This window comes from Halomonas sp. SL18_1, assembly GCF_055755715.1.
Window position 1 is genome coordinate 3,687,937 of sequence record NZ_JBVTRK010000001.1, and the last position, 57,671, is coordinate 3,745,607.

At 65.3% G+C, this 57,671-nt stretch carries 42 protein-coding genes and 18 pseudogenes (2 of these 60 only partly in view); 7 read left to right on the plus strand and 53 right to left on the minus strand.

The window, feature by feature from the left end; genetic code table 11:
* From ACSJDS_RS18770 to soxZ, 5 genes and pseudogenes are all read left to right on the plus strand, one after another.
* Window positions 1–126, plus strand: a pseudogene (locus tag ACSJDS_RS18770) (hypothetical protein); it begins 605 nt to the left of the window's first position.
* Between the two features lie 71 nt (window positions 127–197).
* Window positions 198–505, plus strand: a pseudogene (locus tag ACSJDS_RS18775) (FCSD flavin-binding domain-containing protein).
* Between the two features lie 105 nt (window positions 506–610).
* Window positions 611–1,636, plus strand: a complete 1,026-nt coding sequence (locus tag ACSJDS_RS18780) for a YeeE/YedE family protein (protein ID WP_473034564.1) — start codon at window positions 611–613, stop codon at window positions 1,634–1,636.
* A complete protein-coding gene (locus ACSJDS_RS18785; protein WP_473034565.1) occupies window positions 1,633–2,178 on the plus strand; it encodes a thiosulfate oxidation carrier protein SoxY in 546 nt (181 codons plus the stop codon). The genes ACSJDS_RS18780 and ACSJDS_RS18785 overlap by 4 nt, the downstream gene beginning before the upstream one ends.
* Window positions 2,175–2,480, plus strand: a complete 306-nt coding sequence (gene soxZ, locus ACSJDS_RS18790) for a thiosulfate oxidation carrier complex protein SoxZ (protein ID WP_473034566.1) — start codon at window positions 2,175–2,177, stop codon at window positions 2,478–2,480. Before ACSJDS_RS18785 ends, soxZ begins: the two co-directional genes overlap by 4 nt.
* 83 nt (window positions 2,481–2,563) lie before the next feature.
* Here the strand turns inward: soxZ and ACSJDS_RS18795 are convergent, their stop codons facing one another.
* The 5 genes and pseudogenes from ACSJDS_RS18795 to ACSJDS_RS18815 all read right to left on the minus strand — a co-directional run bounded on the left by ACSJDS_RS18795 (window position 2,564) and on the right by ACSJDS_RS18815 (window position 8,962).
* Window positions 2,564–2,992, minus strand: coding sequence for a universal stress protein (locus ACSJDS_RS18795; protein ID WP_473034567.1), 429 nt, complete (start codon window positions 2,990–2,992; stop codon window positions 2,564–2,566).
* Between the two features lie 14 nt (window positions 2,993–3,006).
* Window positions 3,007–5,601: pseudogene (locus ACSJDS_RS18800) on the minus strand (TRAP transporter permease).
* Window positions 5,602–5,759: 158 nt separating this feature from the next.
* Window positions 5,760–6,740 carry a TAXI family TRAP transporter solute-binding subunit gene (locus tag ACSJDS_RS18805; RefSeq protein WP_473034568.1) on the minus strand — a complete coding sequence of 327 codons (981 nt, stop codon included), beginning with the start codon at window positions 6,738–6,740 and terminating at the stop codon, window positions 5,760–5,762.
* A gap of 390 nt (window positions 6,741–7,130) precedes the next feature.
* Window positions 7,131–8,519 carry a KamA family radical SAM protein gene (locus ACSJDS_RS18810; protein WP_473034569.1) on the minus strand — a complete coding sequence of 463 codons (1,389 nt, stop codon included), beginning with the start codon at window positions 8,517–8,519 and terminating at the stop codon, window positions 7,131–7,133.
* Window positions 8,520–8,731: 212 nt separating this feature from the next.
* The gene (locus ACSJDS_RS18815; RefSeq protein WP_473034570.1) at window positions 8,732–8,962 is read right to left on the minus strand and encodes a DUF2798 domain-containing protein; all 231 of its coding nucleotides are present in this window, start codon (window positions 8,960–8,962) and stop codon (window positions 8,732–8,734) included.
* Window positions 8,963–9,118: 156 nt separating this feature from the next.
* Between ACSJDS_RS18815 and ACSJDS_RS18820 the strand changes: the two genes are divergently transcribed.
* Window positions 9,119–9,646, plus strand: a complete 528-nt coding sequence (locus tag ACSJDS_RS18820; protein ID WP_473034571.1) for a macro domain-containing protein — start codon at window positions 9,119–9,121, stop codon at window positions 9,644–9,646.
* Window positions 9,647–9,664: 18 nt separating this feature from the next.
* On the opposite strand, the gene ACSJDS_RS18825 is transcribed toward ACSJDS_RS18820, so the two are convergent.
* From ACSJDS_RS18825 to ACSJDS_RS18870, 10 genes and pseudogenes are all read right to left on the minus strand, one after another.
* Complete coding sequence (locus tag ACSJDS_RS18825) at window positions 9,665–10,804, minus strand: glycerate kinase (RefSeq protein ID WP_473035076.1); 1,140 nt, start codon at window positions 10,802–10,804, stop codon at window positions 9,665–9,667.
* 84 nt (window positions 10,805–10,888) lie between these two features.
* Window positions 10,889–11,869: pseudogene (locus ACSJDS_RS18830) on the minus strand (LacI family DNA-binding transcriptional regulator); the annotation flags it as partial.
* Between the two features lie 82 nt (window positions 11,870–11,951).
* The gene (locus tag ACSJDS_RS18835; RefSeq protein WP_473034572.1) at window positions 11,952–12,470 is read right to left on the minus strand and encodes a gamma carbonic anhydrase family protein; all 519 of its coding nucleotides are present in this window, start codon (window positions 12,468–12,470) and stop codon (window positions 11,952–11,954) included.
* Between the two features lie 43 nt (window positions 12,471–12,513).
* A pseudogene (gene kce / locus ACSJDS_RS18840) lies at window positions 12,514–13,445 on the minus strand (3,5-dioxohexanoate:acetyl-CoA acetone transferase).
* Window positions 13,446–13,473: 28 nt separating this feature from the next.
* Complete coding sequence (locus tag ACSJDS_RS18845) at window positions 13,474–14,436, minus strand: 3-hydroxyacyl-CoA dehydrogenase (protein ID WP_473034573.1); 963 nt, start codon at window positions 14,434–14,436, stop codon at window positions 13,474–13,476.
* Entirely contained in the window at window positions 14,436–15,044 is a 609-nt protein-coding gene (locus ACSJDS_RS18850) for an SDR family oxidoreductase (protein ID WP_473034574.1), read from the minus strand. Before ACSJDS_RS18850 ends, ACSJDS_RS18845 begins: the two co-directional genes overlap by 1 nt.
* A 62-nt stretch (window positions 15,045–15,106) precedes the next feature.
* A pseudogene (locus ACSJDS_RS18855) lies at window positions 15,107–15,208 on the minus strand (3-oxoacyl-[acyl-carrier-protein] reductase); the annotation flags it as partial.
* A gap of 37 nt (window positions 15,209–15,245) precedes the next feature.
* Window positions 15,246–16,516 (minus strand): annotated as a pseudogene (locus tag ACSJDS_RS18860) (TRAP transporter large permease).
* A gap of 40 nt (window positions 16,517–16,556) precedes the next feature.
* On the minus strand, window positions 16,557–18,083 hold the full coding sequence (locus tag ACSJDS_RS18865) for a DctP family TRAP transporter solute-binding subunit (protein ID WP_473034575.1): 1,527 nt from the start codon (window positions 18,081–18,083) through the stop codon (window positions 16,557–16,559).
* 499 nt (window positions 18,084–18,582) lie between these two features.
* A pseudogene (locus ACSJDS_RS18870) lies at window positions 18,583–18,736 on the minus strand (TRAP transporter large permease); the annotation flags it as partial.
* Window positions 18,737–19,041: 305 nt separating this feature from the next.
* Between ACSJDS_RS18870 and ACSJDS_RS18875 the strand changes: the two are divergent.
* Window positions 19,042–20,721: pseudogene (locus tag ACSJDS_RS18875) on the plus strand (IS1634 family transposase).
* 328 nt (window positions 20,722–21,049) lie between these two features.
* Here ACSJDS_RS18875 and ACSJDS_RS18880 read toward each other — a convergent pair.
* From ACSJDS_RS18880 to ACSJDS_RS19065, 38 genes and pseudogenes are all read right to left on the minus strand, one after another.
* A complete protein-coding gene (locus ACSJDS_RS18880) occupies window positions 21,050–21,472 on the minus strand; it encodes an outer membrane protein assembly factor BamB family protein (protein ID WP_473034576.1) in 423 nt (140 codons plus the stop codon).
* A complete protein-coding gene (locus ACSJDS_RS18885; RefSeq protein ID WP_473034577.1) occupies window positions 21,462–22,220 on the minus strand; it encodes an outer membrane protein assembly factor BamB family protein in 759 nt (252 codons plus the stop codon). Before ACSJDS_RS18885 ends, ACSJDS_RS18880 begins: the two co-directional genes overlap by 11 nt.
* Before the next feature lie 15 nt (window positions 22,221–22,235).
* On the minus strand, window positions 22,236–25,574 hold the full coding sequence (locus ACSJDS_RS18890; protein ID WP_473034578.1) for an RHS repeat-associated core domain-containing protein: 3,339 nt from the start codon (window positions 25,572–25,574) through the stop codon (window positions 22,236–22,238).
* 340 nt (window positions 25,575–25,914) lie between these two features.
* Window positions 25,915–26,211 carry a hypothetical protein gene (locus tag ACSJDS_RS18895; RefSeq protein ID WP_473034580.1) on the minus strand — a complete coding sequence of 99 codons (297 nt, stop codon included), beginning with the start codon at window positions 26,209–26,211 and terminating at the stop codon, window positions 25,915–25,917.
* A 40-nt stretch (window positions 26,212–26,251) separates the two neighbouring features.
* On the minus strand, window positions 26,252–27,076 hold the full coding sequence (locus tag ACSJDS_RS18900; RefSeq protein ID WP_473034582.1) for an RHS repeat-associated core domain-containing protein: 825 nt from the start codon (window positions 27,074–27,076) through the stop codon (window positions 26,252–26,254).
* 233 nt (window positions 27,077–27,309) lie between these two features.
* Window positions 27,310–28,625, minus strand: a pseudogene (locus ACSJDS_RS18905) (IS1380 family transposase).
* A gap of 87 nt (window positions 28,626–28,712) precedes the next feature.
* Window positions 28,713–30,314, minus strand: a complete 1,602-nt coding sequence (gene tnpC, locus ACSJDS_RS18910; RefSeq protein ID WP_473034173.1) for an IS66 family transposase — start codon at window positions 30,312–30,314, stop codon at window positions 28,713–28,715.
* Between the two features lie 43 nt (window positions 30,315–30,357).
* The gene (tnpB, locus tag ACSJDS_RS18915; protein WP_027961197.1) at window positions 30,358–30,714 is read right to left on the minus strand and encodes an IS66 family insertion sequence element accessory protein TnpB; all 357 of its coding nucleotides are present in this window, start codon (window positions 30,712–30,714) and stop codon (window positions 30,358–30,360) included.
* A complete protein-coding gene (locus tag ACSJDS_RS18920) occupies window positions 30,711–30,920 on the minus strand; it encodes a hypothetical protein (protein ID WP_473032531.1) in 210 nt (69 codons plus the stop codon). Before ACSJDS_RS18920 ends, tnpB begins: the two co-directional genes overlap by 4 nt.
* 76 nt (window positions 30,921–30,996) lie before the next feature.
* The gene (locus ACSJDS_RS18925; protein ID WP_473034583.1) at window positions 30,997–31,479 is read right to left on the minus strand and encodes a hypothetical protein; all 483 of its coding nucleotides are present in this window, start codon (window positions 31,477–31,479) and stop codon (window positions 30,997–30,999) included.
* Between the two features lie 425 nt (window positions 31,480–31,904).
* On the minus strand, window positions 31,905–32,258 hold the full coding sequence (locus tag ACSJDS_RS18930; RefSeq protein ID WP_473034584.1) for a hypothetical protein: 354 nt from the start codon (window positions 32,256–32,258) through the stop codon (window positions 31,905–31,907).
* 26 nt (window positions 32,259–32,284) lie between these two features.
* A complete protein-coding gene (locus ACSJDS_RS18935; protein ID WP_473035077.1) occupies window positions 32,285–32,554 on the minus strand; it encodes an RHS repeat-associated core domain-containing protein in 270 nt (89 codons plus the stop codon).
* On the minus strand, window positions 32,449–34,062 hold the full coding sequence (locus ACSJDS_RS18940; protein WP_473034585.1) for a hypothetical protein: 1,614 nt from the start codon (window positions 34,060–34,062) through the stop codon (window positions 32,449–32,451). The genes ACSJDS_RS18935 and ACSJDS_RS18940 overlap by 106 nt, the downstream gene beginning before the upstream one ends.
* Window positions 34,063–35,405: 1,343 nt before the next feature.
* A pseudogene (locus tag ACSJDS_RS18945) lies at window positions 35,406–35,672 on the minus strand (DUF6531 domain-containing protein); the annotation flags it as partial.
* Window positions 35,673–35,717: 45 nt separating this feature from the next.
* Window positions 35,718–37,757 (minus strand): annotated as a pseudogene (locus ACSJDS_RS18950) (type VI secretion system Vgr family protein); the annotation flags it as partial.
* Between the two features lie 265 nt (window positions 37,758–38,022).
* Window positions 38,023–39,327, minus strand: coding sequence for a TRAP transporter large permease (locus ACSJDS_RS18955; RefSeq protein WP_473034586.1), 1,305 nt, complete (start codon window positions 39,325–39,327; stop codon window positions 38,023–38,025).
* Window positions 39,317–39,796, minus strand: a complete 480-nt coding sequence (locus ACSJDS_RS18960; RefSeq protein WP_473034587.1) for a TRAP transporter small permease — start codon at window positions 39,794–39,796, stop codon at window positions 39,317–39,319. The genes ACSJDS_RS18955 and ACSJDS_RS18960 overlap by 11 nt, the downstream gene beginning before the upstream one ends.
* 58 nt (window positions 39,797–39,854) lie before the next feature.
* Window positions 39,855–40,863, minus strand: a pseudogene (locus ACSJDS_RS18965) (DctP family TRAP transporter solute-binding subunit).
* A gap of 139 nt (window positions 40,864–41,002) precedes the next feature.
* On the minus strand, window positions 41,003–41,245 hold the full coding sequence (locus ACSJDS_RS18970; protein WP_473034589.1) for a DUF192 domain-containing protein: 243 nt from the start codon (window positions 41,243–41,245) through the stop codon (window positions 41,003–41,005).
* Between the two features lie 68 nt (window positions 41,246–41,313).
* Window positions 41,314–41,556, minus strand: a pseudogene (locus ACSJDS_RS18975) (hypothetical protein); the annotation flags it as partial.
* Window positions 41,553–42,440, minus strand: a complete 888-nt coding sequence (locus tag ACSJDS_RS18980; protein ID WP_473035078.1) for an ABC transporter ATP-binding protein — start codon at window positions 42,438–42,440, stop codon at window positions 41,553–41,555. The gene ACSJDS_RS18980 and the pseudogene ACSJDS_RS18975, both read right to left, overlap by 4 nt.
* A complete protein-coding gene (locus tag ACSJDS_RS18985) occupies window positions 42,377–42,562 on the minus strand; it encodes an ATP-binding cassette domain-containing protein (RefSeq protein ID WP_473034590.1) in 186 nt (61 codons plus the stop codon). Before ACSJDS_RS18985 ends, ACSJDS_RS18980 begins: the two co-directional genes overlap by 64 nt.
* A 153-nt stretch (window positions 42,563–42,715) precedes the next feature.
* Entirely contained in the window at window positions 42,716–43,387 is a 672-nt protein-coding gene (gene modB, locus ACSJDS_RS18990) for a molybdate ABC transporter permease subunit (RefSeq protein WP_473034591.1), read from the minus strand.
* A complete protein-coding gene (gene modA / locus ACSJDS_RS18995; RefSeq protein WP_473034592.1) occupies window positions 43,384–43,821 on the minus strand; it encodes a molybdate ABC transporter substrate-binding protein in 438 nt (145 codons plus the stop codon). The genes modB and modA overlap by 4 nt, the downstream gene beginning before the upstream one ends.
* 94 nt (window positions 43,822–43,915) lie before the next feature.
* Window positions 43,916–44,191: pseudogene (locus ACSJDS_RS19000) on the minus strand (substrate-binding domain-containing protein); the annotation flags it as partial.
* 127 nt (window positions 44,192–44,318) lie between these two features.
* Window positions 44,319–45,053, minus strand: a complete 735-nt coding sequence (locus ACSJDS_RS19005; protein ID WP_473034593.1) for a GntR family transcriptional regulator — start codon at window positions 45,051–45,053, stop codon at window positions 44,319–44,321.
* 127 nt (window positions 45,054–45,180) lie between these two features.
* Window positions 45,181–46,622: pseudogene (gene pyk, locus ACSJDS_RS19010) on the minus strand (pyruvate kinase).
* 19 nt (window positions 46,623–46,641) lie between these two features.
* Entirely contained in the window at window positions 46,642–47,967 is a 1,326-nt protein-coding gene (locus ACSJDS_RS19015; protein WP_473034594.1) for a glycerate kinase type-2 family protein, read from the minus strand.
* A 183-nt stretch (window positions 47,968–48,150) separates the two neighbouring features.
* Window positions 48,151–49,038, minus strand: coding sequence for a 2-hydroxy-3-oxopropionate reductase (locus ACSJDS_RS19020; RefSeq protein WP_473034595.1), 888 nt, complete (start codon window positions 49,036–49,038; stop codon window positions 48,151–48,153).
* A 206-nt stretch (window positions 49,039–49,244) separates the two neighbouring features.
* Window positions 49,245–50,024, minus strand: a complete 780-nt coding sequence (gene hyi / locus ACSJDS_RS19025; protein WP_473034596.1) for a hydroxypyruvate isomerase — start codon at window positions 50,022–50,024, stop codon at window positions 49,245–49,247.
* Window positions 50,025–50,182: 158 nt separating this feature from the next.
* Window positions 50,183–51,957 (minus strand): annotated as a pseudogene (gene gcl / locus ACSJDS_RS19030) (glyoxylate carboligase).
* A 178-nt stretch (window positions 51,958–52,135) separates the two neighbouring features.
* Window positions 52,136–52,624 carry an ureidoglycolate lyase gene (locus tag ACSJDS_RS19035; protein WP_473034598.1) on the minus strand — a complete coding sequence of 163 codons (489 nt, stop codon included), beginning with the start codon at window positions 52,622–52,624 and terminating at the stop codon, window positions 52,136–52,138.
* Window positions 52,625–52,633: 9 nt separating this feature from the next.
* A pseudogene (locus tag ACSJDS_RS19040) lies at window positions 52,634–53,466 on the minus strand (bifunctional allantoicase/(S)-ureidoglycine aminohydrolase).
* Window positions 53,467–53,678: 212 nt separating this feature from the next.
* Window positions 53,679–54,626 (minus strand): allantoinase PuuE, encoded by a 948-nt coding sequence (gene puuE, locus ACSJDS_RS19045; RefSeq protein WP_473034599.1) that lies wholly within the window; start codon window positions 54,624–54,626, stop codon window positions 53,679–53,681.
* A 220-nt stretch (window positions 54,627–54,846) separates the two neighbouring features.
* Window positions 54,847–55,437, minus strand: a complete 591-nt coding sequence (locus ACSJDS_RS19050) for an aspartate/glutamate racemase family protein (RefSeq protein ID WP_473034600.1) — start codon at window positions 55,435–55,437, stop codon at window positions 54,847–54,849.
* An 88-nt stretch (window positions 55,438–55,525) separates the two neighbouring features.
* The gene (locus ACSJDS_RS19055) at window positions 55,526–56,824 is read right to left on the minus strand and encodes a TRAP transporter large permease (protein ID WP_473034601.1); all 1,299 of its coding nucleotides are present in this window, start codon (window positions 56,822–56,824) and stop codon (window positions 55,526–55,528) included.
* Window positions 56,821–57,396: a TRAP transporter small permease subunit gene (locus tag ACSJDS_RS19060; RefSeq protein ID WP_473034602.1), complete on the minus strand. Its 576-nt coding sequence runs from the start codon at window positions 57,394–57,396 to the stop codon at window positions 56,821–56,823. Before ACSJDS_RS19060 ends, ACSJDS_RS19055 begins: the two co-directional genes overlap by 4 nt.
* 53 nt (window positions 57,397–57,449) lie before the next feature.
* On the minus strand, window positions 57,450–57,671 hold the end of the coding sequence (locus ACSJDS_RS19065; RefSeq protein WP_473034603.1) for a TRAP transporter substrate-binding protein. It continues 819 nt past the right edge of the window; only the last 222 of its 1,041 coding nucleotides appear in the window; its start codon lies beyond the right edge, outside the window; it ends in the stop codon at window positions 57,450–57,452.

Sequence of the window (57,671 nt, forward strand, 5' to 3'; positions counted from 1 at the left end):
CTGGAGGTGGAAACCGAGTTCGGCACGCGCCACCGGGCCGACGTGCTCAACGTCATCCCGCCCAGAAGGCGGGCTGGATCGCCGACCGCGCCGGGGTCACCGACGACTCCGGCTGGGTCCCGGTGAAGCCCGAGACCTTCGAGTCGCAGCGGGTCGAGGATATCTACGTGGTGGGGGATGCCACCGTGGCCGCGCCAATGCCCAAGTCCGGCTTCTGCGCCAACGGCCAGGCCAAGGTAGTAGCCGCCGCCATCGCCGCCTCGCTGGAGTCGCGCCCGGCGCCGGACGCCTACTGGACCAACACCTGCTACAGCCTGATCGGGCCGGAATACGGCATCTCGGTCGCCGGCGTCTATCGGGTGCAGGACGGCCATATCGCCGAGGTGGAAGGCGCCGGGGGCTGAGCCCGACCGACGCCCCGGACAGCATCCGGGCGCTGGAGGCGGAGTACGCCGTGGGCTGGTATAACGCCATCTGCCAGGACACCTGGGGCACCACGGCCTGAAGGTCTGCCCCATCCGGTATACTGCGCGGGCCATCTTCGGATGGCCCCGCTTGCGTTCATCTACCGCGTTGTTGCGCACCACCATCGTGATAGGAGCTCATCGCCATGAGCCATACCGAGCTGGTCGTCTGGTCGGGGCTGGCCATTGGGCTGCTGTTCGGCGCCACCGGCCAGGCCACCGGATTCTGCCTGACCCGCGGGCTGATCAACGCCTGGCGGGCCGCCGACAGTCGCAAGCTGCGCGCCTTCGCTCTGGCCATGGCCGTGGCGCTGCTGGGCAGCCAGGCGCTGGTGGCACTCGGCGTGCTCTCCCTGGGGAATGCCCTCTACCTGACGCCCTCCCCCTCGTGGCTGGCGGTGCCGCTGGGGGGCGCCCTGTTCGGCTACGGCATGGTGCTGGCCAACGGCTGCGGCGCCCGCTCGCTGGTGCTGCTGGCCGGCGGCAACCTGCGCAGCTTCGTGGTGCTGATGTGCCTGGGCCTGGCGGCCTACATGGCGCTCTCCGGGGTGCTGGCACCGCTGCGGCTATGGCTGGAAAGCGCCACCGCCCTGGCGCTGCCCGCCCGGGACCTGCCACGCCTGCTCGGCGTGCCCGGCTGGCTGCCGGCACTGGTGCTTGGCGGCGCCCTGGCCGGCTGGGCGCTGGCCGACCGCACCTTTCGCGCCTCGCCGCGGGACTGGCTGGGCGGCCTGATCATCGGGGCCCTGGTCCCCGCCGGCTGGTACGTCACCGGCGTGGTCGGCTTCGATGACTTCGAGCCGGTGCGCCTGGCCACCCTGACCTTCATCGCCCCCATCGGCGAATCGCTGCAGTACCTGATGCTGGCCACCGGCACCCGGCTCGGCTTCGGGGTCAGCGTGGTGGCCGGAGTGCTGGCCGGCGCCCTGGTCATGGCACTGGCGCGACGCGAGCTGCACCTGCAGGGCTTCGAAGGCCCCCGGCACATGCTGCGCAGCATGGCCGGCGGCACCTTGATGGGCATCGGCGGGGTGATGTCGCTGGGCTGCTCCATCGGCCAGGGGCTGTCGGGGTTCTCGACGCTGTCGCTGACCACCTTCGCCGCCCTGGCGGGCATCCTGGCCGGGGCACGGCTGGGAATTTCGGGCCCATTGGCAGTGTCCAAGCAATGATTCTCATCTGGAGGAAAGCATGCGTTCGATTCCCGTCTCCCCCTGACGCCCGGCGGCGTCGCCTGCTGCGCGGCCTGGCCGCGGCGACGCTGGGTGTCGCCCTGCTCGGCCTGAGCCTGCCGGCGCTGGCCGATGGCCCCTGGCAGCGGCTGGACGCCGCGCGCAGCGTGCTGGGCGATGCCAGCCCGCATACCGAGGGCCTCGTGCTCGACCTGCCCCATGTCTCGGAGGATGGCTCCGCCGTGGCGCTCACGGTGGGCTTCGCGGGGCAGCTCGCGGATGGCGACTATATCGAGCGTATCGACCTCTTCGCCAGCGATAACCCCTCGCCCGAGATCGCCACCTTCCATCTCACGCCCTTGAGCGGGAAGCCGGAGATCTCCACCCGGGTGCGGCTCAACGAAACCCAGCAGGTGATCGCCATCGCCACCAGTCGCCAGGGCGAGCAGTTCGCCGCCGCCCGGGAGGTACGAGTCACCGTCAGCGGCTGCCTGATGCGCGGCGACGATGAGACGCCGCCCCCCTGTCCAACCCGCGGGTGAGTCTGCCGTCGCAGTTCAGCAGCGGTGAAGCCGCCGAGGTGCGCACCCTGATCAGCCACCCCATGGAGACCGGGCTACGCGAGGGGCCCAACGGCGAAACGCTGCCGCGCCATATCGTCGAGCGCTTCAGCGTCAGCCTCAACGGCGAGACCGCTTTCGCCGCCGAGCTGCACCAGTCGATTTCCGCTAACCCCTACCTGCGCTTCCACCTGAGCCCAGAGGCCGAAGGCGAAGCGGTCATCGAGTGGCAGGACGACCGCGGCGAGAGCACCCGCGAAACCCGCGAGTTCAACGTGTCCTAGGCTTTTCCTGTCCCGTAACGCCGTGCGCCCCCGCCTGGAAAGGCAGGGGCGCATGGCGCTTCCTCTCGCGAGAGTGGGTCAAGCTAGCGCACGATCATCACCGATATCTTCGAATGGTGGACGACGTGCTCGGCATTGGGGCCGAGCACATAGTCGGCGAACTTGCGCTTGTTGTGGGAGGCCATCACGATCAGGTCGACCTCGAGCTTCTTGGCCGCCTTGATGATTGCCTCCCAGGGGGAGCCGTCGACGATCACTGTCTGGACCTGAATATCCTCCGGCACGTGTTCCTCGATGAACTTGTGCTGCGCCTCGGTGACCGCCTCATGCGCCTTGCTGGCGAAGTCCTTGGGAAAGTAGGAGCCCACCAGCGGCATGCGGTAGTCCGGCAACACCGTCACCACGTGCAGCGAGGCGCCGAAGGTGCGGCACAGGGTCACCGCGGTGGGCAGGGCTTTCTGCCAGGAGCTCTCCTCGTTGAGGTCCACCGGCAGCAGTATCTTGCTATACATGGCTGATCACCTCTTCAGGCAGCCGCCTCGCTGGGCGACTGAAGGTTGCGTCGACGACGCTGCAGCAGCACCACCAGGCCGAATACCAGGAAGCCCGGTATCCACATCCACTCCTTGGCCCAACGATCCACCGGCGCCATCACCTCGAGGATCTCCTGGTCGAAATCGAAGCCGAGATCCTGGGCCAGGCCGCCGAATTCGACGAAGTCCACCAGAGTCTGGTCGCCGTCGACCCAGAGCTCCATGCCGAGGCGCTCCATGCGCTCTTCGGGCGTATCCCCCGCGGCACCGGCACCAGGATATAGGTGGTCATGGGATCGCCGAAGGCGTCTTCACCGGCGATCTGCACCCGCAGGTTGCTGCCATCCTCCACTTCGCCCAGCGCCTGGGCGAACTCGCTCGGCGGCACCGACTGGTAGGGGTCGTGGATCATGTCCATCCAGTAGCCGGGACGGAACAGGGTGAAGGCCACCAGCAGCAGCAGGATCGATTCGTACCAGCGGTTGCGCACCACCATGAACCCCTGGGTACCGGCGGCGAAGATCAGCATCGCGATAGTGGCGATGATGAATATCACGATCCCCTGCAAGAGTCCCACATCGATCAGCAGCAGGTCGGTGTTGAAGATGAACAGAAACGGCAGCGCCGCGGTGCGCAGGCTGTAATAGAAGGCCTGAAAACCGGTGCGCAGCGGATCGCCCCCGGACACGGCCGCGGCGGCAAACGACGCCAGGCCCACCGGTGGGGTCACATCGGCCATGATGCCGAAGTAGAACACGAACAGGTGCACGGCGATCAGCGGCACGATCAGGCCGTTCTGCTGGCCCAGCATCACGATCACCGGCGCCATAAGGGCCGAAACCACGATGTAGTTGGCGGTGGTCGGCAGGCCCATGCCCAGGATCAGGCTGAGCACCGCGGTGAGCAGCAGGATCAGCATCAGGTTGCCCATGGAGAGAATCTCCACCACGTCGGCCAGCACCAGGCCAACGCCTGTCTGGGAGACCGCCCCCACCACGATGCCGGCGGTAGCGGTGGCAATACCGATGCCGATCATGTTGCGGGCACCGGCCACCAGGCCGTCCCAGAGGTCGATGAAGCCTTCCACGATATCGGGCACCAGCCGGCTGCGACCACGGAACAGAGCGGTGATCGGCCGCTGGGTGATCATGATGAAGATCATGAACACCGTCGCCCAGAAGGCCGAGAGCCCCGGCGAGAGGCGCTCCACCATCAGACACCACACCAGCACGATCACCGGCAGAATATCGTGCAGCCCCACCATCACCGTGGGTCGGGTCTGTGGCAGGGTGACCACCGGGGAGTTGGGATCGTCGAGCTCCAGCTCCGGGTAGTTGGCCCCACCTTGAGCAACCCCACATAGATGACCGTCAGCCCCACGGCCACCACCCAGGGAGTGGCTCCGCCCAGCACCGGCTTGAGCCAGCCGAGGCCATAGTAGACCGCGAAGGAGAGCGCCATCAGCAGCAGCAGACCGGTCAGAAAACCGATCACCTTGTTGAGGAAGGGCCGCGCCGGATTGCTCGACGGCAGGCCCGCCATGTTGGCCTTGAGCGCCTCGAGATGGACGATATAGATCAGCGCGATATAGGAGATCAGCGCCGGCAGGAAGGCGTGCTTGATCACCTCCACGTAGGGAATGCCCACGTACTCCACCATCAGGAAGGCCGCGGCCCCCATCACCGGCGGCATGATCTGGCCATTTACCGAGGATGACACCTCAACCGCACCCGCCTTCTCCGCCGGGAAGCCGACCCGCTTCATCATCGGAATGGTGAAGGTGCCGGTGGTCACGGTATTGGCGATCGAGGAGCCCGAGATCAGGCCGGTCATGCCGGAGGCCACCACCGCCGCCTTGGCCGGACCGCCCTTGTAATGGCCGAGCAGCGAGAACGCCACCTTGATGAAGTAGTTGCCGGCGCCGGCCTTGTCGAGCAGCGCCCCGAATAGCACGAACAGGAAGACGAAGCTGGTCGAGACCCCCAGCGCGATGCCGAACACCCCCTGGGTAGTCAGCCACTGGTGGTTGATCATGCCGTTGAGGCTGACCCCACGGTGGGCCAATAGACCCGGCATGTGGGGCCCGAACAGCGAATAAACGATAAAGATCGAGGCCACGATCATCAGCGGCGGCCCCAGCGCCCGCCGCGTCGCCTCGAGCAGCACCAGGATCCCCACCACGCCGACGATGACGTCCTGGGTGATCGGCGCCCCGGGGCGCTCGGAGAGCTCGGCGTAAAAGATAAAGATATAGGCGGCGCAGAAGGCCCCCACCAGCGCCAGCACCCAGTCCTGGAGGGGGATGCGGTCGCGGGGCGAGCGCTTTAGCGCCGGATAGGCCATGAAGGCCAGGAACATGGCGAAGGCCAGATGGATCGAGCGCGCCTCGGTGGCGTTGAAGACCCCGAAACGCAGCATGTAGGGCAAAGGCGAGGCGATCCAGAGCTGGAACAGCGACCAGGCGGCGGCGATACCCACCAGCAGCTTGCCCGGTGCCCCCAGCGGCTTGCGTGCGCCAGAATCGCTGGAGGCGACCATGTCCTCAAGGTCGACATGGGACCCTCGGGGGGTGTCTTCTCGTCAGTCATACGTCGCCCTGCCCAGTGTGGATTGACGTGCAGTTCCCTGCTGATGAACCCTCATCACGGTGTGTCTTCCTTTCTCCAGCCAGCCTTGAAACAGATGCGCGGACCCCAGTGGTGTCCGCGCATCCTTCACCGGAGGGTTGGGACCCTCGGCCTGTCGATTACTCGATCCAGCCACGCTCGCGGTAGTAGCGTGCCGCACCGTCATGCAGCGGCGCCGTCAGGCCATCGGAGATCATGTCCTCCTCGTTGAGGTTCTCGAAGGCCGGATGCAGGCGCTTGAAGCGGTCGAAATTCTCGAACACCGCCTTCACGGTTTCGTAGATGATGTCTTCATCCACCGCCGTGGAGCTGACGAAAGTGGCCGCCACGCCGAAGGTCTCGGTGTCCTGATCATTACCGCGGTAGAGCCCCCCGGGAATCACCGAACGGGTGTAGTAGGGATACTCTTCGATCAGTCCATCGATCTCGTCACCGGTCACCGGAATGAGCCGGGCATCGATGGTGGTGGTGGCTTCCTGGATGGAACCGTTGGGGTGGCCGACCACGTAGACCATGGCGTCGATGTTGTTATCGGAGAGGGCCGCGGCCTGCTCGGCGGCATCCAACTGGGAGGCCAGCGAGAAGGTGTCCATGTCCCAACCCATGGCATCCATCACCACGTTCATGGTGTTGCGCTGGCCGGAGCCGGGGTTGCCGATGTTGACGCGCTTGCCGGGAAAGTCGCTGAAGTGCTCGATCCCGGAGTCGGCACGCGCCACCACGGTCAGCGGCTCACCATGCATGGTGAAGACCGCACGCATGTCTTCCCAGGGCCCGTCGGATTCGAAGTTGGCCTCGCCGTGGTAGGCGCGGAACTGGACGTCGGACTGCACCACGCCCATGTCGAGCTCGCCGGACTTCATGCCGTTGACGTTGGCCACGGAGCCACCGGTGGACGGCGCGTTACAGCGGATGTTGTGCTCGTCGCTGCCACGGTTGACCATGCGGCAAACGGACTGGCCGACGACGAAGTAGACACCGGTCTGACCACCGGTACCAATGGTGATGAAGCGATCCTGTGCCACGGCCGGGGCCGAGAACAGCGCGGCGCCGAGCAGGGCGCCGGAGAAAGCAGCAGCCGAGAATGCATGGCGTTTCATGAACACACCTCTTGATATTGTGAGCAAGCTGACGTTTCCGACAGCTGGGTCTGGTTGGCAGCCGGATCAGCCGGTCTGCCGGCGGTCCTTACCGCTCCCCCTACTTTAGCGAAAAATACGCCTGCTTGATGAGCTCTTTTTCAACAGCCTAATTTTAGTCACGAAGAACGTTTAGTGTGCGTTAATTTTGCCGCCTCCTTGACCCCGGCAGTCCGAAATCCCGGTGATACGCGGCCCCACAACGGCAAGGCTCCCTGCCCGGAAAACCGGACAGGGAGCCTGTCGGACTTAACGCTGATCTGCCACGAAACCCATGTTCCTCGCGACGATCGGTCAAACCCGACAGGCTCCTAGCGGAAACGGCATACCCCATGCGGGGTCAGCCTATGACTAGGACGCCTTCATGATCAGCGCCTGCTTCTCGTCCTTCATGGCGGCGAATTCGGGTTCGAAGAAGAACTCGCTCTCCCCCAGCGCCGGCTCCAGATGGTTGAGCCAGGTCGCCTCCTCGTCGTACTTGGCGAAGAAGGGCCGCTGCACCCAGTCGTTGTCGCGACCCTGGATGAAACGCAGCACGAAGACCTTCTCGCCCTTGATCTCCGTCACCCCCTGGATCTCCACCTTGCCGGGGTCGGCGGACATCGACGGCCCGCGGGCGGTACGTGCCAGGCCCGGTACCGCCTTGATCGCCTCGCGATAGATCTCCCACGCGCGGACCAGCGGCACCTCGAAGTAGTGGCGAGCGCCGGTGTCGCGCTCCACGAACATGTAGTAGGGGATCATCCCCAGGCGTACCTGGGTGGTCCACATCTTCGCCCACTGGTCGGCGTCGTCGTTGATGTGCTTCAGGAGCGGCGCCTGGGTGCGGATCTCGGCCCCGGTGGCGCGGATGCGACGGATCGCCTCCCGGCAGATGGGGGTGTCCATCTCCTTCCAGTGGTTGAAGTGCGCCATGAAGGCGACGTGCTTGCCGGCTGCCGTCAGCTCGCGGAACAGCTCGAGGATATCCTCGGCGTCCGGGTCGGTGACGAAGCGATAGGGCCAGAAGGTCAGGCTCTTGGTGCCGATGCGGATATCCTGGACATGGTCCAGCTCCGGCGCCATCAGCCCCTCCAGATACTGGCGCAGGTGCTTGGCCTTCATCACCATGGGGTCGCCGCCGGTCATCAGCAGGTCGGTGACCTCGGTATGCTCGGCCAGATAGCGGTGCAGGGAATCCGCTTCGCTGGAGGCGAACTTGAGGTCCTTGTCGCCGACGAACTGCGCCCAGCGGAAGCAGAAGGTGCAGTAGCTGTGGCACACCTGGCCCTGGCTCGGGAAGAACAGCACCGTCTCGCGATACTTGTGCTGCATGCCGGGCAGCGGCTCCCCGTCGAGCAGCGGCAGGTTGAGGTCCATCTGCCCCGCCGGATGCGGGTTGAGCTCGGAGCGGATGCGCTCAATGACCGGCTTCATCTCGGCCGCGGAGGCCTCTTGGCGCATCAGCTCGGCCACCTCGTCGAAGTGCTCGGGACGCAGCATGCCACGCTGAGGGAAGGTGAGCTGGAAGACGGGGTCGGCGGGAATATTGTCCCAGTCGATCAGCTCGTCGATGACGTACTCGTTGACGCGAAACGGCAGCACCTGGCTCACCACCCGCATGTCGAAGCGCAGGTCGTCAGGCAGAGTCTGGATCGCCTCGATCTTGTCGAGCTGGCGATGGGTGTAGACCTTGAACTGACGGGCCTCGAAGGCCTCGGCCAGCGGATCGCCGAGATCGATGTTCACGCGCTGGTTCATGCCACCTCCTCTGGTCTGGCACGGCATGTCCGAGTCACCGGGATCGGGCCGGTGACCGCGACCGAGCCGCCAGGATGGCGACCGCTATGCCGTGGTCTCTTCGGGGGTGGCCATTGGTACCGACTCAAGGGCAAAGTTGCAAGCTTTTGCGGCGATTTGCAACGAATGTCACGCAAAGTTCCATCAGGCGCAACATATTGATCGTCCCCGATTCACGCCTTGCGCACCAGCCGCCCCACCAGGCGCTGCAGGCGCGGCGCCCCGACCAGGATCAGCGCGAAGGCCACCGGCCAGGCGATATAGAAGGCACGCCACCAGCGGCCGAGAAAGCCGTCTCCCAGGCCGGTGTTGACCCAGGTGATGACGAAGGTCATCAGGAAGACCATGTAGATAGACATGAGAATGGAAAACAGCAGCGGGGCGAAACGGGCCGGCAGCCGCATGGGAGGCTCCTCGTTCAGCAAGCGGATAAATACGATAAAAGCATTATCTTATAACTACCAAGCCAATACCATGGGGGCTCACCCGAAGGGAACTCATGACCACATACCGGTCAGAAGGGCAAGCCTCTCTCGCAGCGACTCGCCAAGGAGACAACGATGGACGCCTTCTCGCGTATCGAATGCCAACAGGGCGATATTACCCGCCAGAGCGACATGGAGGTGGTGGTCAACGCCGCCAACGCCGAACTGCGACCGGGCGGCGGCGTAGCCGGGGCGCTGCACCGCGCCGCCGGCCCCGAGCTCGACCGGGCCTGCCGTCCGCTGGCGCCCATCAAGCCCGGCCAGGCGGTGATCACCGAGGCCTTCGCACTGCCCAACCGCTATGTGATTCACTGCCTGGGTCCGATCTACGGCAGCGATGAGCCCTCCGACGAGCTCTTGGCCGACTGCTATCGTCGCGCCCTGCAGCTGGCCGAGGAGCACGGCATCGCCTCGGTGGCGTTTCCGGCCATCTCCTCCGGTGCCTTCGGCTATCCGGCGGCGGAAGCCGCACGCGTGGCGCTCTCCACGGTAGTCAGAACGCTACCCGAGTGCCCCAGCGTCGAGCGGGTACGCTTCGTACTCTTCGATGCCGAAAGCACCAAACTGCATGAGCGCACCTTGGCAACGCTGAATGGCCGCTGAGGCCATACCGCCCTCGCCTCATGCGCGGCGGCCAGCCACGAAGAGCCGTGAGACACTCTCGGCCCGCGCCAGCAGTTGGTCGGCGCAGCCGTCGAGGGCCTGCTCCAGCGTCATTGGACCGTCGGCCAGGGCAAAAGCCGCCGTGACGCCTTCGCGGTAAGCCGCCTGCCACCCCTCCCCCAGGCGGCCTGCCAACACCACCACCGGCACGCCGTGTGCGCAGGCCCGTCGGGCGATCCCGATCGGCGTCTTGCCGGCCAGGCTCTGGCCATCGAGCTGCCCTTCCCCGGTGATCACCAGATCGGCATCCGCCAGGCGGGTATCGAAGCCCACTTGATCCATCACCAGCTCGATACCGGGACGCAGCTCGGCGCCGAGAAAGGCGCGCGCCGCAAACCCCATACCGCCGGCAGCCCCCGCACCGGGCCGTTCACGATGGTCTTCGCCAAGCGCCGTCGCCGTGCAGTCGGCGAACCGGGCCAGTGCCGCATCCAGCGTGGCCACCTCATCGGACGTGGCGCCCTTCTGGGGGCCGAATACCGAACTGGCGCCGTGAGGGCCCAGCAGCGGGTTGTCGACGTCCACCGCGGTCTCGACGGCCAGCGCGGCCAGCCGGGGATCGAGGCCATCGAGTTCAAGGCGCGCCAGCCGCGACAACGCTGCGCCGCCCGGGGGCAGCGGCTGTCCCTCGGCGTCCAGCAGGCGTGCGCCCAGGGCCGCCAGCATGCCGGCACCGGCATCGTTCGTGGCGCTGCCCCCGAGCATCAGCAGCAGGCGCTGCGCGCCGTGGTCCAGCGCCGCGCGGATCAGCTCGCCGACCCCCTGGGTCGTGCTGTGTAGCGCGGTGCGTTCGGCCGATGCCAGCCCCTGCAGGCCGCTGGCCTCGGCCAGCTCGATGTAGGCGGTACGCCTCGCCGGCTGCCAGCCCCACGCGGCCCGGCAGGGCCGCCCCAGGGCGTCGTGCACGTCCTGCTCCCGACGCTCCGCCCCGGTGGCGGCCAGCAGGGCATCCAGGGTGCCCTCGCCGCCGTCCCCCATGGGGCACTCGTCGAGGCGGCTATGCGGATCCCCCCGACGGACCCCCTCGGCCATCGCGCGGGCCGCCTCACGCGCCGGGAGCGCGTCCTTGTAGCTGTCGGGGGCCAGAATGACCTTCATGGCAACCTCCCATCCGTCTTCCAGTCTGCTAGTTTGAGGCTTGACCTTTTTCCCTCCCCGTCCGGGACGCCGGGTGCTGTTGCGCAGCATCGGCGTCACCGGCAGGGTCAGCTGCTGTGGCGCGCTCTCGGTCTCGTTGATCTGATCGAGCAGCAGCTCCGTTGCCTTCATGATCATCAGATCCACGGGCTGCTTCAGGGTGGTCAGCGAGTGGCTCGGCCAGGCGGCCATAGGCATATCGTCGAAACCGATCACGGCCACATCCTCCGGCACCGACAGCCCCAGCTCATGGCGCAGGGTCTCCATCGCCGCGATGGCCATCAGGTCGTTGGCCGCAAAGAGGGCATCCGGCGGCGACGGAGCGGCAAACAGGCGTCGCGTGGCATGACAGGCGTCCTCGTAGCGATAGTTGCCGACTTCGACCGCCTGACACCCCAGGCCCTGGGCTGCCAGCCCGTCCACGAAGCCGTCATGGCGCTGACGATTGGTGGAGGAGTCCGGCAGCCCCGCCAGGTAAGCCATGCGCCGATGGCCAAGGGAGGCCAGGTAGCTGCCGGCCCAGTAGCCGCCGGCAAAGTTGTCACTGCCCACCTGGCTGATGCCGGCGTAGTTGACGGTGCGGTTGATGATCACCACGGGGATGCCGAAGTCGGCCACCACGCTGGCCTGCTCGGCGTCGAGGGTGATGGCCAGCATCAGCACCCCTTCCACCTGGCTCTGAATGATCTCATCGAGTACCGCATTGACGTCGCCATTCGCCGGCGCGAAGAACAGCAGCAGGTGGTAGCCCTGCTGCTGGAAGAAACGGGACGCCCTCTCCAAGACGAAGGAGTAGAACGGATTCTCGAGGCTATAGGTCACCACGGCGATGGTCCGGCTGGATCGGGTGATCAGCGAACGCGCGATCGTATTGGGCCGATAGCCCAGCTCACGCGCGGCCGCCATCACCTTCTCGCGGGTGCGCTCCGAGACCTTGGCATGGGGCGAGAAGCAGCGACTCACCGCCGACTGCGACACGCCGGCAAGCTTGGCGACATCACGGGATGTGATCGATTTCCTTTTCATCTAGCACGGGACGGCAGGCAGCTCAGTGTCCCCTTGGGGGATGCCAAGAGCCTGCCGAAAGCTCCACTCTGCGGCCTGAGGTTCACACAGGCTCCAAGGATTGGTAGGTGGCGATCTTCGCCACGTAGGTACGACTGTTGTCCAGTACGCCCTGCACTTCCTCGTCGGTCAACTCCCTGACCACCTTGGCCGGAGAGCCCACGATCAGCGAGCGCGGGGGAAAGCGTTTGTTGGCGGTAATCAGCGCGCCGGCACCGATGATGCAATGATCACCGATGTCGGCACCGTTGAGCACGGTTGCCTGCATGCCCACCAGCACTCCGTCACCGATTCGGCAACCGTGCAGCATGGCCAGGTGACCGACGGTCGTCTGGCGGCCCACGCTGACCGGATAGCCAGGATCCGTGTGAATCACGCAGCCATCCTGCAGGTTGCTGCCCTCGCCGACCGTGATCGGCTCATTGTCGCCCCGCAGGACGGCGCCCGGCCACACGCTGACCTCCCGCCCCAGCTGGACACGGCCGATCAGCACGGCCTCGTTGAGCACCAGGGCGCTCGCATCGATATCGGGGGCGTGGCCCTCCAGTCGATAGCACGGCATATGGCGTCCTCCACTATTTGCACAGATGATGGCCGACAGGCTGTTAGAAGCCGACCTTGTCGGCCCCCTTGAGCTGCAGCATATCCCGCGCCTCGTCGGGCGTGGCCACGCCGAACGACAGCCCGTCGAGGATCTCACGCACCTTGCTCACCTGGCTGGCATTGCTCTCGGCGAGCCGTCCCGGCCCCAGCCACAGGGAGTCCTCAAGCCCGACCCGCACATGTCCCCCCATCGCGGCCGACTGGGCGGCGAGGCGCATCTGGCTGCTGCCGGCCCCCAGCACGGACCAGGCATAGTCGTCGCCGAACAGTCGGTCGGCGGTGCGCCGCATATGCAGTACATCTTCGGGATGGGGGCCGATACCGCCGAGAATGCCGAACACGCTCTGCACGAAGACACGCCCCCGATGATGCCCCGATCCATCAGGTTGCGCAGGCTGTAGAGGTGACCGATGTCGTAGCACTCGCACTCGAAGCGGGTGCCGTTCTGCGCCCCCAGCGTCATGGTCTTCTCGATATCGGCGAAGGTGTTCTTGAACACCAGGTCGCGGCTGTTTTTCAGATGCGCCCGCTCCCAGTCGTGCTGGAACGTCGTGAAGCGATCGAGCATGGGAAAGAGCCCGAAGTTCATCGACCCCATGTTCATGGAGGCGAGCTCCGGCTTGAACTCGATGGCCGGGCGCATGCGCTCTTCCACCGTCATGTGGGGGCTGCCGCCGGTGGTCAGGTTGACCACCGCATTGGTCGCCTCCTTGATGCGCGGCAGAAACTTCTCGAAGACCGCGGGATCCTGGGTCGGCCTGCCGGTCTTGGGGTCGCGGGCATGCAGGTGCAGGATGGAGGCACCGGCCTCGGCGGCGGCGATGGCCGCCTCGGCGATCTCTTCGGGCGTCACCGGCAGGTGCGGCGACATCGAGGGCGTGTGAATGGCACCGGTCACGGCGCAGGTGATGATGACGTTGCGTTGCGTTGCCATGGGAATACCTCGTGAAATAGGGAGTCGTTCAGGCGTTACGGGTGGCCCGCCGATGGGCGATCAGCGCCATCAGGCGCCGGTCGCGCCAGGCCTGGCGTTCGGCGAGCTTCTCGCCGGGAAGTGCCCGGCGCCGCTCGGCATCGAGCGCGCCGAGCGTTTCGGGGTCCCAGGGATCGTCGTCGCCGCGCTGGTCATCGACGTCCCGATAGAGGGGGCCGTAGCGTTCCCCGTAGTCCACCACCCCCTGGGGGGCGTTGAGATCGATGGTTTCGAAGGGGCCCATGAAGGACCAGCGCAGCCCCAGCCCGTGCTTGACGGTCTTGTCGAGATCGGCGGCCGAGACATAGCCATCGCGAAACAGCCGTAGCGCCTCGTTGAGCAGCGCCCCCTGAAGCCGATTGAGAACGAAGCCCTGCACCTCCCGGCGTACCAGGATCGGCGCCTGATCCACCACCTCCATGAGCCTCAGGGTGCGTTCCACCACGGCCTCGGCGGTGGCCGGGGTGGGCACGACTTCGACCAGGGGAATCAGGTAGGGAGGATTGACGGGGTGGGCGACCAGGCAGCGCTCCGGGTGCTGCAGATGATCGGTAAAGCGTGAGGCAGCAATGCCGGAGGTGGAGCTCGCCAGGATGGTGGTCGGTGCGACCGCCGCCTCCAGCTGCGCATAGATCTGCCGCTTGGCCGCGAGATTCTCGGGACCGCACTCCTGCACATAGCCGACGTCGGCCATGGCCCGGGCCAGGTCGGGCTCGAAGCGAATTCTTGCCAACACGTCCTGGGGCGCGTCGATCAGCCCATGGGCTGCCAGGTCTTGCAGCGAGTGCTCCAAGGCCTCTCGGGCCGCCTCCAGGGCCTGCTCATCGACATCATGGAGCCGGACGGATACGCCCGCCCTGGCGAAGACGATGGCCCAGGCGCGGCCGATCAAGCCGGCCCCCATCACCCCGACCGGGACTTGCATGGCGGTCATGTCGTCGCTCGGATGCATCACAGGGACTCCACGTTGGCGCACACACTGAGCGCCTGGCCGGAGATGTTGGCGCCACCCGGGGCCGCCAGGAACAGCGCCATGGCCGCGATATCGGTAGGCTCCACCATCTTGCGCATGGAGATCTTGGCCAGGTTCTCCTGCTCCATGGCGGCGTAGCTGATTCCGCGCTTGGCCGCGCGCTCCTCGATGACCTTCTCGATCCGCGGCCCGCGGACGATGCCGGGCAGAATCGCATTGACCCTCACCCCGGAGGGTCCCAGCTCACAGGCCAGACTCTTGGTCAGGCCGACCACGCCCCACTTGCTGGCGGCATAAGGCGTGCGAAAGGCAAACCCCAGCCGACCGGCCACCGAGGCCATGTTGATCAGCAGCCCCTCGCTCTCGCGCAGGGCCGCGGCCGCATGCTTGGCGACGTAGTACTGGCCGTTGAGGTTGATGTCGATGGTCTGGCGCCAGGCCTCGGAGTCGATCTCATCGATACTCGCCGTGGGACCGGCGACGCCGGCGTTGTTGACCACCACATCGAGACCGCCAAGCCCGGCGGCCTCCGAGAAGAGCCTGGCCACCTGAGCCTCGTCGCCGATATCGGCGCGAGTGAAGCCCACGCCCTGGGCAGGCTGTCCGCCGCCTCGGCATCGATGTCGCAGACATGCACCTGCGCTCCCGCCTCATGGAAGGCCGTGGCGATGGCCAGGCCGATGCCGTTGGCACCCGCGGTGACCAGGACCTTGAGGCCGCGGCGCGGCACCAGGCTTTCAATGACTCGCATAGTGAAACTCCTTGCAGTGGATGTCCGATACTCGCGCCTAGCGCAATGACGGCAGCCAGGTGGAGAGGAAGGGAACCACGCTGATGATCAGGATATTGACCAGCACGATGGCCACGAACGGCAGGACCGCGTAGGAGAGCCTGGCCACGCCCACCTTGGAAATCTGGGACGCGACGAACAGATTGAGCCCGACCGGTGGTGTGAACATGCCCATGGCCAGATTGACGACCATGATGATCCCGAAGTGCACCGGATCGAAGCCGAAACTCACGGCAATGGGCAGCAGGATCGGCACGAAGATCAGGATGGCGGCGGCGGCCTCGATGAACATGCCCGCCATCAGCAGCAGAACGTTGGCCAAGATGATGAACAGCAGCGGGCTATCGATGGTGCCGACCACGAAATCGGAGATCGTCGAGGGCACGCGCAGCCGCTGCAGGATTCGGCCGTAAAGCCCTGCGGCCCCGATGATGCTCAGCACCACGGCGGTGGTAACCGCCGCCTCCTGGAGGATGCCGACGATGTCCTTGAGCTTGATCTCCCGGTAGATGACGAAACCGACGAGGAAGGAGTAGGCCACTGCGATTACCGCCGCCTCGGTGGGGGTAAAGATACCGCCATAGATGCCGCCCAGGATGATCACCGGCATGAAGATCGCCAGGATCGCCTTCTTCCCCGCCGCAAAGACCTCGGATAGGGAGCTCTTCTCCCCGCCGCCATGACCGTAGTAGCACGCATAGCAGTAGGCGAAGAGGAGCAGGCTAAGGGTAATCATTATCCCCGGCAGTACGCCCGCCACGAACATGTCGCCCACCGAGACATTGGCGGCGATAGCGTAGAGAATCAGCGGAATGCTCGGCGGAATGATCACGCCCAGCGCCCCGGATGCCGCCTGGTTGACCGACGCATAGCTGGCCGAGTAGCCCTTGGCGATCATCGCCGGAATCAGAATGGAGCCGATGGCCGCCGTGGTAGCCGCCCCGGAGCCTGAGATGGCCGCGAAGAACAGCGAGGTCACGATGGCTACCATGGCCAGGCCGCCGGTCATGCTGCCCACCAGGGTATTGGAGAAATCGACCAGGCGACGCGATATCCCCCACTCTGCATGATATAGCCGGCCAGAATGAAGAACGGTATCGCCATCAGCGGAAACGAATTGACCGAGGCAATGAACTGTTGCGCCACGATCAGCATGGGCATCAGGTCGCCCTGCCAGACGGTGATGGCAGAGGCCAGCCCCAGCGAGAAGGCGATTGGCACCCCGATGATGAAGAGGGCGATCAGCAATAGGAACAGCAGCAGCGCCATGATCAGGACTCCTTCTTCTCGATGCCGAGGATTTCATCGATCAGCAACGCCACGGAGTTGACCAGGATGACGAGCCCCCCATGGGCACGGCCATATAGGGCCACATCATCGAGATCCGGGTGCTCGGAGCCGTCTGGTTGGCGACACGTCCCACCAGTTCGAAGCCATACTTGACCAGGATGAAGGCGAAGAGCGCCGAGGCGAGGATGATCAGAATACGCAACAGACGGGAGATCCTTGGCCCGGCAAACTCGAGCACGATATCCACCGAAATCAGCAGTCCCTTTCGGTAGGCATAGCCTGCCCCGATAAAGGTCAGCCAGATCATGGCGAACCGGGCAATTTCATCCGAGAAATAGAGCGGACTCCCCACCACGAAGCGGGCGAAGACCTGCCAGAAAATCAGTACGGTCATGACCAGCAGCAGAGCGGCGAGTGACCAGCCGATCATCCGGTTGAACAGCCCGATGCCGTCATGGGTTAGCAGCAGCAATTTTTTCATGACTGCCTCTCGTCGCAGATACGAGCAGCCCCCGAAGGCGGCAGACGCCACCTTCGGGGAGACCTGATCAGTAGTCGAAGTTAATGGCAGCCTCGACGAGCTCCTCGCCGACGGTGGGGCCCACTCCTCGATCACCGGGCGTACCGCCTCGCTGAAGGGTTCGAGGTCGGGATGGGTGACCGTCATGCCCAGCTCCTCGAGCTGTACCAGGTAGCGCTGCTCCAGCTCCTGGCTGGCCTCGCGCTGCACCGGCAGGGCAATCTGGGCCGCCTCGAGGATGATCGCCTGATCCGCCTCGCTGAAGGAGTTGAACAGATCCAGGCCCATCATCAGCGGCGCCGGCGAATAGACGTGCTGGGTGATGTTGAGATAGTCCTGCACCTCATAGAAATTGACGTCATAGATCGTCGCCAAGGGATTCTCCTGGCTGTCCATGACCCCCTGCTGCAGCGCCGTGAAGACCTCGGTCCAGGCCATCGGCGTGGCATTGGCCCCCAGCGCCTCCCAGGTATCGACCTGGACCCGGCTCTCCTGGGTGCGATGATTGATGCCGTCCAGGTCTTCGGGATGATGGAGCGGACGCACCGAATTGGTGTTGTGGCGAAAGCCGTTCTCCATCCACGCCAGGATCTTGACGTTCATCTGCTCTTCGGCCAGCTGCGCCAGGTGCTCGCCGTGCTCGCTGTCGAGGAAGGCATAGGCGTGGGCATGATTCTCGAAGATGTAGGGCAGGTCGAAGAGCAGGAACTCGTCAACGAAACCGCCCATGGGCCCGGTCGAGGAGATGCCCGCATCAACGATGCCGAAGCCCATGCCCTCGACCACCTCGCGCTCGGCCCCCAGCGCATTGTCATAGTGCGGCTCGATGCTCAGACGCCCTTCGGAAAGTCGTTCCAGCTCCTCGCCAAACTTGAGGATGCCGATGCCCTGCTGGGAGTCGGGCCCCAGGGGCAGACTGACGTCGATGGTACGTTCGGTGCCCGCCTGGGCGCCGGTCACCATGGCAAGCGAGAGCGCGGATGCCAGGGTGGTCTTGGTGAAGAGGGAACGGTTGGTGCGGCTCATGGTGCACTCCTCTCGATTGTCTTTGTCGTCTAGCAGGCCGGTGGCCTCATCCCCTGCCGACCTCGGCCGGGGTTACGACACAGTTGTAGATCACGAGAGCATACGTATGCAAATCATCGAAATGCACTTAGCCAAGATTCATAGTAACCTCATGTTTTTGCAGTTCATATACTTTAGTATTACAGGCTGAATACGTATTCGCCATACTGCCGCATCACGCCCCCCCCCCGCGGCCGAGTGGCATCCATGGCGCGACGGGCGCTACAGGAGAGAGCGACATAGCAGCCGCCCCTTCATCGCTTGTCCGCCGCGGGGATACCCGCGGGCAGCGGGCCGAAGGAGTACCGGCCTGGCGGTATCAACCGCCAGGCCGGGATGGAGGCAATATGCCGGGGAGGCGTGCGAGTGATCGACAGGCTAGGAGCCTGTCGGGTTTGACCGATCGTCGCGAGGAACACGGATTTCGCAGCAGATCAGCGTTAAGTCCGACAGGCTCCTGGACGTCGTAGCCCAGGGTCCTGGGCAGCCACAGGGCGATCTCGGGGAAGATTGCCACCAGCGCCAGGGCTCCGGCCATGGCGGCCACGAACAGTAGCGCCGCAGCCGACGGTCTGCTCCAGCCGGATCTTGGCGATCTCGGTGGTGACCAATATTGGCACAGGAGATGGGCGACAAAATCGAACAGCTCGCTGCCGGGGTGCAGCTTCGGTTGCTGACGTGGCTGTGACGCGCCAACCGCGCCCTATAGCCTGCCAGGCTGGCATCGTAGCCGCTGCTAGACGAGCTCCCGTGACACGGTACTCCCGAGTTCGACACTTTCAGCCCGATTTTGGCCTGAAATCGGTGTCCACGCGCTGAAAAATCAGTGGCTTAGCAAATTCTATCCGAATTCCTTGTAGTGACACGTTTTTCTCATGGTGGCTTGCCATCCGTGGCTTGCCCGGACTATCGTGGTGACATGTTCGGCAAAGTCACCAAATCCGGTCCGCGCCGCTACGTGAAGCTTGTCGAGTCCTACCGTGACGAGGCCGGCAAGCCGCGCCAACGCGTGATCGCCACGCTGGGACGCCTGGAGGCCGTCACCGCCGGGGAATCCAGCGCGCTGATCAATGGCCTGCTGCGCGTCTCCGGCCAGCCGACGCTCGAAGAAGGCACCGGCGAGACTGACTTCGCGCCGGCGCGTTCGGTTGGCGATACCTGGCTGCTGACGTCACTCTGGAAAGAGCTTGGCCTGGATGACGCCTTCCGGCGTGTCTTGCGCAGCAAGCGCCAGTTCGATGCCGAGCGGCTGCTGCGGATCATGGTGTTCAACCGCCTCTGTGACCCGGAATCCAAGCTCGGCGTACTCCGCTGGTTGGAGGATGTCTTGGTGCCTGATGTCGACACGGGCTCGATCCGTCATCAGCACCTGCTGCGCACCATGGACACCCTCTCGGATTGCAGCGAAGCCCTCAATGACGTGCTGGCACAACAGCTCAAGCCGCTAATCGATCAAGAGCTGTCGATCGTCTTCTATGACCTCACCACGATCCGGGCAGAGGGCAAGACCTCGCTCGACAGTGACGTCCGTCATTACGGCCCTTCGAAGGAGGGCGGGATCGCCCGACAGTTCATGCTGGGCGTCGTGCAGACGGCGGAAGGCCTGCCCATCCACCATGAAGTCTTCGATGGCAATGCGGCGGAAACCGAAGACGCTGCTGCCAACCATCGAGACCGTAACCAAGCGCTTCAACGTGCGGCGCGTCGTGCTGGTGGCGGACCGGGGGCTGCTCTCCCTCGACAACCTGGAAGCCCTGTCCGCCGTGAGGATTGAGGGGCGCCCCTCGAATTCATCCTGGCGGTGCCGGGTCGCCGTTACGGCGAATTCGATGACCTGTTGAAGGCGTTCCATCAAACGCACTGCCAGGATGCCGATAGCGAAGCCTACGGCGAGATAGCATGGCAGGATCATCGGTTGATCGTGGCGCACCGGCCCGAAGTGGCCAAGGTGCAGACGGCTGCGCGCGATCAGAAGATCGAGGCGCTCCAGGCCGACGCTCGCCAGTGGTTCGAGAAGCTGGACAACCAGGATGCCGGTCGCCGCTATCGTGGTAGAAAGCTCTCCGATGCCGGGGTGACGGCAAGATTCTACAAGGCCGTCACTGACGCCCATCTCGGCCACATTCTCAAAGTCGATCTGACCGCCGAGACGTTCAACTATGTGCTCGATCAGCGAGCCCTCGATCGCGCCCGGATGCTGGATGGCAAGCTGCTGCTGGTCACCAACATGGCCGACCATGAGCCCGAGCAGATCGTGGAGCGCTACCGGGCACTGGCCGATATCGAGCGCGGTTTCCGGGTGCTGAAGAGCGACATCGAGATCGCGCCGGTCTACCACCGGTTGCCGGATCGCATCCGCGTCCATGCCTTGATCTGTTTCCTTGCACTGGTGCTTTACCGGGTGCTGAGGCTGCGGCTGAAGGCCAGCAATCATCCGCTGTCGCCGACGCGGGCACTGGAAATGGCCCGCAAGATCCAGTTCCACCAGGTCCTGCTTCACCGTCGTGAGACGGCGAGCGGCCTGACCAAGCTGAAGCCTGAACAACGCGACCTCTTCGAAGCGATTGGCCTGCCGGCACCTGCCGCATCCCGCTTGTAGTGCCAATTTTGGAAGCGTGTTTCCAGGCTAATCAGTAGCTTACGCTTCTAACTGTCGAACTCGGGGGAGTCCGGTGGCATCGGCCATCAGCTGCCCTCCCCGCTGGCGGAGCCGATCACCACGCCGCCGCAGCTCACGGCGTGGTTGGTCAGGGCGGCGGCGAGCAGGTGGAGGGATAAGACATACGCATCATCTCCTCGAGGCGTTGATGGGGCGTCGTTCGGCCACGCTACCGCCAGGGAAGACAGCGAGGTGCCTTCCCTGGTGGGTGGTGCATGGGCACAACGTCCGTGTTGTGCCTATGGGCTGAGTTTAGCCTTGAAGAAGGCTACTCTAGTACATATACATGGCCATCAATACTACCGAAATATAGTCGCCCATCGACGACAGCCGGAGTGGAGGCAATGCCTGCACCAGTTCCATAACGCCACTTTATTTCGCCAGTATGGCGGTCAACTGCATACATGTAGTGATCATGGCTGCCAAAGTACAATGTATCCCCAGCTATGGATGCCGCCGAATTTATGCTCCCTGATGTGTTGATTCTCCACAAAAACTCGCCAGTTTTAATGTTGATGGCATTCATGCTTCCTTCGCTGCCATCTCCTAGCGCATAATCGCCAAAATAAACTATGTCCTCAGCTATGCTTATCGGGGACATGCTTGAGAACTCAATTTGGAAGTTGCCTTCTTTTTTCCCATTAAGTTTATTTATTGTTGTTATTGAGGCTTCACTGTCATCAGAAAACAAGGCGTAAATGCAGCAATCGTCTATGGCCGGCGTGCTGAAAGAGGTCTCTCTCTTGAGGCGGGGCATAGCTCCACAGAAGCTCTCCAGACTCTGGTGCCAGCGAATAAATCCTTTGAGTGTTGTCTTGAAAATAGAGAATATCGTCAGACATCAAGGGCTGCCTGCTTCCTCCTTGGATAGGATGCCTCCACATCTCTTCTCCAGATATCAGGTTTAAAGCATGTATGTAATTGTCCAATGAAGTAATAAATACTGTGTTTTCGTGGATCATTGGTGAGTCTAACGCTGACTTTTCAGAGCTTTCAAACTTCCACAAATCCTCTCCGGTTACTCTGTTTATTGCCAGCAAGTAGCTTTGGTGATCCTCCGTGGATGGATGACGGCCTACTAAAAGCATGTCTTCATTTATTGCAATCTGGAAGCTTGGTCGCCCCTCTAAATCTTTCTCCCAAATCAGTCCCCCATCACTCTGGTTGACTGCATAGACACCACCGTCAAAGTCGGCAAAGTATACCCCTCCTTCATAAACTAAGGGTGTGCCCACTACAGGTGCTCCTGCATAAAACTTCCAAGCTAGCGTTGGGGTGTCTTCTGGCCCAGTGCTATTGTATAATCCAGTTCTTTCTAGGTTTGCTTGGAATATTTTTGGATCAGCCGCAGCTAAGGGGGGATTCGCCAACAGACTGAGAAAGGCAAATAGTCCCAGAGTCATCGGCTTATATATGGAGTCTAGGTTTTTAATGGTCATGATGTATGTCCTTTTTCACCTTGGCTTGTTCTGCTTACCTGCGGCTGCTTGGGACTTCCAGGTCGCCAATGGAAGGTTCAATGCAGCTTTTTGATATCTCTGCCAATTGGTCGTCGATAGCTGAGTTCCGGGAGGTGTTCCCTTGAACAATTCTCTGAACTCTATCATGATGGCTTCTTTCCACCTGAGCCAGGCAAGCCTGATATTCGCCCTCTGAAGGAGCACCAGACAAGATCTCCCGATATCTCTTTCACGCCCACACTGCTCTATACCGCTAGCTCTTGATTCTTCGGCCATTTCAATTTGCTGTGCCACAATGGGAGGTAATTGTGATCTGCCACTTCTTAAAGTGATATCTGAAGTGATGCACCATGCTGTGTCTCTTGCTTTCTCCAGTGCTAGTGCCCCTCTGACAAGTACTGTTACTGGATTTAACCCCAGCGGATCCACCATGCCCGTCGGGTTGGTCACATAGCCGTACAGGTTGGTGCCGCCATTCAGACCAATCGGGTCTTGGCTAATGTAGCGGCCCTGCTGCGGGTCGTAGTAGCGGTGGCGGTTGTAGTAGAGGCCCGATTCCTCGTCGTGCCACTGGCCCTGGAAACGAATGGGCTGGGCGGTGGTGCCTTGCTCGTCGGTGACGGCGGCCCAGTCGTCGGGCTGGGCCTGCCATAGGGGCTCGCCCTGGGGAGTGACCAGACGCAGCGGGGTGCCGAGGGCGTCGGTGATGTAGGCGCCGATCCGCTTTGCTGCGCTATCGCCGGCTTGGTCGATTCTTAGCATGGGCACGAAGGTGCCGGGTTCGTAGACCACGGTAGTTTGCTGATGCTCGGTTTCCTCATGCACCAGGCGGTCGCCGTCCCAGCCGTAGTGGTGGGTGGCCACGCTGCCGTTGGCCTGGCGCACGGTCTTGGCAATGCGCCGGCCCAGGGCGTCGTAGCGGTAGTGGGCCTCGCGGGTATGGCCATAGGTGCTGGTGTGGGTGAGCGTGACCAGGCGGTTGGCGCCGTCGTAGCCGAGGGTCAGGCGCTCGCCGTTGGGGGCCTCGCGCTCGATCAGGTTGCCGGCACCGTCGTGACGGTAGCGGGTGCCGTCGAGTTGGCTGAGCCGGTTGCTACTGTTGGGCGCGGGTGGGTTGCCCGCTTGTGCCTCCAGGCGATTACCGGCGGCGTCCATCGGGTAGCGGTGGGCGTGGTCGCCGTGCTGGCTGGCGATCAGCCGCCCGGCCGGGTCGTAGCGGTAGGCGATGGTGCTGGCCTGGCCTTGGCCCTGCTGGGTGCGGAAGGTCATCCGCCCCAGGGCGTCGTACTGGTAGTGTTGCTCGGCGCTAAGGCCGGGCCTGCCCAGGCTGAGGTGGGCGATCTGGCCGAGGGCGGTATAGCCGCGCTCGAGGATCAGCGGTTGGGGACTGCCATTGGCGTCCGGCGCGCTGAGGTGGAAACGCCGCCGGGTCTCGCGGTGCAGGGCATCGGGTTCCAGGGCGATCTCCAGGCCGAGCTCGCTGGCCAGCAGGCCATGCAGGTGGCCACTGCCATAGGTGAGCCAGCTTAGCTCGGGCAGGTCGCCGAAGCGGCTGGCCTGGGGCGCGCCGGTGGCGGTCAGGGTGTGCTGGTGTTGCCACTGCCAGTCGCTCGCGCTGTGGCTGCCTGCTGGTATGGCGTGATGCCGCTGGCGTTCGCCGCTTGGCCGTCCCGCCTTATCGAAGACGAACGTGACCTCGCCATGGGCGTTCTCGGCGCCGGCCAACTGGCCATCGGCGCGCCAGTGGTAGCGCTCCGTCGTGGCCGGGGCGGCGTCGGTCTCGGGCAGATGACGGGCGATCAGCCGGCCATTGGCGTCGTAATCAAAACGGGTGACCAGCGGCCGGCCGTCGGGGCCCGGGCGGTTGACTTCCGTGCGTTCGATCAGCTGACCGGCGGCGTCGTAGGCGTAGCGCTGTTCGCGGCCGTCGGGGCCGGTCTCGCTGATGAGTCGACCCATCACGTCATAGGCGAAGCGGTAGACCGCGCCATTGCCCAGGGTCAGCTCGCCGAGGCGCCCGGCCTCATCATAGGCCAGGGTGGTGTGGCTGCCGTCGGCATCGATCCGCTGGGCGGGGCGGCCGTGCTCGTCGTAGAAGAGCTGCTGACGGTAGCCCTGGGGGCCCTCCTGTTCCACCGGGCGGCCCTGGGCGTCGTGGTGGTGGTGCCAGTGGCTGCCGTCGGGCAGCTGGGTGGACTGGCGCCGCCCCATGACGTCATGGGTGGTGCGGGTGGTCTCACCCAAGGCGTTGGTGACGCTGGCCAGATGGCCGCGGGCGTCATGGGCGTAGGTGGTGCGCCGCTCGGAGCAGTCGGTCTCCGCCGCCAGCTGGCCCAGGGCGTTCCATTCGAGGCGCCGGGTGGCGCCCTGCGCATCGGTGACGGCGGTGGGCCGGTCGGGCAGGCGCGGATCCTCGTAGGCCAGGGTGGTGGTGCCCTCGGGGCCGCTGATCGCGACAGGATGACCGCGCTCGTTGCGCTCGATCTGCCAGGATTGCGCCTCCGGCCCCTCGACGCGGATGGGCTGCCCCAGAGCGTCGCGCGCGATGGCCCAGCGGCTGCCGTCCGGGGCGGTCTGGGCGATCACCTGGCCCTGGTCATCCCGCTCCATCACGGTCTCGCGGCCCAGCGGGTCGAGGGTGGCGATCTGGTGTCCGGCGCGGTCATAGCGGAACTCGATGCGTGAGCCGTCGGCGCGGGTATGCGCCGTCCAGCGCTGACCGGGGCCGGCGCCGACGAAGTGGTAGCGCTCCTCGCGGCCGAGGCTATCGGTGACGCGGGTGTGATCGGGATGGTAGGCGTAGGCGCGCGCCAGGCCGCCGGCCTCCTGCTGGCCGATCACCCGGCCGTCGGGGGCGTGGCGATCCCAGCGGTAGTGGGCCTCGAGGCCGCCGGGCACGCGGTGGGCGACGAGCATATGCGCCTGCCACTCGAACTCGCGGACCACCTCGCCATGGCGGTGGCGCACGGCGATCAGGTCGCCGGCGGGGCTATAGGAGTAGCGCACCAGCCACTCGTCCTGGGCGCTGCCGTCGTGCTCCCGGATCAGCTTGACGCCCATCAGGCGCTGGCCGCGGTCCGCCTCGCTTTCGGGCAGCAGCGCGTCATAGTCGAAGCGGTAGTGGCGCCCGGCGCTGTCCTCGACCCGTACCAGCAGGTCGGCCTCCCAGGTATAGGTGGTGGCATAGCCATTGCGGTCCCGCTCTTCGATCAAGGGCCAGCGGGTGGCCTCCGGGGCCGAGGTCGGGGTCGCGGCTGGCCACGCTACCGCCAGGGAAGACAGCGAGGTGCCTTCCTTGGCGGGTGGTGCATGGGGGCAACGTCCGTGTTGCACTTGTTCGTTGAATTCAGGATTTAGCGTCTACTATCTCTAGAAAAATACCCCAGCGCATGACCGCAGCCCTCAGCAAGTTCAACTGTTGCCGGTCTGTATCTTTCCAAGTCGCGATAGCACCACCATCTCTCTGGCCCGTCTAGATTTTTTCTTGAAAAAAGATAGGCCGCAAGGATTGAAAAAAACCTCAAAGTGTTGATCGTCTTGGGTTTTGTGCGACAAAAAACATGCATGCTTAAGCTGGTGGCATGTCCGCTTTTGGCTGCTTTTTCGAAAAAAGCTCTCGCCATTGTTATGTCTTTCAAGTTATCTCTTCTAACTAGGTAGCGGTTAAATAACATCATTCCTTTTTGATAATTGGCTTTCCGGACACAGAATTCTTCTGCCTTGTCAAAAAAGATAAAGCTCTGCCTTCATCTGGGATTCCATAGTAACCCCTTAAGAAACCTAGGCCGGCTGCACATAGTGCTCCTGCGCTGTTTTTTACAGCATCGTGCTCCAAAAGCTCCACCGCAAGAGATATGTTTCTTTCACACCCTTTCCCTAAGGCGGTATACCAGCTCAGTAGTACGATAAGTTCAGCCTCGCCAGTTAGCGACTTTGTTCTTACCTTTTCATATGCGTCGACCTCTCTCATTCCACTCTTCCACGAGTGCGTTTTTAAGTAAAAAACAGGATCATGATATATATCTTCCATGTGTTAACCGCTTACACGTAAGTATGTCTGGTATTCTGGCGCGTGGGCGAGTATTTCGCTCCATTTGCGCTGTGCGATTACGCATGTCTTGTTCCGCCAGGTCTTTAGCGTCAGGCATGTCTGGTAGCGGGTCACCTATGCTTAGAACGGTTTCTAGGACTACGTTTTGCGAAACTTCTTTTATACATTGGCCCACTGGAGAGCGATAGGCGGAATAACCGGCAACAGCGGCAGCAGGAGCATTTATTGCAGCACCCGCTAAAATAGGGGCCGCAAGTGGTGGGGCAGCAGCAGCTCCTCGATTTAGTACCTGCATATCCGCCATTTTATCAAGAGCGTTGCGGTCATTCTCATGAATTGCGAAACCAGACATGGTACGAGGGGCGATCATCCCCATTACCCCGAAACCACCGCTACTTCCTTGGCGTTGATGATTGTCAAACAACCCCAGCGGATCCACCATCCCGGTCGGGTTGGTGACGTAGCCATACAGGTTGGTTCCACCATTCAAGCCAATCGGGTCCTGGCTGATATACCTTCCCTGCTGCGGGTCGTAGTAGCGGTGGCGGTTGTAGTAGAGGCCCGATTCCTCGTCGTGCCACTGGCCCTGGAAGCGGATGGGTTGGGTGACGTTGCGCTCGGCGCGCTGCTTCTTGACCGCGGCCCAGTCGTCGGGGTCGGCGAGCCAGCGGGGTTGGCCGTTGGGGCCGAGTAGCTGCAACGGGGTGCCCAGGGCGTCGGTGACGTAGGCGCTAAGGCGACGCACTGGCTCACCATCGTGCTGCGCTTCATCGATGCGCAGCATGGGCACGAAGGTGCCGGGTTCATAGTAAGCGCTCCACGAACCCCACCTGTTGCGGCCTGAGTTAGCCTGGATATTTCATGAGCGCCGCCAGTCGGTGCTCTCTGGTTGTTGATTCGCCGAACGCACCCCACAGCGCATCATGTTGGTCAGTTTTTGATCGATTTCCCGCCGTTTGAGCACACTGCCCCCTTTCCCCCAGTGTTTATTCCGTGCCGGGGACAGCACCGCACCGGTCATCCCGGCACCAGCTTGCGAGCGAGCTTCTGGAAGAGATCCTGATCGGGGTAGTGACTGCTCAGCATCAGGCGGACGCGCCGGGTATTGCGGATCACTACGCCACCGATCTTCAGCAACTTCAGGCGCAGGGTGGTGACCTGGGCCGTGGCGTACGCGGTGCGCTTCAGGTACACCCGGCGCAGCCGTTCCAGCAGCAGGTAGGCCAGACCGGCCAGTAGCAGTCGGTACTGGTTGGGCCACCAGTCATGGCAGCTGGTGCGGTCGGCGAACAGCCATTGCTGCTCCTTGATGCGGTTCTCCATGTCACCGCGCGGGCAGTAGCGGTGGTCATAAAGCCACTGCGGACTGCCGTGCAGGTTGGTCACCACGTAACGGGTGTTGAAACCGCGGTAGCTGGTCTCGGCCTTGACCACTACCTTGCGTCGCGGGCGCTTCCAGCTGTGGGCCGCATAGTCGATGCGCCCGAAGTGACGCTGCTTGGTACGCTCAGCCTCCCAGCGAATCGCCGACTCTAGCGAATATCCAGTGACAGCTTCTCGAGGCGGCTGTTGGTCGCCAGGCCAACGATGTACTCGACACCATGGCGTTCACACCAGGCCAGGATCAGTGGTCGACAGAAGCCACTGTCGCCGCGGAAGACGAGCTTCACCTCGGGCCAGGCCTGACGCAGCCGCCGCACCAGCAGGGCCAGGATGGCGCCGGCATGGTGGGCCGCATCGCGATAGGCCGGGCGCAGGTAGCTGACCAGCAACTGCTGGCCACAGAAGACGTAGAGCGGCAGGAAGCAGTACCCGTTGTAGAAGCCGGAGAAGTGCCGACCGAGCTGCTCGCCATGCACCGGATCGTCGGTGGCATCGAAGTCGAGGATCAACCGCTTCTTCGGCGGTCGCCGGAAGGAGCGGATGAACTGCTCGACGATCTCCTCCTGGATTGCCACCGCCCACTGGCGACTGGCCTGCTGTTCGAAGCGACACAGCGTCGCCTGACTGGCCAGCACGTCGTCGGTACCGACCGCGGTCTGCAAGGCGATGTCGCGACGCAGGGCGTGGTGGTCGTTGAGGTCCTCGTAGCCCAGCGCCAGGCCAAAGACCCGCTGCCGGAGCATGGTCTCGGCCTGATGCCGACAACGGCGCGCAGCCCGCGCATCCTCCAGGCGGCGCGCGATGGTACGGGTCAGCCCCATTTCACGATCCAGTTGGCGAAGCAGCAGGGCACCACCATCGGAGGTGATCTCGCCACCGTCGAAACTGGCGGTGACCTGACGGCCTTTACAGCGTGGAAAGGAGGCGGTCGGCATGGTACATTTCGTCATGGCGGCTGTAGCGGTTGATTCTGGATTAGGCCCTTGAATCATAACCGATTTTCAGCCGCCTTTTTCATGCCTGATGAAATATCCGGGTTAGACCGGTAGAGTGTCTTTCCAGCGCCAGGGCAGCAGCATGCCGAGGTCGTCATCCTCGCCGAGTGTTGGCAGGGTCTCGAACACGAACTGCAGGTACTCGTAGGGCGAGAGGCCGTTGGCCTTGGCCGTCTCGATCAGGCTGTAGATCATCGCGCTGGCCTGGGCACCGCTCGGTGTGTGGCTGAACAGCCAGTTCTTGCGGCCAACGACGAAGGGGCGAATGGCATTTTCTGCTGCGTTGTTGTCCAGCGGGATCAGCCCGTCATCGAGGAAGCGCGTCAGGCGCTGCCACTGGCCATCCAGGTAGTGCAGGGCCTTGCCCAGAGTGCTCTTCGGCAGCACCTGCGTCAGCGACTTGTCCAACCAGGTGCGTAGCTGGGTGATTAGCGGGCGGCTCTTCTGCTCACGCAACGCCTGGCGTGCCTCGGGATCCATCCCCTTGGCCTGCTTCTCCACGGCGTAGAGCTTGCGGATCTGGTTGAGCGCCCAGTCAGCCTTGCCGGTCTTGCCCTTGGGCTGCACCTTCTGCGCCTCGACGAACTTGCGACGGGCGTGCGCCCAGCAGCCGGCATGGGTGATGCCGTTCTTTCGCACCACCTTGGCATAACCCTCGTAGCCATCGGTGACCAGGCGGCCGGCATAGTCACCCAGCAGGCGCAGGGGCACCCGACCGGCTCGGCTGGCGTCATAGTCGAACAGCACCACCTGTTGGCCAGGCGGGCCGCCGCGCTGCAACCACATGTAGGACGTTGAGCTCGCCGGCCGATCCGCCTCGGCGTTGACCTGAAGCGTGGTCTCGTCCATGTGGATCAGCGGGGCCTGTAATAGGTGCTGTCGCAGGGCCTCGACCAGCGGTATCAGTCGCTCGCCCACCTGGACCATCCAGCGGGCCAGGGTGTTGCGCGGTATCTCGGCGCCGTGTCGGGCAAAGATCTGGCTCTGCCGGTAGAGCGGCAAGGCGTCTTGGTACTTGGCGGTGGCCACATAGGCGAGCAACGTCGGGCTGGCGTTACTCTTCGGCAGCAGCTTGGCCGGCGTCGGGGCGATCTGCACGCCCTCCTCGCAGGTGGGGCAGCCGTACTTGAGGCGCACATGGCGGATCACCTCGACCCGCGCCGGCACCACATGCAACTCCTCGCTGATCTCTTTGCCGATCTCCTTAAGCCCGGTGCCGTCGTGGTGGCAATGCCGGGCATCCTCGGGGAGCTCATGGACGACCTCGACGCGGGGCAGTTCGGGCGGTAGCGCCACGCGGCCACCACGGGTGCGGCGTTTGGCCGGCTGATGGGGGTCGGCCGGTGCGTCAACCTCATCGTCAGCCGTGCCATCCTGGGCGCTGGTCTCTTCCTCGTCGACCGCTGCTTCGGCCTCGTTGATGAGAAGGTCACCCTGCGCGACACGGTACTTTTCGGTGGAGGGACCGAACTGACGCTCGATGGCCAGGCGGAACTGCTCGAACAGCGCCGCCTTGGCGGCTTCCCACTCTGCCTCTTTCTTCTCCATCAGCTGATGGAGACGCGCGATCTCCTCCTGCTGAGCACGCACTTGGCGCTGCAGTTGGGAAACGCTGGCGGAAGACGTAGAGGCCGACGAAGTCATGCCGATATTTTACCAAGCAGCGCCACCGGAGGCAGCAAAAAAGTCAACCAACTGCCTGAAAATCCAACGCCTTATGAGGCTGCATGGCGCTGAGATCATAGCCGTCAAGAAGCCAGTTCAGCTCTTGGCCCGAGAGCGTGACGGTGTCACCCTCCAGCCGATCCGGCCACTTGAAGCGCTCCCGCTCCAGGCGCTTGTACCAGACCACGAAGCCGTTGCGCTCCCAGAACAGCAGCTTCACCTTGTCGCGCTGACGGTTGCCGAATACGAAGACCGCCTCCTCGAAGGGATTGAGCTCCATGGCCTCCTGAACCAGCAGGGCCAGTCCATCGATCTGCTTGCGCATGTCGACCGGCTCGCGGCACAGGTAGACGCGCAGTCCCGTGTCCGGCCGAATCATGGCGTCACCTCCACGGCGACGAAACGCTGCGGGCGATGACGAGGTGGCACAGGTACATCCTGCACCACCAGACGCTGCTCCCACGCCAGCAATGACGCCAGCTCCAGCCCTTGCTCTTCGGCGTACTCGCTCAGCGGCAGTTGCCGAGAGGAGGCATGGAACAGGTGGCCCAGCCAGAAGGCCTGTGTCGATGTCAGGTCGGTCATGGTGTCCTCCTTGGGATCGGGTGACACCAGTCTGATGGACACTATTCAGTTGCAGAAGATGGGGTTTGTGGAGCGCTTACGGTTCATAGACCACGGTGGTGCGCTGATGGTCGGTTTCCTCATGGACCAGGCGGTCGCCGTCCCAGCCGTAGTGGTGGGTGGCGGTGGTGCCGTTGGCCTGGCGCACGGTCTTGCCGATGCGCCGGCCCAGGGCGTCGTAGCGGTAGTGGGCCTCGCGGGTATGGCCGTAGGCGCTGGTGTGGGTGAGCGTGACCAGGCGGTTGGCGCCATCGTAGCCCAGGGTCAGGCGCTCGCCGTTGGGGGCCTCGCGTTCGATCAGGTTGCCGGCGCCGTCATGGCGGTAGCGGCTGCCGTCGAGCTGGGCGAGGCGGTTATCGACTTGCACACTGGCGGTGCCGTCCAGGCGATTGCCGGCGGCGTCCACCGGGTAGCGGTGGGCGTGGTCGCCGTGCTGGCTGGCGATCAGTCGCCCGGCCGGGTCGTAAGTGTAGGCGATGGTGCTGGCCTGGCCGTGGCCCTGCTGGGTCCGGAAGGTCATTCCCAGCGGCGTGGCCGGTGAGGGCGGCGTCAAGCAGGAAACAGGGATAAGAGATACACATCATGTCCTCAAGGCGTTGGCGGGGTGGCCGTTCGGCCACGCTACCGCCAGGGAAGACAGCGAAGTGCCTTCCCTGGTGGTTGGTGCATGGGGCAACGTCCGTGTTGCGCTTATTGGTTGAATTCAGGGATTCAGAGAGTGCTATCTCCATTGGTTTATCTTGGCCATCTCCACCCCCTTCCTGATAACTATTTTTTCCTTGCCCCATCTCCAAGCCAGTATTTAACCCCCCCTATAGAGATGAAGGTTATTCCAGTCAAGATGCCCGCAGTAGCCAAGAACTTTCCAGTGCTTTCAAAGCCTACCTCAACCATCCCCCCCCCACGATCATAACTGCAAACGATATGGCTACTACCTTTAAATCTTTATTCATTTCTTTCCTCTCCTTCTCCACATACTGTAGAAATACGGCAAAACTGGACGCCTGCTGCTCCACCTAAGCCCACCCCAAAAAAGCCTTTTGCAGTGCCTAAGGATCCCTCGCCAGAATTAACCGAAGCACCGGAAGCAAGACCGCTACCACCTTGAAGAAAGAGCCCCCAGCTTTCTGAAACTCCTGTTTCTACAGTGTCATTGATAGAACCCCCACCCGTGAATCCTGCACCTGCATAAGCACCAAGCCCAAACTTCATGCATGCTGTTGTTACAGCACATAAATTACCGCCCGAATCAACTTGCCCCCCTGAAGACAGCGAAGTGCCAAACACGCCACCAAACACCTCACCTCCAGCATCTAATCCAGCAGCTACAGTCTTACTCGCTGGCTCTTGACGGGCTGCTGCCCTCCTAACCATGTTCGATTGACTATAAGGCCCACCCCCAAGGCCATATACCCCCTGAGCCCGAGAGGGTCTACCTCAATATTGGGGGCCGCGGCATACTGGTAAAGGTTATCTCCCCCTGCCAGCCCTATCGGGTCCTGGCTGATATACCTTCCCTGCTGCGGGTCGTAGTAGCGGTGGCGGTTGTAGTAGAGGCCGCTCTCTTCGTCGTGCCACTGGCCCTGGAAACGAATGGGCTGGGCGGTGCTGCCTTGCTCGTCGGTGACGGCGGCCCAGTCGTGGGGCTGGGCCTGCCACAGGGTCTCGCCCTGGGCGTGACCAGGCGCAGCGGGGTGCCCAGGGCGTCGGTGATGTAGGCGCCGATCCGTTTCGTTGCGCCATCGCCGGCTTGGTCGACTCTCAGCATGGGCACGAAGGTGCCGGGTTCGTAGACCACGGTGGTGCGTTGGCGATCGGTTTCTTCATGCACCAGGCGGTCGCCGTCCCAGCCGTAGTGGTGGGTGGCGGTGGTGCCGTTGGCGTGGCGCACGGTCTTGCCGATGCGCCGGCCGAGGGCGTCGTAGCGGTAGTGGGCCTCGCGGGTATGGCCGTAGGCGCTGGTGTGGGTGAGGTGCACCAAACGGTTGGCGCCGTCGTAGCCCAGGGTCAGGCGTTCGCCGTTGGGGGCCTCGCGCTCGATCAGGTTGCCGGCGCCGTCGTGGCGGTAGCGGCTGCCGTCGAGCTGGGCGAGGCGGTTATCGACTTGCACACTGGCGGTGCCGTCCAGGCGATTGCCGGCGGCGTCCACCGGGTAGCGGTGGGCGTGGTCGCCGTGCTGGCTGGCGATCAGTCGCCCGGCCGGGTCGTAAGTGTAGGCGATGGTGCTGGCCTGGCCTTGGGCCTGCTGGGTGCGGAAGGTCATCCGCCCCAGGGCGTCGTACTGGTAGTGTTGCTCGGCGCCATGGCCTGAGCCGCCCAGGCTGAGGTGGGCGATCTGGCCAAGGGCGGTATAGCCACGCTCCAGAATCAGCGGTTGGGCGTGATCGGCACTGTGCAGACGGCGCCGGGTTTCGCGGTGCAGGGCATCGGGTTCCAGGGCGATCTCCAGGCCGAGCTCGCTGGCCAGCAGGCCGTGCAGGTGGCCGCTGCCGTAGGTCAGCCAGCTCAGCTCGGGCAGGTCGCCGAAGCGGCTGGCCTGGGGTGCGCCGGTGGCGGTGAGTTGATGCTGGTGTTGCCACTGCCAACCGCTATCTCCTTCTAAGCCGGCATGCCGCTGCTGTTCACCGCTTGGCCGCCCCGCCTCGTCGAAGACGAACGTGACCTCGCCATGGGCATTCTCGGCGCCGGCCAGCTGGCTATCGGCGCGCCAGTGGTAGCGCTCCGTGCTGGCCGGGGTGGCGTCGGTCTCGGGCAGGTGGCGGGCGATCAGCCGGCCATTGGCGTCGTACTCATAACGGGTGACCAGCGGCTGGCCATCGGGGCCCGGGCGGTGGACTTCCCTGCGTTCGACCAGCTGGCCGGCGGCATCATAGGCGTAGCGCTGCTCGCGGCCGTCGGGGCCGGTCTCGCTGATCAGGCGATCCATCACGTCATAGGCGAAGCGATAGACCGCGCCATTGCCCAGGGTCAGCTCGCCGAGGCGCCCGGCCTCATCATAGGCCAGGGTGGTGTGGCTGCCGTCGGCGTCGATCCGCTGGGCGGGGCGGCCGTGCTCGTCGTAGAACCACTGCTGACGGTAGCCTTGGGGGCCCTCCTGTTCCACCGGGCGCCCCTGGGCGTCGTGGTGGTGGTGCCAGTGGCTGCCGTCGGGCAACTGGGTGGACTGGCGCCGGCCCATGACGTCATGGGGGTGCGGGTGGTCTCACCCAAGGCGTTGGTGACGCTGGCCAGATGGCCGCGGGCGTCATGGGCGTAGCTGGTGCGCCGCTCGGAGCAGTCGGTCTCGGCCGCCAGCTGGCCCAGGGCGTTCCATTCGAGGCGCCGGGTGGCGCCCTGCGCATCGGTGACGGCGGTGGGGCGGTCGGGCAGGCGCGGATCCTCGTAGGCCAGGGTGGTGGTGCCCTCGGGGCCGGTAATTTCAACCGGGTGACCAAGGGGGTTGCGCTCGATCTGCCAGTGCTGGTCGTCAGGCCCTTCGAGACGCACCGGTAGGCCCAGGGCATCGCGCTCGATGGTCCAGCGGCTGCCGTCCGGGGCGGTCTGGGCGATGATCTGCCCCGCCTCGTCGCGTTCGAGCTCACTCTCGCGGCCCAGCGGGTCGAGGGTGGCGATCTGGTGTCCGGCGCGGTCGTAGCGGAACTCGATGCGTGAGCCGTCGGCGCGGGTATGCGCCGTCCAGCGCTGGCCGGGGCCGGCGCCGACGAAGTGGTAGCGCTCCTCGCGGCCGAGGCTATCGGTGACGCGGGTGTGATCGGGATGGTAGGCGTAGGCGCGCGCCAGGCCGCCGGCCTCCTGCTGGCCGATCACCCGGCCATCGGGGGCGTGGCGATCCCAGGTGTAGTGGGCCTCGAGGCCGCCGGGCTCCCGGTGGGCGACGAGCATATGCGCCTGCCACTCGAACTCGCGGACCACCTCGCCATGGCGGTGGCGCACGGCGATCAGGTCGCCGGCGGGGCTATAGGAGTAGCGCACCAGCCACGCGTCCTGGGCGCTGCCGTCGTGCTCCTGGATCAGCTTGACGCCCATCAGGCGCTGGCCGCGGTCCGCGTCGCTTTCGGGCAGCAGCGCGTCATAGTCGAAGCGGTAGTGACGCCCGGCGCTGTCCTCGACCCGCACCAGCAGGTCGGCCTCCCAGGTATAGGTGGTGGCATAGCCATTGCGGTCCCGCTCCTGGATCAGCTGCCACTTGCCGGAAGGGCTATCGCCATTCTCGGCTGATACGGAAGGCGCGAAGACATAGTAGAGGCCACCGGCATCGCTAAGCACGATCCGCTCGGGGTCGGTACGCAGTGCCTCGTCGAGGGCCTGCCAGCGAACACTCGCGTTCTCCCCCTGATCTTGCTCGGCCTTATCGTCTGCCGGGGCACTCCCCCCACGGCGAAGCCAGAGCTGCTCGGTGGGCGAGTGGCGCGCCTGGCCCGGGGCCAGGGGCCCGAAGGTGATATCGCGGCCCTGGGCGTCGTGGATCACGCAGGCGTCGTCGCGCAGGCTGAGCGACAGGCCCTCGCCGGGCACCGACCAGCCCTGGCCCAGTACGCCGATGCGCGCATTGCAGGAGAGATACCCGCGGCTGAACACGAAGGGCCGCGGCGCCGGCAGGGCGATGTCGGTCTCGGCGGGCAGCAGCTTGGCGCCGAGCAGCGGGTTGACCGGGCTGCCCACGGCGGGCGCGCAGGCGCTGCAGCGGTCGGCCAGGCCGTCGGCGATATCCACCGCGTCCAGGTCCAGCGGCGTGGCGGCGACGATCTCGCTTTCCAACAATGGCGTCTGGTGAGGCGCGAGGGTCACGTCCTCGCTGGTCTCCGGGGTGGCCTCGCCGGGCAGGCGCGGCAGCACCACGGCCTGGCCGCGGCCCCGCCCGGGGCTGCCGCCGGAGTTGATGCGCACCTGGCTGCCGACGATGGTCACCCCGGCGCCGTCGAGCTTGATAAAGCTGCCGCCGGCGGCCAGGGTCAGTTCGGCGCCGGCCTCCATCACCACCTGGGTGCCGGCCTGGTGGTGAATCTCCTCGCCGGCCTCCACCCGCTGGGCCGTGCCATAGTGCTCGTGGCGGGTCTGGTCGACCCGCAGGTGGTCATCGCCCTTCACCTGGGTGTGGCGCTGGCCATGCACGGTGAGGTGGTCGTCGCCGTGGATCTCGCCGAGGCGGTGGCGCTCGACGGCGAGGTGGCTGTCGCGGCGGATGGTCTCGGTGCGGTCGTTGAGGGTCAGCAGCTCCAGGTCCTTCTGGGCGTGCAGCCAGATCTGCTCGGCGTCGGTGGCATCCTCGAAGCGCAGCTCGTTGAAGCCTTCCGCCTTGTGGCTCTGGGTGCGCAGCACGGTGCGGGTCTTGTGCGCGGGCAGCGCATAGGGCGGGGTGTTGACCGCGTGGTAGGTGCGCCCGGTGATAAGCGGCTGGTCCGGGTCGCCCTCCAGGAAGGAGACGATCACCTCGTGGCCGATGCGCGGAATGGCCATGGCGCCGTAGCCGCCGCCGGCCCAGTCCTGGCTGACCCGAATCCAGGCACTGGCCCCTCTTTCAGCGGCTTCGCCGCCAGCCCCGGCGGTATCGGGCTCGGCGTAGCGGTCCCAGGGGAACTGCACCTTGACCCGGCCGTGTTCGTCGCAGTGGATCTCCTCGCCCTCGGGGCCGACCACGACGGCCACCTGCGGGCCGTCGACCCGCGGCCGGACGGGCGGCGCGGGACGCCAGACGCGCTCGGCGGGGGCCAGCACCAGCTCGTTATAATAGCGGGTCATCTGGCCCTGGCCAGCCGCCTCCCCCTGGGCGACGCCATCCTCCTCCAGGGCCTGGGGCTGCTCGCCATGATGCACCACCTCGACCACCTGCCAGTCGCGGTTGAGGGCGGCGATATCGTGATCGGTGAGGGTGAAGCGGGTACCCGGGGCCAGCTCCGGCAGGTCGCTCTCGGCCTCGGCGGTATTGGCCTCGGCGCGCAGCGCTTCCAGCCGCACCCGGGTGAAGGGCACCCCCGAGGCATCCGCCTTGTAGCGGCCAGGGTAGTCGAAGTGCTCGTACTCTCTATCAACCACGCCACGCTGGCCATGCTCGCCCAGCCCCTCTGCAACATGCTCGTGGAGCTGGTCGTAGGCCGGGTTCTTGAAGGTGTAGTCCTTGAGCGTCACCGCCGCCGGGCGCACCCGCGAGACCTGGGTGAGCTTGCGCACATGGCGGCGCGGCGGGGTGCCGCCGGCGCGGCCGTGGTAGGTACGCTCGCCCAGGTGGGGCAGCAGCACCGGCGCGTCGGCGAAGATCAGCCGATGGGCGCCGCCGACCGCGGGCTCGAACTCATGGAAGTAGACCAGCCCCTCCTCGGCGGCCAGGCGCTGGAGAAAGGCCAGGTCGCTCTCGCGGTACTGCACGCAGTACTCGCGCTCCTCAGGCTCGCGGGTCAGGGCGAAGGCCACGTCGGTCAGGCCGCGCTCGTCGCACAGGGTGGCGAGGATGTCCTGGGGCGGGACGTCCTGGAAGATCCGCGAGTTGTGGCGCAGGCCGAGGCGCCACAGCGCCGGGCGGATGACCAGGGTGTAGAAGGTGCGGCGGTGGCCGCGGTCGCCGCGACCGAACTCGCTGACCACGCCGTGGAGGTGGCGCAGCGGCTCGCCGTCCTCCCAGACGACCAGGGTGGCGTTGCGCTCGAGCACCTCGGCGGGGCCGAGGTCGGGGTCGCGGCTGGCCAGGGTGACCCTGAGCTCGAAGGGGGCGGAGAGCCGCTCGCGATGGGTGAAGTCGACCACCGCCAGGCCGGGGATGCCGGCGAGGCTCAGGGTGAACTGGAGTCCGGTGGAATCGGCCATGTTGTCGCCTCCCTGCGACTGGAGAAGAACGCGATAACAGTGGGAACTGGCAAGCCATCGCGCATTATCGGGCGGTCAAAATACCAGTCATGGGAGTGCGTATCTGTGACATTTCACGGACAGCCGTGTAGGAAATCGCCAACAAAGGCGGCCAGGCATCGGCGGTGGCACCGGCAGCGGGCCGAAGGAGTACCGGCCTGGCGGTATCAACCGCCAGGCCAGGATGGGGGCGATATGCCGGGGAGGCGAGCGAGTGATCGACAGGCTAGACGTTGTAGCCCAGGGTCCTGGGCAGCCACAGCGCAATCTCGGGGAAGATTGCCACCAGCGCCAGGGCACCGGCCATGGCGGCCACGAACAGCAGCGCCCAGCCGACGGTCTGCTCCAGCCGGATCTTGGCAATCTCGGTGGTGACCATCAGGTTGACCGCCACCGGTGGCGTGAACTGGCCGATGGCGATGTTCATCACCAGCAGGATACCGAACCATACCGGGTTCCAACCAAAATGCTGCATCACCGGAATCAGGATCGGCATCATGATCAGGTAGATGGAGATGGCGTCCAGCAGCATGCCCGCCAGCAGCACCGCCAGCATGATCAGGATCAACAGCAGCACCCCGCTGTCGGAGAGCCCGATGATCCACTCGGCCAGGTGGCGGAAGGTGCCGAGCATGGTGCCGGCCCAGGCGAAGATGCCGGCCAGGGCGATGATCAGCATCACCACCCCGGAGATCACTGCCGCCTCGCCAAACAGCCCCCAGAGGTCCTTGAGGCCGATCTCGCGGGTCAGGAAGAGCCCCACCAGGGCGCCGTAGGCCACCGCCACCACGGCCGCCTCGGTGGGCGTGAAGAGCCCCGAGCGCAGCCCGCCGAGAATCAGCACCGGGGCGAACAGCGCCGGCAGCGCCTGCTTGAAGGTCTCGCCTACCTTGAGCCGTTCCGCCTCCGCCACCGGCGTGCCGCCTTCCCAGCCGTAGCGCTTCGACACCAGCAGCGCCGGCACCAGCAGCGCCAGGCCGGCCAGGATGCCGGGAAAGAGCCCGGCGGCGAAGAGCGCGCGCAGGTCGACCCCGGGGACCACGATGGAGTAGAGAATCAGCGCCACCGAAGGCGGGATCAGGATGGCGGTGGACGCGGAGGCGGCGATCAGCGTGGCCGAAAAGGGCCGGGGATAGCCCGCCTTGGTCATGCTCGGCAGCATCACCATGGCCACCGCCGCGGCGTCCGCCGGGCCGGAGCCGCTCATCCCGCCCATGATCATGCAGACCAGCACCGCCACCAGCGCCAGACCGCCGTGGCGCGGCCCGATCAGCGCCTGGGCGAAGCGCACCAGACGCAGCGCGACCCCGGCGCGCTCGAAGATCAGACCGGTCATGATGAACAGCGGAATCGCGATCAGCGGGTACTTGGCGATACTGTTGTAGGTGTTGGTGCCCAGCGTGGCCAGCATCTCCGGCGTGAGCCCCGCCACGATGCCCACCGCCCCGGCCATGGCCAGCGAGAAGGCCACCGGCACGCCGGCGATCAGCAGGCCGGCGAAGGCCAGGATCATCCACAGATCAGGGCTCATCGTCGAGCCTCCCGGCCAGGCGGTCGCGGGTCTGCTGGGTCAGCCGCACCAGCATCGCCGCGGCAAGCAGCGGCAGCCAGATCAGGTACCACCACTGCGGCAGCCCCAGCCCCGGCGACAGCGACTCCCACTGGTACTCTTCCCAGGTCAGCTTGGCGCCGAACCAGGTGATCAGACCGAGCACGGTGGTGCCACACAGCCACTGGAACAGGATCAGCGCCTTCCTGGGCGCGGACGGCAGGGCCCGCTCCAGCAGGCCGATGCGGATATGGCCATTGCGGCGCGCGGCCACCGAGGCACCGGCGAAGGTCAGCACCACCAGCAGAAACACCGAAAACTCCTCGGTGAAGGCCAACGAGCCGCCGGTGACATAGCGAGTGATGACGTTGCCCAGGCTGATCAGCGAGATGATCGCCAGCGCCAGGGCCCCCAGCCAGCGCTCCGGCCGGGCATCGGGTGAGGGTTTCATGAGCGCCTCATGAGAAGCGGGCCGGCCCCGGGTGGGGCCGGCGGGTACCAGGGAGTGATCAGCGCGCTTCGATGGCCTCGCGCGCGGTGTCGACGAGCTCCTGACCGATGCGCGGAACCCACTTCTCATGGACGCTGGCGGTGGCGCTGACGAAGGCGCTGTGCTGCGCTTCGGTGAGCTCGGTGACCTCCACGCCCCGCGCCTGGATATCGGCCAGCCGCTCGCTCTCCTCCTCGCGGGTCATGGTGATCTCCCACTGACCGGCCTCGAGGGCGGTCTCGCGCAGGATCTCGCGGTGCTCCTCGGAGAGCGAGTCCCAGACCCGCTGGTTGACGGCGAAGATCAGCGGATCGTTCATGTAGTTCCACAGGGTCAGATACTCCTGTCCCACCTGATCGATGCGCGCCACGTCGAAGACCGACAGCGGGTTCTCCTGGCCGTCCACGGCGCCGGTGGTCAGGGCCGGCTGGGCATCGGTCCAGCTCATCTGGGTAGGATCGGCGCCCAGGGCGTTGAAGGTGTCCTGGAACAGCGGCGAGCCCACCACGCGGATCTTCAGGCCGTCCAGGTCGGCGGGCTCGCTGATCGGGCCCCGAGAGTTGGAGAGCTGACGAAAGCCATTTCCCCCCAGGCCAGCGGAATCACGCCGCGGGACTCGATGGCGTCGAAGATCATCTCGCCGGCCTCGCCACCGGTCACGGCGTCCACCGCCGCCTCGTCGGGCATGAAGAACGGCAGCGAGAAGAGATTGAGCTCCGGCACCTGGGGCGACCAGTTGATGGTCGAGCCGATGGCCATGTCGATCAGACCGGAGCGCATGGCGGAAAACTCGCGGGTCTGGTCCCCGGCCACCAGTTGAGAGTTGGGATAGACCCGCAGGGTCAGCTCCCCATCGGTGCGCTCCTCGACCAGTTCCGCCCATTTTTCGGCGGCCTGCCCCAGGGGAAGGCGTCGGAGAGCACGGTGGAAACGGAGAGCTCGCGGGCCTGGGCCGAGAGCGAGGCGGTGAGCACCGCGGCACCGGCCAGGGCCGCGGCAACACGGGTCAGTCGACTAGCAGCTGTCATGACGTGTCCTTTGCAGCAGGGGGCCGGCGCGAGGGCCGGCCGCGTTCATCGTTTTTAGGTGTAATGCATGATGCCACGCTGCGATCATCCCCGAAGTCGGGCGTTGAATGGAAGCCCGCGCCGAGCTGTCGGACCCGCCTTAATCGACGGCCCCGCAGCCGGGTGGGCGCCCCGGCCACACGACGCAGTCGCCAAGCCCGATGCCGTGCTCGGCGAAGAAGCCGGCATTGACCTCCAGTGCGGCCACGTAGGTGACGCCGGCCAGGGTGGCCGGGCAGTCGGCGGGGCTGTCCGACCGGCAGGGCTGCATGGTCTCGATGGCCGCGATGCGCCCGCGGGCATCGATGAAGGCGATATCCAGCGGGATGCGGGTGCGATACATCCAGAAGCCGCTGCGGGGGACTGGGGACGGTCGTAGAGGAACAGCATGCCCGCCCGCTCGTCCAGATGATCGCGATCCATCAGTCCGAACTGACGCTGGGCGAGGATGCGCGCCAGCTCCACCTCGAGATGATGCACCTGCGAGCCGGCGGCAATGGTCAGGGGCGCCGTCTCGAAGCTCACCGGCCGCGGCGAGGCGTCCACAGGCGGCCAGTGTCCGCTGAGCCACATCGCCGTCCAGGCCGCCAGCAGGATTACCCCCAGCCGCTGCACCGGTGAGGCGAGCAGGCAGCGCCGCCAATTCGCTTTCATGGAAGGGGTGCCTCCGGCATCAGGTGAATGCCACCGGCCAGCAGCGAGACCTGGGCAGTGGCGCCGCGGGCCAGGCCGTTGCGCCGCGCCGCATGGGTGGCGATATCGAAGCGCAGGGACTCACGACCGTGGTCGAAGGCCAGGGTGATCGAGGTCATGCCGCCGAGCACCACCATCTCGGTCACCCGCCCGGTCACCGGGTTCTCCCGCTCACCGCGGGAGGGGCGGTCGCGGCGATGCAGCACCACGTCGGAGTCGGGCAGGTACCAGGCGACCCGCTGCCCCGGCGACAGGGCCTCCAGCCCCTCGGCCACTTCCAGCCGCCAGGGCCCCCACTGCAGCCGGCGCTCGCCGTTCTCCTCCACCACTTCGCCCTCGAAGACGTTATGGCGGTCCAGCAGCCGCGCCACCTCGGCGCTGGCCGGGTGGCGAAACAGCGTCTCGGGCGAGCCACTCTGCAGGCTGCGCCCGCCGTGCAGGACGCAGAGCCGGTCGGCCAGCGCCACCGCTTCGTCCAGGTCGTGGGTCACCAGCACGATGGGAATCGCAATCTCCTCGCGCAGCAGCGCCAGCTCGCGCTGCAGGCGCCGCCGGGTCACCTGGTCCACCGCGGAGAAGGGCTCGTCGAGCAGCAGCACCCGGGGCTCCCGGGCCAGGGCCCGGGCCAGCGCCACCCGCTGACGCTGGCCGCCGGAGAGCTCGGACGGATAGCGCCGGCTGAGCCCTTCCAGGCGCACCCGGTGAAGCCAGCGCTCGGCGCAGGCGTCCCGGGCGGCGGCATCGAGATGGCCCAGCGCCACCTTGACGTTGTCGCGGGCGGTCAGATGGGGAAAGAGCGCATAGTCCTGAAAGACGATACCGACCCGGCGCCGCTGGGGGCCCAGGGCAACGCCCCGGTCGGGTCCAGCCAGGTGGCGTCGCCGCAGGCGATGCGCCCCCCGGCCGGCCGGTAGAGACCGGCGATGGCGCGCAGCAGCGTGGTCTTCCCGCTACCGGAGGGCCCCACCAGCGCCAGCAGCTCGCCGGCCGCACAGTGGAAGTCGGCGGCCAGGGGAATAGGCCCGGACTGGTGGAGGGAGACAGTCAGCGCCCCGCTGCCGGCGGCGGCGACCTCGGCGGGCGGCGTCCCCCGGTCGCTCGCGTGACGGGACGACGCGACTCAGACACGTCGCCACCGCCGTCGGCCCGCCAGGCCGTAAACCACGCCGATGGTCAGGAAGGAGACCAGCAGCAGCATCGCCGACATGATGCCGGCGCCGGCCTCATCGAAGGCCTGCACCCGGTCATAGATGGCGATGGCCAGGGTACGGGTCTCGCCGTCGATGGCACCCCCCACCATCAGGATCACCCCGAACTCCCCCAGGGTATGGGCGAAGGTCAGGGCCAGCGCCGAGATCACCCCCGGCCACACCAGCGGCAGCTCGATACGCAGGAAGGTCTGCCAGGGCGAGAGCCCGCTACACCAGGCCGCCTCGCGGAGGTTGGCCGGCATCGCCTCGAAGGCGCGCTGGATGGGCTGGACGGCGAAGGGCAGATTGGCCACCAGGGAGGCGAGCAGGATGCCGGTGAAGGTGAAGTTCAGGCCCTCCCCGGTCAGGCGGTGCCAGAAGGCGCCGAACGGCGCCTCCCGGCCGAAGCTCATCATCAGGTAGAAGCCCAGTACGGTGGGCGGCATCACCAGCGGCAGCGCCACCAGAGCCTCGCACAGCGCCTTGCCGCGAAAGCGTGCCCGAGCCAGGCTGCGGCCCAGCCACAGCCCCACCGGCAGCAGGAACAGGCAGGTCAAGGCGGCCAGCTGAAGCGATACCGACAGCGCCGTCCAGTCCATCATCGCGCCTCGGCCGGCTCGGTCTCATCAGGCAGGCGAAAGCCGTAGCGCGCGAGAATCTGGCGAGCCTCCTCCTGCTGCAGCCAGGCGTAGAAGGCGCGGGCGGTCTCGCCGGCCCCCTTGACCAGCACCATGCGCTGCACCAGGGGCGCGTGCCACGCCTCGGGAATCAGCACGAAGTCGCTGCGTTGGGCCAGCTGTGGAGCCAGCGCCAGGGACCAGGCCACCAGGCCGCCCCGGGCGTCGTCGGAGAGCGCGAATTGGGCCGCCTGGGAGACGTTCTCGCCGAGAACGCGCAGCGGCGCCGTCGCCTCCCACAGACCGGCATGCTCGAGCGCCTGTTTGGCAGCTACGCCGTAGGGGGCGTGCTCGGGGTTGGCCAGGGCCAGGCGCGGCCGGCCCTCGCCGGCGGCATGGGCCTCGAGCGCCTCGCGCACCGCAGCCAGGGGGCGTCCTCCCGGGCAGGTCGTCGCGGCCGGCGCGCTGGAGCCAGGCCAGCCGACCGATCGCGTAGACCACGCCCTCGTCCTCGGTGTGGCCCTCGTCGTGCAGGGCCCGCACATAGGCCTCGTCGGCGGAGAGATAAAGCTCGAAGGGGGCGCCCTGGGCAATCTGGCGGCGGAAATTGCCGGAAGAGCCGAAGTTGAGGCGTAGCGACCTGCCGGTCTCGGCCTCGAAGCGCTCGGCGGCCTCAGCAAGGGCGAACTGCAGGTCGGAGGCGGCGGCCACAGTAGGGGGTGACGCCAAGGCAGGGCTAAGGCCCAGTGCCAGGCAGGCGGCCAGCACCCAGCGTGAGAGTGAATTCATCGAAGGACTACCTATCGACCAGAAGGATAACGTTCGGCATTGTCATCCAGGGCTCCGGGCGGGTAAAGCCGGCCATGGGAGGTACCTCCCGGCATGGGCGCCCTGCGGCCCTTCTGTAAACGCCCTCTCAGGAGGTCACGCTCTCCCGCTGGCCCAGGATCGCCATCAGGTCGATGCTGGCATCGCGCACGCTGAGGTCGAGCAGGTTCTCCAGCGCCTGGAGATGATCCTGGATGCAGTGCCGGGCCGCTTCGCCGTCGCCGCTGCGCAGGTGGGTAAGCAGCGCCGGATGGTCCGGCGCCAGGTAGCAGCTGGTGAGCCCAGAGCGTTTGTAGAGGGCGATGACGATGGAGGTCCGCAGGATCAGGTCGGTGAGCATGGCGCCCAGCACTCGGTTGGGCGACAGCTCGGCGAGCCGGTGGTGCAGCGCCAGGGAGTGCTCGATGCGCGCCGGCTCGTCGCCCGCGGCGTAGGCGGCGGCCTCGCGCTCCACCAGCGTTTCGATATCCGCCAGCTGATCGGCATCGAGGCGACCGGCCAGCAGGGCGACCACCTCGCCCTCCACCAGCCGGCGGGCGTCGAAGGTCTCCCGGGTCTCGTCGATGCTCGGCGCGCGCACCCGGGCCACCTGGTTGGGCTGTTGGGTGACCACGTGGTCGGCGGCGAGCCGGGTCAGTGCCTTGCGCACCACCGAGCGGCTGACGCCGAAGATCTCGCCAAGCGCCACCTCGGGCAGCCGCGTTCCCGGCGGCAATCGCTGCATCAATACCGCCTTGCGCACCTTGTCGACGATGAATCGGTCGTTGATGCGCCCTCCCGCCCTGACGGCGGCCTGCACATCGTCCTGCCAGGCATGGCTCATGCTGCCCCCTTCGCTAGCGGCCTGTGTCCCACGCTACCATCGCATGTTTTCTGCCCAATGGCCACAGCCTGAGTCACTATTGTATACAATAATCGCTCGGGCCAGGAATGTGCAGGCCGCGTCGCGCTTACACCTGAAGGATCTTCAGGGTATTGGTGCCGCCGTGGGCGTTCATGTGATCGCCGCGGGTCAGGATGACACGATCCCCCGGCTCGGCCACGCCCTGCTCGACCAGCAGCGCCAGGGCCCGGGCGTTGAGCTCGGTGGGGGCCATCTCGCTGGTGTCGAAGGGCAGCGAGACCACCCCGCGATAGAGCGCCATGCGCCGCTGGGCGATGGGACTGTGGGCCAGGCCGACGATGGGCAGCCCCGAGCGAATCCGCGAGGCGATCAGCGGCGTGTAGCCGGTGGCGGTCATGCAGGCGATGGCCGCCACGCCCTGGAGGTGGTTGGCGGCGTACATGGCGGAGAGCGCAATGGTCTCGTCCACCTGGGAGAAGCCCTCGTGGATGCGGTGGCCCGAGGCCTGGGCGACCCGCTCCCGCTCGGCGCCCAGGCAGACCCGGTTCATCGCCTCGATGGTCTCCACCGGGAAGTCGCCGGCGGCGGTCTCGGCGGAGAGCATCACCGCGTCGGTGGCGTCGAGCACGGCGTTGGCCACGTCGAACACCTCGGCCCGGGTGGGCAGGGGGATTCGATCATCGACTCCATCATCTGGGTGGCGGTGATCACCGCCCGGTTGAGGGCGCGGGCGCGCTTGATGATGCGCTTCTGGGTGCCGATCAGCTTCTCGTCGCCGATCTCCACGCCGAGATCGCCGCGGGCCACCATCACCGCCTCGCTGGCCTCGATGATGGCGTCCAGGGTGGCGTCGTCGGCCACCGCCTCGGCGCGCTCCAGCTTGGCCACCAGGCCGATCTCCTTCCCGGCCTCGCCGAGCAGCGCCCGGGCTTCGGCCATGTCGGCGGCAGAGCGCGGAAACGACACCGCCAGGTAGTCCACGCCGATCTCCACGGCGGTCGCCAGGTCCTCGCGGTCCTTGTCGGTGAGTGCCGGGGCCGAGAGGCCGCCGCCCTGCTTGTTGATGCCCTTGTTGTTGGAGAGCTTGCCGCCCACCGTGACGGTGGTGTGGACCTCGCGGCCGGCGATGCGCTCGACCTGGAGTACCAGGCGGCCGTCGTCGAGCAGCAGCCGGTCGCCGGGGGCCACGTCGTCGACCAGCGCCTGGTAGTCGCAGCCCACCCGGGTGTCGTCGCCGGCCTCGCCATCGAGCGCCATATCGAGGATGAAGGGGGCGCCCTCCTGGAGGGTAACGGCGCCGTCGCGGAAGCGGGCGATGCGGATCTTGGGCCCCTGCAGGTCGCCCAGGGCGGCCACGCTCTTGCCCAGGCGGTCGGCGATCTCGCGGACCCGGGCCAGGCGCTGGCGGTGGTCGTCGGGGGCGCCGTGGGAGAAGTTGAGGCGCACCACGTCGACGCCGGCGGCGATCATCGCCTCGAGGACGCCGTCGCGGTCGCTGGCGGGTCCCAGGGTGGCGACGATCTTGGTACGGCGAATGGGGGCATGGATGGGAGCATGGGGGGAAGGGTCATGATGTCCTCGGCAAGACCAGAATGGCACGAAAGTCGTTGACGTTGGTGCGGGTCGGCCCGGTGACGATCAAGCGCTCCAGGCCCTGGAAGAAAGTGTAGGCGTCATTGCGTGACAAGTGTTCGAGGGGGTCAAGCCTTTGCTCGCCGGCGCGGTGCCGATCACCCGGGGAGAACAGCGCCCCGGCATTGTCCTCGGAGCCGTCGATGCCGTCGGTGTCGATGGCCAGGGCATGGATGCCTTCCGCACCCTCGAGGGCCTCGAAGAGCCCCAGCAGGTACTCGACGTTGCGCCCGCCGCGCCCATCACCCTTGACGGTCACGCTGGTCTCGCCGCCGGACAGGATCAGCAGCGGGGCGGTGATCGCCTCCCGCGCGGCCAGCGCCAGGCGCGCCTGGGCACGCCCCAGCTCGCGGGCCTCGCCCTCCAGGTCGTCGCCGAGCAGCCGCACCTCGATCCCCGCCGCCTCGGCGGCCTGGCGGGCGGCCTGCAGGGCATCGCTGGCCCGGGCCAGCATCACGCTGCGGTCGCGAGCGAACTCGGGGTCCTCCGGGGCCGGCGCCCGGGGCGCCTCGCCGAGATGGCGCCGCACGCCGTCAGGAATGTCGATCCCGAAGTGGGCCAGCACGGCCAGGGCGTCGGCCGGCGTGGTGGCATCCGGCAGGGTAGGGCCGGAGGCGATCAGCGACGCCTCGTCGCCCGGGACATCGGAGATCAGCCAGGTCACCACCTGGGCGGGATGCGCCGCCGCGGCGAGCCGGCCCCCCTTGATCGCCGAGAGGTGGCGCCGCACGGTATTGATCTGGCTGATCGGCGCACCGCAGCGCAGCAGCTCGCGGTTCAGGGCCTGCTTGTCGGCCAGGGTGATGCCCTCGGCCGGCAGCGTCATCAGCGCCGAGCCGCCGCCGGAGATCAGGGCGATCACCCGGTCGTCCTCGGTCAGCCCCTCGACCGCCTCGAGCATGCGCCGGGCGGCCTGCTCGCCGAGGTCGTCGGGCATCGGGTGGGAGGCCTCCAGCACCTCGATACGCTCGCAGGACGCGCTCTGACCTTGAGGACCGTGACCGTAACGGGTCACCACCAGGCCCGACAGCGGCGCCTGGGGGCAGTGCTGCTGCCAGGCCCGCTCCAGGGCCGCCGCCATGGCCGCGGCCGCCTTGCCGGCGCCCACCACCACGGTGCGTCCGGGGGGCGGCGCGGGCAGCTGGTCGGCCACCAGGCTATCGGGGTGCACCGCCGCGACGGCGGTGTCGGCCAGCTGCCGGAGCCAGGCGCCGGCGTCCACCGCGGGGTCAAAGGGAGGAACAGAGGTCTGGGCATTCATGGGGAACTCCTCGCAGCGGGCCAATCCGCCACCGACGGTAGCAGCCGGGATAAGGAAGAAAAAAGCCCGGCGACGGGCGGGGTTCCGTCAGGGGATACCCGCCGCCGGGTAAAGGGCCACATGCAGTGGCCATGGCAGACGACGACCCGACGCCTGCCATTGAGGGAAGGGGGGATTATCGGTTCAGCGGCTGCCGACCTCGTGATCGGCCAGCGACTCGAGCGCCCGCAGGATGCCGGCGTGGTCCCAGTCGGCCCCGCCCTGGGCGGCACAGGCCTGGAACAGCTGCTGGGCGTTGGCGGTGCCCGGCAGCGCCAGGTCGAGGTTGCGCGCCCCTTCCAGGGCCAGGTTGAGGTCCTTCTGGTGCAGCTTGATCTTGAAGCCGGGATCGAAGGTGCGCTGGATCATGCGCTCGCCGTGAACGTCGAGGATCTTCGACTGGGCCAGGCCGCCGAGCAGCGATTCGCGCACCTTGGCGACATCGGCGCCGGCCTTGGAGGCGAACAGCAGGCCTTCGGCCACCGCCTCGATGGTCAGAGCGACGACGATCTGGTTGGCGACCTTGCAGGTCTGGCCGGCACCGTGGCCGCCGATATGGGTGATGGTCTTGCCCATCACGTCCAGCACCGGCTTGGCACGGGTGAAGCCTTCCTCGGTGGCACCCACCATGATGGTCAGGGCGGCATTGATGGCGCCGCCTTCGCCGCCGGAGACCGGGGCATCAACGTATTCACCGCCGGCTTCCACGATGCGCTTGGCGAAGCCCTGGGTGGCGATGGGGGCGATGGAGCTCATGTCGATCACCAGGGTGCCCGGCTTGAGGCCCTCGATGACGCCGCCCTCACCGAACAGCACCTCTTCCACATCCGGCGTGTCCGGCACCATGGTGATGATGATCTCGGAGGCCTCGGCCACCGCCTTGGGATTGTCGAGCTCCTGCATGCCCTTGCTGGCCAGCGTCTCGTCCAGGGTGCCGCGCTTGACGGTGGACAGCGTATGGCCGGCGTCCAGCAGGTGCCCTGCCATGGGGCGGCCCATGATACCCAGGCCAATAAAACCGATCTTGCTCATGATGATTCTCCTTCCAGCTTGTCTTTGTCGTTGCAGCCTTATGCGCCGGCTGCCACGGATGACGTCACCGCTCGGGGCTGATCCGTCGGCAGGCCTGCGAGGAGGCGCTGTGGACCCCTCCCTGGGCGCTACCGATTCCTTCCCTGGAATCGGACCTCCTCTTCGGCCTGCCCCGGCGCCCCTCGCTAAGGGGGCTGCAGCATTCTTCAGCCGCGCGCTTGATCCAGCCAGCCCAGGCCTTCCACGGTGGCGGTCTTGGGCTTGTACTCGCAGCCGATCCAGCCGTCGTAGCCGAGACGATCCAGATGGGCGAACAGGAACGGGTAGTTGATCTCTCCGGTGCCCGGCTCGTGGCGGCCCGGGTTATCGGCGAGCTGCACGTGGGCGATCCGCGCCAGGTGCTTCTCGATGGTCGGGGCCAGATCCCCTTCCATGATCTGCATGTGATAGATGTCGTACTGCAGCGCGAGGTTACGGCTTCCGACTTCGTCGAAGATCGCCAGCGCCTGCTCGGTGCGGTTGAGGAAGAAGCCGGGGATATCGCGGGTGTTGATGGGCTCGGCGATCAGCCGGATGCCGGCGGCCTCGAGCTTTTCGGCGGCGAAGCGCAGGTTCTCCACCAGGGTCTGGCGGGCCTGGTCGTCGCTGACGCCGTCCGGCTGGATGCCGGCCAGGCAGTTGACCTGGGTGTTGCCCAGCACCTTGGCGTACTCGATCGCCTTGTCGACGCCGGCGCGGAACTCTTCCACGCGATCCGGGTGACAGGCGATCCCGCGCTCGCCGGCGCCCCAGTCGCCCGCCGGCAGGTTGAACAGCACCTGGGTCAGGCCGTTGTCGTCCAGGCGCCGCTTGATCTCGGGGGCCTCGACGTCATACGGGAAGAGGTACTCGACGCCCCGGAAGCCGGCCTTGGCGGCGGCCTCGAAGCGGTCGAGGAAATCCACCTCGGTAAACAGCATGCTGAGGTTGGCGGCAAACTTTGGCATGTGGAACTCCTCTGGGTCGCTTCTGTTGTAACGGGGCTTGTCTGGCGACAGGCCTGCGAGGAGGCGCTGTAAATACATCCCTGTACGCTACCGATTCCTTCCCTGGAATCGGACCTCCTCTACGGCCTGTCCCCAGCGCCCCTTGGCTTAGTGCTGGTTTACACAAGAGCGGCGATGGAGGTCGGGGCATCCTCGGCGTTTTCCGCCAGGGCCTCGAACTCATTGACGCCGCCCAGGTCGGTGCCCATGGCGATGTTGGTCACCCGCTCGAGGATGATCTCGACCACCACCGGCACGCGGTACTGGGCCATCAGCTCGCGGGCCTCGGCGAAGGCCGGCGCGATGTCCTCGGGCCGGGTGACACGCAGCGCCTTGCAGCCCAGTCCCTCCACCACGGAGATATGATCGACGCCGTAGTCGTTGATCTCCGGGCAGTTGACGTTCTCGAAGGAGAGCTGCACGCAGTAGTCCATGTCGAAGCCGCGCTGGGCCTGGCGAATCAGCCCCAGGTAGGAGTTGTTCACCAGCACGTGGATATAGGGCAGCTTGAACTGGGCGCCGGCGGCCAGCTCCTCGATCATGAACTGGAAATCGTAGTCGCCGGAGAGGGCGACGATCTCCGCCTCCGGGTCGGCACGCCGCACGCCGAGCGCCGCCGGAATGGTCCAGCCCAGCGGGCCGGCCTGGCCGCAGTTGATCCAGTGGCGCGGCTTGTAGACGTGCAGGAACTGGGCACCGGCGATCTGCGACAGCCCGATGGTGCTGATATAGCGGGTGTTCTTTCCGAATGCCTTGTTCATCTCCTCGTAGACGCGCTGGGGCTTGACCGGCACGTCGTCGAAGTGGGTCTTGCGCAGCAGGGTGCGCTTGCGCTCCTGGCACTCCTCGGCCCAGGCGGAGCGGTCCTTCAGCTTGCCGGCGGCCTTGAGCTCCCGGGCGACTTCCACGAACAGCATCAGGGCGGCCTTGGCATCGGAGACGATGCCGTAGTCGGGGCCGAAGATGCGCCCGATTTGGGTCGGCTCGATGTCCACGTGAACGAACTTGCGCCCCTCGGTGTAGGACTCGAGATTGCCGGTGTGGCGATTGGCCCAGCGGTTGCCGATGCCCATCACGAAGTCCGAGGCCAGCAGGGTGGCGTTGCCGTAGCGGTGGGAGGTCTGCAGCCCCACCATGCCCGCCATCAGCGGATGATCGTCGGGGATCGAGCCCCAGCCCATCAGGGTGGGAATAACCGGCACCCCGGTGAGCTCGGCGAACTCGGTGAGCAGCTCGCTCGCATCGGCGTTGATCACCCCCCACCAGCGACGAGAAGCGGCTTGTCGGCCTCCTCGAGCATGGCGATGGCCTTTTCGATCTGGGCCCGTGAGGCGCTGGGCTTGTAGGCCGGCAGCGGCTCGTAGGTGTCCGGGTCGAACTCGATCTCGCTCATCTGCACGTCGATGGGCAGGTCGATCAGCACCGGCCCCGGACGCGAGCTGCGCATCAGTTGGAAGGCCTGCTGAAAAGCGCGTGGCACCTGGGCCGGCTCCAGCACGGTGATCGCCCACTTGGTGACCGGCCCGGCAATCTCCTGGATGTTGACCGCCTGGAAGTCCTCCTTGTGCAGCTTGGCACGCGGCGCCTGGCCGGTGATGCACAGGATCGGGATGGAGTCGGCGCTGGCCGAGTAGAGCCCGGTGATCATGTCGGTACCGGCAGGCCCGGAGGTGCCGATGCACACGCCGATGTTGCCAGCATGGGTGCGGGTGTAGCCCTCGGCCATGTGCGAGGCGCCCTCGACATGGCGGGCCAGCACGTGGTCGACGCCGCCGACCTTACGCATGGCGGCATAGAAGGGGTTGATGGCGGCGCCGGGCACGCCGAAGGCAACGTCGATGCCTTCTTTCTTGAGCACGTGGATGGCGGCTTCAGCTGCGGTCATACGAGCCATGTTGATTCCTCCGGTGAGGGGCCTGCTAATATTTTTGGAAAATATTTCTGTATACAGAGACTAGGCCGCCAGCGAAGCGCCGTCAAGATTTCTGGAAAACATTTTCACAAAAATCCTTGTCGACAAAAAAGCCCAAGCGCTATCAGCAACTTGGGCATGGCAAAAAGGGAGCGAAGGCTCAGCCCAGGGTCACCCGGATGGCCAGCGGATGCTCGTCGCAGTTGTTGCCGGCCCCGCCCCGGTCCACCACCAGGAACTCCCCTTCCCGCTCCAGCACCGACTGGATGGCGTGCCAGGTGCCGGCGCGGTAGTTGACGCCCTGGCGGCCGTCGGTGACGAAGGCGCGCACCGCGGCCGGATCAATCTCGTCCCCCGGCGGCGCGACGACCACCAGGAAACGCTCCTCATGCAGCGGCATGAAGGCCTGGCTGCCCTGGGGATGGCGCTCCAGGAAGTCGAGCTCCAGCGGCACCTCCACCGGCTGGCTGACGAAGATGCTGATCAGCGCCCTCGCCTCCTCGCCCAGGGTCTCCACCCTGGCCAGGTCGTGGTAGCGCCGGGTGCGTCCGGCGTTGATCGGAAAGGAGTCGGCGATTCGCGTATCGATGACGTCGCCGAAGGGGGCGAAGGCCTCCGGCGTCAGCGGCTCGGCTTTCAGTTCCAGCATGACGATCTCCTAGCGGCCACCCAGCCACAGCGCCGGGTGGCGATTGACGTCCTTATAGAGCAGGTAGCGGAACGGCCCCGGGCCGCCGGCATAGCAGGCCTGCGGGCAGAAGGCGCGCAGCCACATGAAGTCGCCGGCCTCGACCTCCACCCAGTCCTGGTTGAGGTGGTAGACCGCCTTGCCCTCCAGCACGTAGAGGCCGTGCTCCATGACGTGGGTCTCATCGAAGGGGATCACCGCACCGGGCTGGAAGGTGACGATATTGACGTGCATATCGTGGCGCACATCGGCGGGGTCGACGAAGCGCGTGGTCGCCCAGCGCTCGTCGGTGTCGGGCATCGGCGTCGGGGCGATCTCGTTCTCGTTGGTGACGAAGGCCTCCGGCACCTCGATGCCCTCGACGAACTCGTACGCCTTGCGCACCCAGTGAAAGCGCACCGGGGCATCCGACTCGTTGCGCAGCTGCCAGTGGCTGCCCGGCGGCAGGAAGGCATAGCCGCCCGGGGTCATGTGATGACGCTCGCTGGCGAGGGTCAGGGTCATCTCGCCCTCGACCACGAACAGTACCCCTTCGGCGGCGGGGTCGAGCTCGGGCTTCTCGCTGCCGCCACCGGGCGCGACCTCCATGATGTACTGGCAGAAGGTCTCGGCGAAGCCCGACAGCGGGCGCGCCAGCACCCACAGCCGGGTCTCCTCCCAGAATGGCAGGTTGCTGGTAACGATATCGCCGAAGACCCCCTTGGGAATCACCGCATAGGCCTCGGTGAACACCGCCCTGTCGGAGAGCAGCTGGGTCTGGGCGGATGACCGCCGTGGGGAGCGTAGTAGGTGCGTGATTTCATGGGGTATCCTGAATTAGTGTACGGCCGAAAGCCGTGCCCATGGCAGACATCGCTCGAGGCAGTTCCGGCGACAGGTCTACGAGGGGGCGCTGTGAACCCCTCCCTGGGCGCTACCGATGCCATCCCTGGCATAGGACCCCCTCTTCGACCTGTCCCCGGCGCCTCTCGCTTCGGGCAGCGGCAGCTCAAAAGACTTCGCCGGGATAGGCGAGCTATGTGCCTCTGCGCGCCGGGGCGGGGTGGTGCTCGGCCCAGTGGCGAGCGATATCCACGCGGCGGGTGACCCACACCCGATCGTGGGCCTCGATATGGTCGAGGAAGCGCTGCAGGGCGCGGAACCGGCCTGGACGCCCCAGCAGCCGGCAGTGCATGCCCACCGAGAGCATCTTGGGTGACTCCTCACCCTCCGCATAGAGGACGTCGAAGGCGTCGCGCAGGTAGCTGAAGAAGTGGTCGGCGGTATTGAAGCCCTGGGGCGCGGCGAAGCGCATGTCGTTGCTGTCCAGGGTATAGGGCACGATGAGGTGGTCGTGCTCGACCCCCTGACTGTCGGCCTCGCGGGTCCAGAACGGCAGGTCGTCGCCATAGTAGTCACTGTCGTAAAGAAAGCCGCCCTCGTCGAGCACCAGCCGGCGGGTGTTGGGGCTGTCGCGGCCGGTGTACCAGCCCAGCGGCTTCTCGCCGTAGAGGCGCTGGAAGATCTCCATGGCCCGCTGCAGGTGTTCGCGCTCGACGTGCTCCGGCACCTCCTGGTAGTGGATCCAGCGGTAGCCGTGGCAGGCGATCTCGTGGCCCAGTTCCTTGAAGGCGTGGGCCACTTCCGGATGGCGCTCAAGCGCCATGGCCACGCCGAACACGGTCAACGGCAGGCCGCGCCGCTCGAACTCGCGCAGGATGCGCCACACCCCTACCCGGGAGCCGTACTCATAGATCGATTCCATGCTCAGGTGGCGGGCGGGAAAGGCCGGCGCGCCGATGATCTCGGACAGGAACTGCTCGGAGCCTTCATCGCCGTGCAGCACGCAGTTTTCGCCGCCCTCTTCGTAGTTGAGCACGAACTGCACGGCGATCTTCGCCCGGCCGGGCCAGTTGGCATGGGGAGGCGTGCGGCCGTAGCCGACCAGATCGCGGGGGTAGTCATGGATGCTGGCAACGCTCATCGCACCTCTCCTTGTTGTTCTATCTGTTAATAAGTGTCACATGATGGCCCCGAGGGGCAAGGTCATGACAACACCTAGTGTATACAATGACAACTTAAGCTGTATCCACCTCGGTTGCAAGGGCAAAAGGGTGTTCAAGCAGGCATCCGCCATGTCAGCTGCATCAGCGCCTGGCACTGCATGACCGCGGCATCAAAGCAGTCCAGCAGTTGGCCGCTCCCTACAGACCCATGGCTGTCTGCCAGCCCGGTGAACGCCGCCCCACCGATAATGATGACGTCCGGGAGAGTCGCTCCTCCTGGGAACCGAGCGTGGCGAAGAGCCGTCGAGCCGCCTCGTCCCGCTGGCGCGGTAGCGTCAGATCATCGATCACAATCGCATCGACCCCCAGGCAACGGCGAGACAAACCTAGGTCATGCAGCACATCATCTATCATCCGAGGCCAGCGGACCCCCGGGGTGATAATCGAAAAGCGGCTCCCCAACTGCACAGCGGTCAATAGCGAAGCCTCAAGCATCCCGACGACCGGCACGGGACTGATTTCACGCACCGCGGAGATGCCCGGCTCACCAAAGCAGGCCAGCAGGATGGCATCGAAAGGCCTGTCCTCCGCAGCGAGGTGGCGCTCGACCAGCGTCACTATGGCAGCTCCGGCCAAAGCACACTCGCGGCGTGAACCGATATAGGCAACACTGTCGGTCGCAGTTTCGGCCACCACTTCGACATTCGCGCCAAGCCGCTCACGGGCACGCTTGGCCATCTGCTCTGTCATCGCGGTATTGGCGTTGCCATTCAGCAGTAGTAAACGCATACATGACTCCTCCCCCACCCCTGGCCCAACAGGCCAAGGATGGGGTCTACAGTTCATCGGGAAAACAAGATGTGTTCGGGTAGCGCGACTATCCCATCATGTTACGAGGTAGCCACAACGCAATATCGGGGAAGGCGATCAGCAGGAAGGTGAAGAGCAACAGGATGATCACGAACGGGAAGGCGCCCCACATTACTTCGCGAAAATCGCCGCCGCTTGGACGTACACCGTGTACCACATAGAGGTTCATGCCCACTGGCGGTGTAATCAAGCCGATCTCACACATCATGATGATGAATATACCGAACCAGATCGGGTCAATGCCCGCCGCCATGACGATGGGCATGGCCACCGGCACGGTAAGCACCAGCATCGACATAACATCCATGAACATCCCCAGCAGGATGTAAAAGAGGATCAGGATCAGCAGCAGCGCAAGGACCGAGAGGTCGAAAGCCACCACCCATTGGGTCAGGGTCTGGGCAACGCCGGTCAGTGAAACAGTAACATTGAGCATCAGTGCACAGATGATCACCAGCAGCACCATGCCCGTGGTGCGGGCCGAGTTGATGCAAACTGATTCGAGCAGGGCCAGATTGAGGCGTCCACCGTGCCAGACGAAGCATATCGCTGTTACCACCCCCAGGGCTGCAGACTCGGTGGGCGTAGCCAGGCCGGCATAGATCGACCCCATGACAATGAAGAAGATTACCAGCGGCGGTACCAGGCTCTTCGAAGCCTTGAGCTTCTCGCTCAGCGGAATACGTACCTCGTCTTCACCATATTGCTTACCCCACTGGCTGACCAACAGATAGAGGCTGAACAGCAGGGTGAGGGCGATTCCCGGGATAACCCCAGCCAGGAACAGCTGTCCCACCGAGACATTGGCCAGAGAGCCGAACACCAGCAGGTTAACGCTGGGTGGGATGAGAATGCCCAGGGTACCACCGGCAGCCAGCGACCCCAGCGCCGGCCCCATGGGGTAACCGCGTTTCTCCAGGGTGGGAAGAGCTAAGGTACCGATAGTTGCCGCAGTGGCCACGGAGGAACCGGAGGTGGCGGCAAACAGCGACGAGGAAGCGATATTGGTATGCAACAGCCCGCCTGGCAAACGGTTCATCCAAATCGACAGGGCATAGAACATGCGATCGGCAATACCGCCACGCAACAGCAGCTCCCCCAGCAGGATGAACAGCGGGATGGCCGTCAGCAGGCTCTGATTGAGGGAGGCCCAGATGACCGACCCCATGGATTCAACCAGTGGCATACCAAAAGTGATCAGGCCACCCACCACGCCGATAGCAACCATGGCCACGGCGATGGGAATACCCGCCAGCATCATACCGAGCATGACCAAGAAGGCGATAAAAACATAGACAAGCGTCATGACGTGACCACCTCCTCTTCACGGTGGCGGATATCCTCCAGCTCCTCCTTGAGCTCGTCCTTAGCGCTACGCGGGCCATAGTCTCTCAGCAGCCCACTCGTATCACGACGAGCCAGCAGCAGGGTGGCACGGACAGCCAGGAACACTGCTAGAACACAGAAGATCAACAGGGCCAAGAACCAGGGAGCCTGAGGGTAGACCAGCGGCGTCGCCCAAACAGTGGGCGCCCGGCTACCGTAAGCAATAGTGTCACCAATCACCCCATAGGCCAGCCAGATACAGAACAGCCCCAGCAATGCCATGGAGACACTGGCGAGCCAATTGAGAAAGGCCTGTTTCTGCTTTGACAACCGAGATGTGACGAGATCGATGCGGATATGCGCCCGCTGGATTAATGTCACCGAGAAGGCCAGGCCGGCGGCCACAGCCACTGCATAACCGGAGAGCTCGTCGATGCCTCCTAAGGAGATGTTGAAGAGTCTGCGAGTAAGGGTCTCTAGACTCACTACAAAGGAGAGTGAGAAGAAAATGACCCCAAAGACAATACTAAAAATTCTTATTAAACCGTTCATCATAGACCTCCTATACGAAGGCGGCCGGCGCTGTTCTGCGCCGGCCGCATCGCTTACAGCCCCAGATTGGCACCCACGGTGGCTTTCCAATCCTCCGAGCAGCTCGGGTTGGTTCTGTCACACAGCTCAACGAAGTTGGGCAGCGACATGGTCTCGACGGCCTCATTGACGGTCTGAAGATCCTCCTCGGTCACATCGATACCGGTAAGTGAATAGGGGCGGCCGTTGGCACAAGGCTCAGCCCCAGTATTGCAGCGAGAGGCATCTTCATAGAG

Coding starts and splice junctions, on each gene's coding strand:
- ACSJDS_RS18900 (WP_473034582.1), bottom strand. CDS start 27,076: ATGCTGCGCATCGATGAAGCGCAGCACGATGGTGAGCCAGTGCGTCGC.
- hyi (WP_473034596.1), bottom strand. CDS start 50,024: ATGCCAAAGTTTGCCGCCAACCTCAGCATGCTGTTTACCGAGGTGGAT.
- ACSJDS_RS18825 (WP_473035076.1), bottom strand. CDS start 10,804: ATGAAGGTCATTCTGGCCCCCGACAGCTACAAGGACGCGCTCCCGGCG.
- modB (WP_473034591.1), bottom strand. CDS start 43,387: ATGATGGACTGGACGGCGCTGTCGGTATCGCTTCAGCTGGCCGCCTTG.
- ACSJDS_RS18780 (WP_473034564.1), top strand. CDS start 611: ATGAGCCATACCGAGCTGGTCGTCTGGTCGGGGCTGGCCATTGGGCTG.
- ACSJDS_RS18865 (WP_473034575.1), bottom strand. CDS start 18,083: ATGAGCCGCACCAACCGTTCCCTCTTCACCAAGACCACCCTGGCATCC.
- ACSJDS_RS18805 (WP_473034568.1), bottom strand. CDS start 6,740: ATGAAACGCCATGCATTCTCGGCTGCTGCTTTCTCCGGCGCCCTGCTC.
- tnpC (WP_473034173.1), bottom strand. CDS start 30,314: ATGACTTCGTCGGCCTCTACGTCTTCCGCCAGCGTTTCCCAACTGCAG.
- ACSJDS_RS18810 (WP_473034569.1), bottom strand. CDS start 8,519: ATGAACCAGCGCGTGAACATCGATCTCGGCGATCCGCTGGCCGAGGCC.
- ACSJDS_RS18785 (WP_473034565.1), top strand. CDS start 1,633: ATGATTCTCATCTGGAGGAAAGCATGCGTTCGATTCCCGTCTCCCCCT.
- ACSJDS_RS19005 (WP_473034593.1), bottom strand. CDS start 45,053: ATGAGCCATGCCTGGCAGGACGATGTGCAGGCCGCCGTCAGGGCGGGA.
- ACSJDS_RS18970 (WP_473034589.1), bottom strand. CDS start 41,245: ATGTATCGCACCCGCATCCCGCTGGATATCGCCTTCATCGATGCCCGC.
- ACSJDS_RS18845 (WP_473034573.1), bottom strand. CDS start 14,436: ATGCATCCGAGCGACGACATGACCGCCATGCAAGTCCCGGTCGGGGTG.
- ACSJDS_RS18815 (WP_473034570.1), bottom strand. CDS start 8,962: ATGCGGCTGCCGGCCCGTTTCGCCCCGCTGCTGTTTTCCATTCTCATG.
- ACSJDS_RS18885 (WP_473034577.1), bottom strand. CDS start 22,220: ATGACCATTAAAAACCTAGACTCCATATATAAGCCGATGACTCTGGGA.
- ACSJDS_RS19020 (WP_473034595.1), bottom strand. CDS start 49,038: ATGAGCAAGATCGGTTTTATTGGCCTGGGTATCATGGGCCGCCCCATG.
- ACSJDS_RS19015 (WP_473034594.1), bottom strand. CDS start 47,967: ATGAATGCCCAGACCTCTGTTCCTCCCTTTGACCCCGCGGTGGACGCC.
- ACSJDS_RS18925 (WP_473034583.1), bottom strand. CDS start 31,479: ATGACCTTCCGGACCCAGCAGGGCCACGGCCAGGCCAGCACCATCGCC.
- ACSJDS_RS19060 (WP_473034602.1), bottom strand. CDS start 57,396: ATGAACGGTTTAATAAGAATTTTTAGTATTGTCTTTGGGGTCATTTTC.
- ACSJDS_RS18820 (WP_473034571.1), top strand. CDS start 9,119: ATGGACGCCTTCTCGCGTATCGAATGCCAACAGGGCGATATTACCCGC.
- ACSJDS_RS18920 (WP_473032531.1), bottom strand. CDS start 30,920: ATGACCGACCTGACATCGACACAGGCCTTCTGGCTGGGCCACCTGTTC.
- puuE (WP_473034599.1), bottom strand. CDS start 54,626: ATGAGCGTTGCCAGCATCCATGACTACCCCCGCGATCTGGTCGGCTAC.
- ACSJDS_RS18960 (WP_473034587.1), bottom strand. CDS start 39,796: ATGAAACCCTCACCCGATGCCCGGCCGGAGCGCTGGCTGGGGGCCCTG.
- ACSJDS_RS19050 (WP_473034600.1), bottom strand. CDS start 55,437: ATGCGTTTACTACTGCTGAATGGCAACGCCAATACCGCGATGACAGAG.
- ACSJDS_RS18835 (WP_473034572.1), bottom strand. CDS start 12,470: ATGCCGTGCTATCGACTGGAGGGCCACGCCCCCGATATCGATGCGAGC.
- ACSJDS_RS19035 (WP_473034598.1), bottom strand. CDS start 52,624: ATGCTGGAACTGAAAGCCGAGCCGCTGACGCCGGAGGCCTTCGCCCCC.
- ACSJDS_RS18895 (WP_473034580.1), bottom strand. CDS start 26,211: ATGAGAGAGGTCGACGCATATGAAAAGGTAAGAACAAAGTCGCTAACT.
- tnpB (WP_027961197.1), bottom strand. CDS start 30,714: ATGATTCGGCCGGACACGGGACTGCGCGTCTACCTGTGCCGCGAGCCG.
- ACSJDS_RS18955 (WP_473034586.1), bottom strand. CDS start 39,327: ATGAGCCCTGATCTGTGGATGATCCTGGCCTTCGCCGGCCTGCTGATC.
- ACSJDS_RS18795 (WP_473034567.1), bottom strand. CDS start 2,992: ATGTATAGCAAGATACTGCTGCCGGTGGACCTCAACGAGGAGAGCTCC.
- ACSJDS_RS19055 (WP_473034601.1), bottom strand. CDS start 56,824: ATGACGCTTGTCTATGTTTTTATCGCCTTCTTGGTCATGCTCGGTATG.